Annotated in this window: 55 protein-coding genes and 1 tRNA gene (2 of these 56 cut by a window edge); 49 read left to right on the top strand and 7 right to left on the bottom strand. The window is 44.5% G+C overall.

The features are described 5' to 3' along the window. The 15 genes from rpsE to truA form a co-directional block, all read left to right on the top strand. A protein-coding gene (gene rpsE / locus AAV90_RS05290) for a 30S ribosomal protein S5 (protein ID WP_046494997.1) crosses the window boundary here: on the top strand, nt 1–218 show its 3' portion. It extends 286 nt beyond the left edge of the window; the window shows 218 of its 504 coding nt (coding positions 287–504); its start codon lies beyond the left edge, outside the window; it ends in the stop codon at nt 216–218. Between the two features lie 13 nt (nt 219–231). Continuing rightward, entirely contained in the window at nt 232–417 is a 186-nt protein-coding gene (rpmD, locus tag AAV90_RS05285; RefSeq protein WP_046494999.1) for a 50S ribosomal protein L30, read from the top strand. Nucleotides 418–436: 19 nt separating this feature from the next. Beyond that, nucleotides 437–877 carry a 50S ribosomal protein L15 gene (rplO, locus tag AAV90_RS05280; protein WP_046495001.1) on the top strand — a complete coding sequence of 147 codons (441 nt, stop codon included), beginning with the start codon at nt 437–439 and terminating at the stop codon, nt 875–877. Further along, nucleotides 877–2,142 carry a preprotein translocase subunit SecY gene (secY, locus tag AAV90_RS05275; protein ID WP_046495003.1) on the top strand — a complete coding sequence of 422 codons (1,266 nt, stop codon included), beginning with the start codon at nt 877–879 and terminating at the stop codon, nt 2,140–2,142. Before rplO ends, secY begins: the two co-directional genes overlap by 1 nt. A 14-nt stretch (nt 2,143–2,156) precedes the next feature. Continuing rightward, entirely contained in the window at nt 2,157–2,804 is a 648-nt protein-coding gene (locus AAV90_RS15115; protein ID WP_046495005.1) for an adenylate kinase, read from the top strand. After that, entirely contained in the window at nt 2,805–3,569 is a 765-nt protein-coding gene (gene map / locus AAV90_RS15110) for a type I methionyl aminopeptidase (protein WP_046495007.1), read from the top strand. 27 nt (nt 3,570–3,596) lie between these two features. Further along, on the top strand, nt 3,597–3,881 hold the full coding sequence (locus AAV90_RS05260; protein WP_046495009.1) for a KOW domain-containing RNA-binding protein: 285 nt from the start codon (nt 3,597–3,599) through the stop codon (nt 3,879–3,881). Then, nucleotides 3,882–4,100, top strand: coding sequence for a translation initiation factor IF-1 (gene infA, locus AAV90_RS05255; protein ID WP_046495011.1), 219 nt, complete (start codon nt 3,882–3,884; stop codon nt 4,098–4,100). It abuts the gene before it with no gap. Between the two features lie 34 nt (nt 4,101–4,134). Then, on the top strand, nt 4,135–4,248 hold the full coding sequence (rpmJ, locus tag AAV90_RS05250) for a 50S ribosomal protein L36 (protein ID WP_046495013.1): 114 nt from the start codon (nt 4,135–4,137) through the stop codon (nt 4,246–4,248). 40 nt (nt 4,249–4,288) lie between these two features. Then, on the top strand, nt 4,289–4,657 hold the full coding sequence (gene rpsM / locus AAV90_RS05245) for a 30S ribosomal protein S13 (RefSeq protein WP_046495014.1): 369 nt from the start codon (nt 4,289–4,291) through the stop codon (nt 4,655–4,657). Nucleotides 4,658–4,679: 22 nt separating this feature from the next. Continuing rightward, complete coding sequence (gene rpsK, locus AAV90_RS05240) at nt 4,680–5,072, top strand: 30S ribosomal protein S11 (RefSeq protein ID WP_046495016.1); 393 nt, start codon at nt 4,680–4,682, stop codon at nt 5,070–5,072. Between the two features lie 16 nt (nt 5,073–5,088). Next, complete coding sequence (rpsD, locus tag AAV90_RS05235; protein ID WP_046495018.1) at nt 5,089–5,718, top strand: 30S ribosomal protein S4; 630 nt, start codon at nt 5,089–5,091, stop codon at nt 5,716–5,718. A gap of 93 nt (nt 5,719–5,811) precedes the next feature. Continuing rightward, entirely contained in the window at nt 5,812–6,762 is a 951-nt protein-coding gene (locus AAV90_RS05230; protein WP_046495020.1) for a DNA-directed RNA polymerase subunit alpha, read from the top strand. A 15-nt stretch (nt 6,763–6,777) separates the two neighbouring features. Then, complete coding sequence (rplQ, locus tag AAV90_RS05225; RefSeq protein WP_046495022.1) at nt 6,778–7,119, top strand: 50S ribosomal protein L17; 342 nt, start codon at nt 6,778–6,780, stop codon at nt 7,117–7,119. A gap of 210 nt (nt 7,120–7,329) precedes the next feature. Continuing rightward, the gene (gene truA, locus AAV90_RS05220) at nt 7,330–8,073 is read left to right on the top strand and encodes a tRNA pseudouridine(38-40) synthase TruA (protein WP_046495024.1); all 744 of its coding nucleotides are present in this window, start codon (nt 7,330–7,332) and stop codon (nt 8,071–8,073) included. 74 nt (nt 8,074–8,147) lie between these two features. Here the strand turns inward: truA and AAV90_RS05215 are convergent, their stop codons facing one another. Both AAV90_RS05215 and AAV90_RS14040 read right to left on the bottom strand, forming a co-directional pair. Then, entirely contained in the window at nt 8,148–9,563 is a 1,416-nt protein-coding gene (locus tag AAV90_RS05215) for a radical SAM/SPASM domain-containing protein (RefSeq protein WP_076982587.1), read from the bottom strand. A 436-nt stretch (nt 9,564–9,999) separates the two neighbouring features. After that, the gene (locus tag AAV90_RS14040; protein WP_052729524.1) at nt 10,000–10,800 is read right to left on the bottom strand and encodes a MerR family transcriptional regulator; all 801 of its coding nucleotides are present in this window, start codon (nt 10,798–10,800) and stop codon (nt 10,000–10,002) included. A 568-nt stretch (nt 10,801–11,368) separates the two neighbouring features. Between AAV90_RS14040 and AAV90_RS05205 the strand changes: the two genes are divergently transcribed. From AAV90_RS05205 to recQ, 20 genes are all read left to right on the top strand, one after another. After that, the gene (locus tag AAV90_RS05205) at nt 11,369–11,713 is read left to right on the top strand and encodes a phasin family protein (RefSeq protein WP_046495026.1); all 345 of its coding nucleotides are present in this window, start codon (nt 11,369–11,371) and stop codon (nt 11,711–11,713) included. Nucleotides 11,714–11,784: 71 nt separating this feature from the next. Beyond that, nucleotides 11,785–12,396 carry a hypothetical protein gene (locus AAV90_RS05200; protein WP_046495028.1) on the top strand — a complete coding sequence of 204 codons (612 nt, stop codon included), beginning with the start codon at nt 11,785–11,787 and terminating at the stop codon, nt 12,394–12,396. Nucleotides 12,397–12,439: 43 nt separating this feature from the next. Next, entirely contained in the window at nt 12,440–12,880 is a 441-nt protein-coding gene (locus tag AAV90_RS05195; RefSeq protein ID WP_052729525.1) for a MaoC family dehydratase, read from the top strand. Nucleotides 12,881–12,903: 23 nt separating this feature from the next. Beyond that, on the top strand, nt 12,904–13,995 hold the full coding sequence (locus AAV90_RS05190) for an alpha/beta fold hydrolase (protein WP_052729526.1): 1,092 nt from the start codon (nt 12,904–12,906) through the stop codon (nt 13,993–13,995). 31 nt (nt 13,996–14,026) lie between these two features. Next, on the top strand, nt 14,027–15,799 hold the full coding sequence (locus AAV90_RS05185; RefSeq protein ID WP_157609457.1) for an AMP-binding protein: 1,773 nt from the start codon (nt 14,027–14,029) through the stop codon (nt 15,797–15,799). Between the two features lie 47 nt (nt 15,800–15,846). After that, nucleotides 15,847–16,971 carry an alpha/beta fold hydrolase gene (locus AAV90_RS05180; protein ID WP_052729527.1) on the top strand — a complete coding sequence of 375 codons (1,125 nt, stop codon included), beginning with the start codon at nt 15,847–15,849 and terminating at the stop codon, nt 16,969–16,971. Nucleotides 16,972–17,416: 445 nt separating this feature from the next. Then, the gene (gene rplM, locus AAV90_RS05175; RefSeq protein ID WP_046496440.1) at nt 17,417–17,839 is read left to right on the top strand and encodes a 50S ribosomal protein L13; all 423 of its coding nucleotides are present in this window, start codon (nt 17,417–17,419) and stop codon (nt 17,837–17,839) included. Between the two features lie 10 nt (nt 17,840–17,849). After that, complete coding sequence (gene rpsI / locus AAV90_RS05170) at nt 17,850–18,242, top strand: 30S ribosomal protein S9 (RefSeq protein WP_046495035.1); 393 nt, start codon at nt 17,850–17,852, stop codon at nt 18,240–18,242. A 135-nt stretch (nt 18,243–18,377) separates the two neighbouring features. After that, nucleotides 18,378–19,169 (top strand): N-acetylmuramoyl-L-alanine amidase, encoded by a 792-nt coding sequence (locus AAV90_RS05165; RefSeq protein WP_076982588.1) that lies wholly within the window; start codon nt 18,378–18,380, stop codon nt 19,167–19,169. Nucleotides 19,170–19,473: 304 nt separating this feature from the next. Continuing rightward, entirely contained in the window at nt 19,474–20,868 is a 1,395-nt protein-coding gene (gene amrA / locus AAV90_RS05160; RefSeq protein ID WP_052729528.1) for an AmmeMemoRadiSam system protein A, read from the top strand. Nucleotides 20,869–20,969: 101 nt separating this feature from the next. Next, nucleotides 20,970–21,848, top strand: coding sequence for an AmmeMemoRadiSam system radical SAM enzyme (gene amrS / locus AAV90_RS05155; protein ID WP_046495037.1), 879 nt, complete (start codon nt 20,970–20,972; stop codon nt 21,846–21,848). A 348-nt stretch (nt 21,849–22,196) separates the two neighbouring features. Next, nucleotides 22,197–23,234, top strand: a complete 1,038-nt coding sequence (argC, locus tag AAV90_RS05150; protein WP_046495039.1) for an N-acetyl-gamma-glutamyl-phosphate reductase — start codon at nt 22,197–22,199, stop codon at nt 23,232–23,234. A gap of 101 nt (nt 23,235–23,335) precedes the next feature. Next, nucleotides 23,336–24,541, top strand: coding sequence for a bifunctional glutamate N-acetyltransferase/amino-acid acetyltransferase ArgJ (gene argJ, locus AAV90_RS05145; RefSeq protein WP_046495041.1), 1,206 nt, complete (start codon nt 23,336–23,338; stop codon nt 24,539–24,541). Nucleotides 24,542–25,471: 930 nt separating this feature from the next. Next, complete coding sequence (gene argB, locus AAV90_RS05140) at nt 25,472–26,320, top strand: acetylglutamate kinase (protein ID WP_242847456.1); 849 nt, start codon at nt 25,472–25,474, stop codon at nt 26,318–26,320. A 165-nt stretch (nt 26,321–26,485) separates the two neighbouring features. After that, nucleotides 26,486–27,667, top strand: coding sequence for an aspartate aminotransferase family protein (locus AAV90_RS05135; protein WP_046495043.1), 1,182 nt, complete (start codon nt 26,486–26,488; stop codon nt 27,665–27,667). A 57-nt stretch (nt 27,668–27,724) separates the two neighbouring features. Beyond that, nucleotides 27,725–28,666, top strand: coding sequence for an ornithine carbamoyltransferase (argF, locus tag AAV90_RS05130; protein WP_046495046.1), 942 nt, complete (start codon nt 27,725–27,727; stop codon nt 28,664–28,666). Nucleotides 28,667–28,713: 47 nt separating this feature from the next. After that, on the top strand, nt 28,714–29,922 hold the full coding sequence (locus AAV90_RS05125; RefSeq protein WP_046495048.1) for an argininosuccinate synthase: 1,209 nt from the start codon (nt 28,714–28,716) through the stop codon (nt 29,920–29,922). Between the two features lie 302 nt (nt 29,923–30,224). Beyond that, nucleotides 30,225–32,348, top strand: coding sequence for a ribonucleoside triphosphate reductase (locus AAV90_RS05120; protein ID WP_046495050.1), 2,124 nt, complete (start codon nt 30,225–30,227; stop codon nt 32,346–32,348). Between the two features lies 1 nt (nt 32,349). Further along, complete coding sequence (locus tag AAV90_RS05115; RefSeq protein WP_046495052.1) at nt 32,350–33,066, top strand: anaerobic ribonucleoside-triphosphate reductase activating protein; 717 nt, start codon at nt 32,350–32,352, stop codon at nt 33,064–33,066. A 102-nt stretch (nt 33,067–33,168) separates the two neighbouring features. Beyond that, complete coding sequence (gene recQ, locus AAV90_RS05110) at nt 33,169–34,938, top strand: DNA helicase RecQ (RefSeq protein WP_046495054.1); 1,770 nt, start codon at nt 33,169–33,171, stop codon at nt 34,936–34,938. A gap of 379 nt (nt 34,939–35,317) precedes the next feature. Here the strand turns inward: recQ and AAV90_RS05105 are convergent, their stop codons facing one another. Genes AAV90_RS05105 through AAV90_RS05095 form a run of 3 tightly spaced genes read right to left on the bottom strand, consistent with a single transcriptional unit; the run spans nt 35,318 to nt 38,622 of the window. Beyond that, complete coding sequence (locus AAV90_RS05105; protein ID WP_046495056.1) at nt 35,318–37,366, bottom strand: DUF6449 domain-containing protein; 2,049 nt, start codon at nt 37,364–37,366, stop codon at nt 35,318–35,320. Next, nucleotides 37,341–38,240, bottom strand: a complete 900-nt coding sequence (locus AAV90_RS05100) for an ABC transporter ATP-binding protein (RefSeq protein ID WP_046495058.1) — start codon at nt 38,238–38,240, stop codon at nt 37,341–37,343. The genes AAV90_RS05105 and AAV90_RS05100 overlap by 26 nt, the downstream gene beginning before the upstream one ends. Beyond that, entirely contained in the window at nt 38,233–38,622 is a 390-nt protein-coding gene (locus tag AAV90_RS05095; protein WP_046495060.1) for a GntR family transcriptional regulator, read from the bottom strand. The genes AAV90_RS05100 and AAV90_RS05095 overlap by 8 nt, the downstream gene beginning before the upstream one ends. 219 nt (nt 38,623–38,841) lie before the next feature. Between AAV90_RS05095 and argH the strand changes: the two genes are divergently transcribed. The 4 genes from argH (at nt 38,842) to AAV90_RS14650 (ending at nt 41,600) form a co-directional block, all read left to right on the top strand. Further along, nucleotides 38,842–40,233 (top strand): argininosuccinate lyase, encoded by a 1,392-nt coding sequence (gene argH / locus AAV90_RS05090; protein ID WP_046495062.1) that lies wholly within the window; start codon nt 38,842–38,844, stop codon nt 40,231–40,233. Next, nucleotides 40,220–40,501 (top strand): hypothetical protein, encoded by a 282-nt coding sequence (locus tag AAV90_RS05085; RefSeq protein ID WP_046495063.1) that lies wholly within the window; start codon nt 40,220–40,222, stop codon nt 40,499–40,501. The genes argH and AAV90_RS05085 overlap by 14 nt, the downstream gene beginning before the upstream one ends. A 562-nt stretch (nt 40,502–41,063) precedes the next feature. After that, a tRNA-Thr gene (locus AAV90_RS05075) sits at nt 41,064–41,138 on the top strand. Nucleotides 41,139–41,318: 180 nt separating this feature from the next. Beyond that, nucleotides 41,319–41,600 carry a helix-turn-helix domain-containing protein gene (locus AAV90_RS14650; RefSeq protein WP_242847461.1) on the top strand — a complete coding sequence of 94 codons (282 nt, stop codon included), beginning with the start codon at nt 41,319–41,321 and terminating at the stop codon, nt 41,598–41,600. A gap of 189 nt (nt 41,601–41,789) precedes the next feature. Here AAV90_RS14650 and AAV90_RS05065 read toward each other — a convergent pair whose 3' ends face one another. Both AAV90_RS05065 and AAV90_RS05060 read right to left on the bottom strand, forming a co-directional pair. Then, nucleotides 41,790–42,353 carry a hypothetical protein gene (locus AAV90_RS05065; protein ID WP_052729530.1) on the bottom strand — a complete coding sequence of 188 codons (564 nt, stop codon included), beginning with the start codon at nt 42,351–42,353 and terminating at the stop codon, nt 41,790–41,792. A gap of 1 nt (nt 42,354) precedes the next feature. After that, nucleotides 42,355–43,350, bottom strand: a complete 996-nt coding sequence (locus AAV90_RS05060; RefSeq protein ID WP_052729531.1) for an HD domain-containing protein — start codon at nt 43,348–43,350, stop codon at nt 42,355–42,357. Between AAV90_RS05060 and AAV90_RS15255 the strand changes: the two genes are divergently transcribed. The 10 genes from AAV90_RS15255 to AAV90_RS05020 form a co-directional block, all read left to right on the top strand. Beyond that, nucleotides 43,344–43,499 carry a hypothetical protein gene (locus AAV90_RS15255; protein WP_207642026.1) on the top strand — a complete coding sequence of 52 codons (156 nt, stop codon included), beginning with the start codon at nt 43,344–43,346 and terminating at the stop codon, nt 43,497–43,499. The two genes, AAV90_RS05060 and AAV90_RS15255, sit on opposite strands and share 7 nt — an antisense overlap. A gap of 811 nt (nt 43,500–44,310) precedes the next feature. Next, the gene (gene brxF, locus AAV90_RS05055; protein WP_046495067.1) at nt 44,311–44,766 is read left to right on the top strand and encodes a BREX-3 system P-loop-containing protein BrxF; all 456 of its coding nucleotides are present in this window, start codon (nt 44,311–44,313) and stop codon (nt 44,764–44,766) included. A 29-nt stretch (nt 44,767–44,795) separates the two neighbouring features. Continuing rightward, nucleotides 44,796–48,407 carry a DUF6079 family protein gene (locus AAV90_RS05050; RefSeq protein ID WP_046495069.1) on the top strand — a complete coding sequence of 1,204 codons (3,612 nt, stop codon included), beginning with the start codon at nt 44,796–44,798 and terminating at the stop codon, nt 48,405–48,407. A 3-nt stretch (nt 48,408–48,410) separates the two neighbouring features. Continuing rightward, nucleotides 48,411–50,945, top strand: coding sequence for a DNA methyltransferase (locus AAV90_RS05045; RefSeq protein ID WP_052729532.1), 2,535 nt, complete (start codon nt 48,411–48,413; stop codon nt 50,943–50,945). Continuing rightward, nucleotides 50,946–52,742: a DEAD/DEAH box helicase gene (locus tag AAV90_RS05040; RefSeq protein ID WP_046495071.1), complete on the top strand. Its 1,797-nt coding sequence runs from the start codon at nt 50,946–50,948 to the stop codon at nt 52,740–52,742. Next, nucleotides 52,739–54,301: a PglZ domain-containing protein gene (locus AAV90_RS05035; protein ID WP_084691428.1), complete on the top strand. Its 1,563-nt coding sequence runs from the start codon at nt 52,739–52,741 to the stop codon at nt 54,299–54,301. Before AAV90_RS05040 ends, AAV90_RS05035 begins: the two co-directional genes overlap by 4 nt. After that, nucleotides 54,298–55,005 carry a hypothetical protein gene (locus tag AAV90_RS05030; RefSeq protein WP_046495075.1) on the top strand — a complete coding sequence of 236 codons (708 nt, stop codon included), beginning with the start codon at nt 54,298–54,300 and terminating at the stop codon, nt 55,003–55,005. Before AAV90_RS05035 ends, AAV90_RS05030 begins: the two co-directional genes overlap by 4 nt. Before the next feature lie 191 nt (nt 55,006–55,196). Next, nucleotides 55,197–56,162, top strand: a complete 966-nt coding sequence (locus AAV90_RS15385) for a DEAD/DEAH box helicase (RefSeq protein WP_242847458.1) — start codon at nt 55,197–55,199, stop codon at nt 56,160–56,162. A gap of 5 nt (nt 56,163–56,167) precedes the next feature. Next, nucleotides 56,168–57,352, top strand: a complete 1,185-nt coding sequence (locus AAV90_RS15380) for a DEAD/DEAH box helicase (protein WP_242847462.1) — start codon at nt 56,168–56,170, stop codon at nt 57,350–57,352. Continuing rightward, nucleotides 57,352–57,671: the 5' portion of a DUF2290 domain-containing protein gene (locus AAV90_RS05020; RefSeq protein WP_046495076.1), read on the top strand. It continues 361 nt past the right edge of the window; the window shows 320 of its 681 coding nt (coding positions 1–320); it begins with the start codon at nt 57,352–57,354; its stop codon lies off the right edge, out of view. Before AAV90_RS15380 ends, AAV90_RS05020 begins: the two co-directional genes overlap by 1 nt.

Here is a 57,671-nt window from a genome sequence, read left to right as displayed (position 1 = left end):
TGTTAAAACCAGCTGCGGAAGGAACGGGCGTTATCGCCGGCGGGCCAGTCAGAGCAGTATTGGAAGCAGCCGGACTAAAAGACATCCTTACCAAATCTCTGGGGTCAGCCAACGCCAACAATATGGTGCACGCCACCATGGAGGGCTTAAAAAACCTGAAACGGGTTGAAGACGTAGCCCGCCAGAGGGGCAAAACCATCGATGAGATTTTGAACTAGGGAGGGAAAAACCTTGGCCAAGCAGTTGAAAATTACCTGGAAAAAAAGCTTTATTGGTTACCCTCAAACCCAGAGACTGACCATTAAAAGCCTGGGATTTAGCAAGCTAAATCAGGTATTGATAAAAGAAGATTCCCCGCAACTCCGCGGACAGCTTAACAAGGTAGGACATCTGGTAAGTGTGGAAGAGTTAGATTAAAAACAGGGAGGTTTTAAGAGTGAAGCTAGAGGAAATAAAATCTCCGCCCGGGGCCACTAAAAGTGCTAAAAGAGTTGGCAGAGGGATTGGCTCAGGACATGGCAAGACATCTTGTCGTGGACATAAAGGGCAGAAATCCCGTTCCGGTGGAGGCGTCCGGCCCGGTTTTGAAGGCGGACAAATGCCCCTGCAAAGGCGTTTACCTAAAAGAGGTTTTACGAATATTTTTAAAACTGAATGGTCAATCGTCAATGTGAGAGACCTGAACGTTTTTGAAGAGGGTACAGTAGTAACCATACCCATGTTGAAGGAAGCAGGCCTAATCAGGAAAGCGCCTCTGCCAGTTAAGCTACTGGGTGATGGCGAAATTGAAAAAAAACTGACCATACAGGTAAATAAAGCCAGCCAGCAGGCCGAGGAGAAAATCGCAGCCAGAGGTGGCAAGGTTGAGGTGATCTAATGCTTAATTCATTTCAACAGGCTGTAAAAATCGGCGATCTGCGCAAGAAACTACTCTTTACCCTGTTTATGCTACTCGTATTCAGGGTGGGAGCACATATACCTGTACCCGGGATCAACCCGGAAGCTATGGCGGAATTGTTGAAAGGCCAGTTGTTCGGCTTTTTTGATATAATATCCGGGGGCGCATTTAAACGCTTTAGTATTTTTGCCATGAGTATAACGCCCTATATTAACGCCTCTATTATCATGCAGCTCCTCACCGTAATTGTACCGAAACTGGAGGAGCTTAACAAAGAAGGCGAAGAAGGCAGAAAGAAAATAGCTCAGTACACCCGGTATTTTACCATAGTACTAGCATTTATCCAGGCTCTCGGCATGTCCGCAGCTCTTACCAAAACAGGAGCAGTTATCAATAGCGGTTTTACTTCTTATATGGTAATTGCCATATCACTCACAGCCGGGACGGCCATGCTAATGTGGATCGGCGAGATGATCACCGAAAAAGGTATCGGCAACGGAATATCCCTGATTATCTTCTGCGGGATCGTAGCCCGCATACCCCAGCAGATTGTTGGAGTAGGTCAAGAAATATCAGGCGGTATTATCGGTTTCTTTAACGTTATATTGCTGATTATTGTTATGCTGGCGGTTATAGTTGCAGTAGTCGCAATGAATGAAGGGCAAAGAAGGCTGCCAATCCAATACGCCAAGCGGATGGTGGGCAGAAGAATGTATGGCGGGCAAACCACTTTCCTGCCGTTAAAAGTAAACTCCGCCGGGGTTATACCTATAATATTTGCCATGTCACTTTGTATGTTTCCGGCGACTATAGGCTCCTTTATGTCACAGACATCTGGATATAATCAGTTTATCGACAGTTATTTTAATTTTGGGAGTGTATTATATAATGTTGTCTATGCCTTACTGATTGTGTTCTTTACGTATTTCTATGTATCGATAATATTCAATCCCCTGGATGTGGCTGATAACATTAAGAAAAACGGAGGGTTCGTACCAGGCATCAGACCAGGCAGACCCACCGCTGAGTATATAGACAAAATACTGTCCCGGCTAACCTTAGCGGGCGGTGTATTCTTGGCTTTGATAGCAATATTGCCTAATTTCGTAATTGCCATAACCGGAGTGACCAGCCTCTGGTTTGGCGGCACCGCATTGTTGATCGTAGTTGGTGTAGCGCTAGATACAATGAAACAGATAGAATCACATTTATTGCTTAGAAGTTATGAAGGTTTTGTAAAATAGGAGATGATTAACTAATGAACATTATCATTATGGGCCCTCCCGGTGCTGGTAAAGGAACTCAGGCAGATTTAATCAAGGCAAGATTTCCGATTTTGCATATCTCTACTGGAGATATGTTCCGGGAAGCAGTAAGCAAACAAACGGCTATGGGGTTAGAAGCCAAGAAGTACATGGATGCCGGCCAACTGGTGCCTGACGAAGTTACTATTGGTGTAGTTGAAGAGAGACTGGCACAGCCGGATTGTGCCGATGGATTTCTGCTGGATGGATTTCCGCGCACGATACCGCAGGCCGAAGCTCTGGATAAGGTTTTAGCCAAGCTGGGTAAAAAAGTAGAAGCTGCCCTTGATATCAGTGTTCCTGACCAGGTTCTGCTGGAACGCATGACCGGCCGCGTAAGCTGCCCGCAATGTAAAACCGTATATAATACCAGATTTAATCCTCCGACAACCGTTGGTATCTGCGATAAATGCGGTACTGGGCTGATGCAGCGTGATGACGACAAAGAAGCAACCGTAAAAAATCGTCTCAAGATCTATATGGAACAGACCCAGCCGCTTTTAAACTATTATGAAAAGCAGGGCACCTTAAGAACGATTGATGGCAACCGTGATCCTAAAGACGTGTTTGCAGATGTAGTATTAGTGCTGGAGAAGCTCTAGATGATAATAATTAAGACCAAGGATGAAATCGAGAAAATGAGACGCTCCGGGCAGGTCGTAGCGGAAGTGCTTAAGCTGCTGGAAGCCACCGCGCGACCGGGTATAACAACTGCCGCTCTAAATGCCACTGCTGTGGAAGAGTGTAAGAAAAGAAATGCGATCCCGCTATTTCTAAATCAACCTCATCCCCGTGGCGGCAAACCGTTTCAGGGTGCCATCTGTGCATCAGTAAATGAAGAAGTGGTACATGGTATACCGGGCAACCGTGTTTTGCACGAAGGGGACATCATTAGTATTGATTTTGGGGTGATGCTGGATGGCTATGCGGGAGATGCCGCCATAACTGTAGCCATAGGTGAAATCGATCCTAAGCTTAAAAAACTGATTCAGATAACTGAAGAGGCATTGCTTAAAGGGATTGAACAGGCAAAGGCAGGTAACCGGCTAGGATATGTGTCCAACGCAATCCAAACTCATGCTGAAAACCATGGATTTTCGGTAGTTAGGGACTTTGTCGGGCACGGTATTGGCAAATCCATGTGGGAGGATCCACCGGTACCTAATTATGGCAGGAAGAATAACGGCCCGATCCTAAAAGAAGGGATGACCTTGGCGATTGAGCCCATGCTTAACCAGGGGACTCACCAGGTTTCCACTCTTGAGGATGAATGGACTGTAGTTACCAAAGACGGTTTACCATCAGCCCACTTTGAACACAGTATTGTTATCCTGGATAAGGGGCCGGAAATCCTTACCTTAAGGTAATGGAGGTGACCAATCATTTCCGAGACCATGTTGGGCAGAGTTGTTTTCTCCAAGACAGGCCGAGATGGCGGCAAGCCGTTTGTAATCGTCCAGGTGGTTAATGAGCGCTATGTTATTATTTGTGATGGAGATACGCGCAAAATTGAAAATCCTAAGATGAAGAACATTAAACACTTGCAATTTACTAAAATGACGTCTTTCGAGGTCATTGACTATTTAAATAAAGGTGAAATACCTGATAACCATATAATCAAAAAAAGTCTTAAGCGAATACTTGAAAGAGGAGAATCAGATGGGAAGGAGGTCTGGTAAATGGCTAAAGATGACGTTATCGAGGTAGAGGGGAAAGTTCTTGAACCGTTACCCAATGCTATGTTTACGGTGGAACTGGAAAATGGCCATAAGGTCCTCGCCCACATATCAGGAAAAATGCGGATGAATTTTATCAGAATATTACCTGGTGACCGTGTAATGGTAGAGTTATCGCCTTACGATTTAAATCGTGGCAGAATAACATATCGTTTCAAGTAGGAAGCTTTTCTACCGTTTAAAGGAGGTTAATTAAGTGAAAGTTCAACCCTCAGTCAAACCCATGTGCGAAAAATGCAAAGTAATAAAACGCCATGGCAAGGTTATGGTAATATGCGAAAATCCCAAGCATAAACAGAAACAGGGCTAAGCGTGACGGCGCCTATATTATCTGAAGGAAGTGAATAGAATTGGCGAGAATAGCAGGTGTTGATTTACCCCGCGACAAAAGAGTGGAAATTTCCCTTACCTACATTTATGGTATCGGGAAATCCTCAGCTCAGAAAATATTGGCGGAAGCAGGTATAAACCCTGATACCAGGGTGAAAGATCTAACCGAAGAAGAAGAAGCTAAATTAAGAACAATTATTGATAAAAACTACACCGTTGAAGGCGATCTTCGGCGCGATGTCAGCATGAATGTCAAAAGACTTATGGACTTAGGCTGCTACCGGGGACTTCGCCATCGGCGCGGATTACCGGTGCGCGGTCAGAAGACCAAGACAAATGCACGTACCCGCAAGGGTCCCAAACGTACAGCCGCCGGCAAGAAGAAATAGCCATTAGAAGGGGGATAAATGAGTGGCACGAAGAACAACCACGCGGGTTAAACGGCGTGAAAAAAAGAATATTGCAGAAGGTATTGCGCACATTAAGTCAACCTTTAACAATACAATTATTTCGATTACCGACAAACATGGTAATGCAATATCCTGGGCCAGCGCAGGAACGGTTGGCTTCAAGGGATCGCGCAAAAGCACCCCGTTTGCGGCTCAGCAGGCAGCAGAGAATGCGGCCCGGGCAGCGATGGAACACGGCCTTAAAGAAGTCGAGTGTTATGTAAAGGGGCCGGGAGCCGGGCGTGAAGCCGCCATTCGTTCACTGCAGGCAGCGGGGCTGGAAGTAAGCGTTATTAAGGACGTTACCCCCATTCCGCATAACGGGTGCAGGCCGCCTAAAAGAAGAAGGGTTTAAGGAGGTAGTAATTTAAGTGGGAAGATATACTGATTCAGTTTGCCGCCAATGCCGCCGCGAGGGGGAAAAGCTTTTTCTAAAAGGAGATCGCTGTTATTCCGTCAAGTGTGCGGTAGAAAAAAGACCCTTCGTACCTGGCCAGCATGGTCAAAAACGCAGACAGAAAACTAGTGAATACGGGCTGCAGTTAAGAGAAAAGCAGAAGACGAAACGCATCTATGGCGTTAGCGAGAAACAGTTCCGCAACACGTTTGAAAAAGCAGATCGTCAGCAGGGAGTTACCGGTGATAACTTGCTGGCATTACTGGAGAGACGCCTGGACAATGTAGTTTTTAGAATGGGCATGGCCAGTTCGCGCAAAGAAGCCCGTCAACTGGTAAACCATGACCACTTTACCATTAATGGCAAAAAAGCTAATATCCCGTCCATGTTGGTTAAGGCTGGCGATGTTATTCAAGTAAAGGAAGCTAGTGCCGAATCGCCAAAATTTGAGGAACTCAAAGCCGCTGCTGCCTATAAGACTGCCCCCGAATGGCTGGAAGTAAATGCTGACAGCTTGACTGGCAGGGTATTGTCATTACCGACCAGGGATCAGATAGATACAGCTGTTAGTGAACATCTAATCGTAGAACTATACTCCAGATAGACACCAGGGGAAACCTTTTGCCGGTGTCAAACTAACTATACTCTAGATTATCTATCTAAAAGCAACCTCTATTAGAGAAGGAGGGGATAATTAGTGCTAGAGATGGAAAAACCGCGGATAGAGCGAGTCGAACAGGATCTTACGTCAAATTACGGAAAATTTGTTATCGAACCGTTGGAGCGAGGCTATGGTACTACTTTGGGCAACGCTCTACGCAGGGTGCTCTTGTCTTCATTGCCAGGGGCAGCTGTTACATCTATTAAAATTGACGGGGTTCTGCACGAATTTTCCACTATTCCAGGCGTTCTGGAAGACACTACAGAAATGATCTTGAATATTAAACAGATGGTCTTGCGCTATGAAGGCAACGAACGCAAAATCATCCGCTTGGAGAAAAAAGGTAAACAGGATGTATGTGCGGGAGATATCGAGCCCGATGCCGAGGTCGAGATTTTAAATCCAGATCTTCATATTGCCAGTTTAGATGAAGATGGCAAGCTGGAGATAGAAATGACCGTTGAAAGAGGCCGGGGTTATGTCAGTGCAGACCAGCAACCTAATAAAAGCGAAGAAGTAGTAGGGCTGCTGCCGATTGACTCCATATATACCCCGGTCACCAAAGTTAACTATATGGTGGATAACGCCAGGGTTGGCAAGAGAACCGACTTTGACAAGCTGGTTCTGGAGGTATGGACCAATGGCAGCATAAAACCGGAAGAAGCCATTAGTCTCTCAGCCCAGATCCTAATTCAGTACCTCAATCTCTTTACGGAAATAGATGATACCTATGCCGAAGTAGAGATTTTGGTAGAGAAGGAAGAAGAAAAGAAAGACAAGGTTTTAGAGATGTCTATCGAGGAACTGGAGCTATCGGTGCGCGCCTCCAATGGATTAAAAAGGGCCAATATCAACACCGTGGGCGATTTAATTGAAAAAACCCGTGAAGAGATGAGCAAGGTCAGAAACCTGGGGCAGAAGTCCCTGGAGGAAATTGAGCGTAAGCTGACAGAACTGGATCTGACCTTTAAGAAAACAGAGGAATAGGAAGGAGGATTCCCATTGAGTTATCGCAAATTCGGACTCTTGGCTGATCATCGCAGATCCATGCTCAGGAACTCAGTGACCTCTTTGTTGGAAAACGGCAAAATCACAACTACGGAAACGAGAGCCAAAGATATCAAAGTAGTAGCCGACAAAATGATCACCCTGGGAAAACGTGGGGATCTACATGCCAGACGGCAGGCTGATTCTTACTTAATGAAAGAAGAAGTCGTGGCCAAATTGTTCAATACCGTTGCGCCTCGGTATAAAGACCGCTCCGGCGGTTATACCCGCATAATCAAAGCCGGATATCGCAAGGGTGACGGTGCCCCTATGGTTATTCTGGAGCTGGTAGACTAAGCTAAATATCGTTTTCCGGTCATAAAAGGACTCTTTAGTGCCGGGCAAGGGTCATAAAATAACAATAGTGAGTTGATACTGCTCTATAAAAGTATTAAGGGAGGATTGTATATATCCTCCTGATCTTTTATAGGGTTTATTTGAGCTAAAAACCGGCTGGATAAAAGGCAGGGTCGGCAGCCAAATTATCTTTTGGGGAGAATTAAGCAGATGAAGCGAATAAAGATGGTGCTGGAATATGATGGCAGCAATTACCATGGCTTTCAAAGACAAATAAATGCCCACACGATTCAAGCTCAGTTGGAAAGTTCAATCAATCATCTGACCGGAGAAACGGTTACGGTAAACGCCGCAGGGCGTACCGATGCCGGCGTACATGCCTTGGGTCAAGTCATAGCTTTTAATACGTCAGCCCGGATACCTGCCGATAAATGGACCCCGGCACTAAACAGCAAGTTGCCGGACGACATTCGTATTCTAAATAGCTTGGAGGCTGCCCCGGATTTTCATCCCCAGTTTGATGCCCTAAAGAAAAGCTATGTGTATTTAATATATCGGCAAAAGTCCGGGGCCAGTTTTTACCGGAAACATGCCTTGCTAAACAGTGAAAATCTGGATGTCGCAGGAATGCAAAGGGCGGCCCGACTGCTGGAGGGTAACCATAATTTTAAAGCCTTCTGTGCCAGTGGGTCTTCCGTAAAAAGCTTTAAGCGCAATGTCAGCCTCTGTCGGATAATTAACCAGGAAGCTTGGCTGAAGTTGGAAATAGAAGCCAATGGTTTCTTGTATAATATGATCCGCATTATTATGGGAACCCTCCTGGAAGTAGGTCGCCAGCGCCTTACACCTGAGCATATTTTAGAAATATTGGACTCCCAAGATCGAAATCTGGCTGGCTCTACCGTATCTCCCCATGGACTTTACTTAAAAGCAGTAGAGTACCCCGAAGGATGATTATTGGCGAAATCTGATTTTTTATGCTTAACCTTGTGTTTTTAAAAAATATAATTAAATCCGGTTACATTACTTCAATGATCGCGTGAGCCCAATCTAATTAAACCGCGCTGCCGGGGCTGCTCTTGTGCAGGCTGCGGTAAATCAGCGGCACAATGGTTCTGCTCCCAGAGTTGGTCAGCTACTTTACCCCATTCCAGGGCTACCTGCATAGTTCGTTCCGTAAGTTCATCCACATCCTCCAGGTCGATGGGCTGGGTTGACTGGGCGCCGGATAAATGCACCATTTCCCTTAGCTTATGGGGATTATCTAGCAACGGACAGGGCCGCAGGAGATTGTCATTAAAAGGCTGGCCAAGCCGGTACTGCATGAAAAGCGGAGATTGTAAGGCGTCTAGCAAACTAACATCCTTTATATTAACATTGGAATAATGAATAAAGGCACAAGGTTCTACGTCACCGTTGGCATTTATATGTAAGTACCTACGCCCACCGGCAATACATCCCCCGGCAAAGTCGCCGTCATTCCAAAAATCCATAAGAAAGATTGGTTTGGTATTACGAAATTCTCTTACGCGATGATACATATAGGCACGCTGCTCAGGGGTGGCGATTAAATCCAACTGGGCACCTTTTCCCAGGGGCATATAAGTAAAGTACCAGCCAAATATGCAGCCTTTCTCAATCATGTAATCGACATATTGGTCAGAACCGACACTATTCACATTTCCACTATGATAGCAGGTGGAAAATCCAAAAGGAACCCCATGTTTGCGCAATATGTCCATAGCCTCAATAACCCTTTGATAAGTACCGTCACCGCGGCGCATATCTGTTTCACTTTCAAAACCCTCCACACTCAAAGCCAGCGCAAAATTCCCAGCCGCGGCCATTTGAGCTGCTAAATCATCATTTACCAGGGTGCCGTTTGAAAAAGCCAGAAACATACAGTCATTATGTTTATGAGCCAGTTTCATGAGGTCATCCTTACAGATCAAGGGTTCTCCTCCGGAGTATATGTACATATATATCCCCAGTTCTTTGCCTTCCCGGATAATACGGTCAAGGGTTTTTATGTCCATTGAAGCTGTTTTTTTATATTCCGCCGCCCAACAGCCGGTGCACTTCAGGTTGCAGGCAGCAGTAGGATCCATCAAGATGGCCCAGGGAATATTGCAGCCATATTTCTCGGACATTTTCTCGTTGGTGGGAATTCCTAAGATAGAAGCGTTAACCAAGAAATTAACCAGGACTTTTTTTCTGACGTTAGGGCCAAACTCGGTAAACAGGCGGCATATATATTCATTCCAGTTATTGCTGGGGTCATCCAATATGTCACGTATTGAACGAGCATAACTTTTATGATTGTCCGTAATCAGTATTTTTTCGCCCCAATTTAATAATTTTTCCATGTTCTCCAGCGGATTTTTCTCCACGTACCTGATTCCTTCGTTGATTACGGCAGTACTGATCATCTGTTTTACCTTCATACTGTTTCCCTCCTTGGCGTTATAATAGCTATAAAGGAGCTAAAAGCAAGAGAACAGATGGTTCTTGACTCTGCATATTTCCAAAGTTGACTAAAAGCCTACCTGCCACCTCCTTTTGCAAGAAAGCTAACCAAAAGCAATCAGCGCTGACTTATGAATCTTGAACTCCATTTCTCTGCTTTTATAGACGTGTTACCGACCATTTTATCGCTATTATTACTTCCACCTTAAGATATCCCATAATGGGAGAGTCAATAGAATGATAAAATTTTCACTTCTGCCCGCGCCAAATAAAATCCACTCTGTATAAAAGTGATACAGAGCGGATTGTAAAGCGTGAGATAAAAAGGTTTATTCAGTCTCAAAAGTACCGAGTAAATCCGCGTTTATTATTAAGGTCCCCAGTGATCTGCGTCTATTATCTAATTTAAACGCTTTAAAATAAATCTGGCACAGAACAGCGTAGTTCATAAAGAGGTCGTTCTGCGTTGTATAATCCGGTGACGAGTTCTGTTTCCACGACTATTACATCTTGTCCGGTTTTAAATATTTCTGCAAACAATTCCTTAGCTTTTTCAATTCTACTTTCCTGAATATGCCTAACAATATATGGCCCAGCGGGGATTTTTATTATATCTTTAGCTCCGTTTTTTGTCGTTGGCAGGATATCAATGAATTGGTAACGTTCTACTGCGTTGGTACGAAACCGGTAAAGGAGACCAAACTTATATCCTGACTTATACCCTTGCTTGGCTACTGCCGCATATAATCCTCTCAGTTTCAAATAAAATTCTTTTTCGTCTGTGGATTCTGTAATAGGTTCTAACATATAGTAGATATCCGGAAAATCGATCCGGTTAGGCGGGTCATAGGGAGAGATTTGATCGTTTTGTTGGATTTCCAACTGCAAATCATCGATAAAATTCAAACCATCCTGGATTGTGCGGATTTTCGTTTCGGCCATCTCTTTGCTAACCTCCAGCAGCTGCGTTAAGTGAATCAGTCCGTCTTTTTCCATAAGCTCGTTAAGCTTTCTTAAAGGTATGCCCAACTCCACACAAAATTGAATGATATCAACCAGTTTGAGCTGTGAAAAATCGTAATAGCGATATCTCGTATCCGGGTCAATATAGGCTGGCTTTAATACGCCAATTTTATCGTAATAACGCAGAGATTTAATATGTGTCCCGGTCAGTTTTGATACTTCTCCAATAGATAAATAAATCCCTTTCCTCATAAATTAATTTCCCCCTTGACTCTCCTATTATAGGACAGTATATATTTTAGCCTATAGAGTGAAACAGTACTTGTCAAGGATTACAGTGTCTCAATCCGTCGTTGTCCCGTAAAACAGCTGCTACTCTCATAAGTGGCTGCCCCTTTGCATACAATTGAGGTTATAGGCTGCGAACCGGGGCGGTTGTTGGGAAAATGATTTTTAAATAGTAAATTTAGGTATATACATTTCCATTTTTAATGTTATACTGTATTAAAAATGAATGGCACAATAATGTATTAGCTATCGACCTGCCAGTTATTTTTTCTTTAACCTTTCTATTTTTACGCAGCAAATAAATCCGCCGCCGTATTGGGTTATTCATTGGTGTTGTTCAGGCTAATTACCTGGTATCATTTCGAGTTTCAGCCAAAACGTAAGGTTCCTTGTAAAACTAAATAAGGTTATTGTGGGCTCCTCTGCTGGAAAAAGGCCAGCCTTGGTTTTATCGTTGCCCCTATTTTTGGCTTCGTGCATACCTATGCACGATACTGGTTAAAAAAGACAAACTGAAAAGGAGTGGATATTGATGAAAACACAGGAGACTGTAACAAAAACTTTTGCTACTATGGAGACTCTAATGGAAAAGTTCTGGGATATGTGGCTGGTAGGTATGGGCAGCATTTCTTGGACGCAGGAGCAATTTGACAACATGCTCAAAAAATATTTGGAGCAAAGCCAGGTTACCAGAGAAGAGAGCAGTAAAATTATTGATGAACTCATGAAACAGGTCAAAAACAACCAGGCGCAAATGCAAAAGATGATTCAGGAAGCTGTAAATACAGCTTTGGAAAATGCAGAACCGGCCTATAACTACTTTGAAGAAATCAACAAAAAAGTTGAAGAACTAAGCAAAAAGGTCAGCAGTATGTAATATTTCCAGATAAACAAACGATTAAAGCATGTCCTGAAGTATCAGGAACCTTATAGAAAGGAGCCGGATGCATGTCTGAGGACGAAAGAAGCAGCAGCCAGGCTGATGGCCATAAGATTATATTTCCTGATTTAGCCGAACTATGGAAGGAAATGTACTTTAAAACTGAAGGTGCCTGGGCCGAGGCTTTAAAAGATTTTGTCAGCACCGAAACCTTTATAAAGATGCTGGATCAGACGTTGAACCAGCATCTTTCCATAGAAAAGATCACCCGTCAGAATATGGACAGGATGTTTGAGTACAGTGCCACCCCGTCCAAAAAAGATCTGGCCAGGATTGCCGAACTGGTCATATCGGTAGAGGACAAGGTAGATAATCTGGATTTCCAGCTGGTCGAAAATATCAACAAGACTACGGACACTCTGCTTAAGATGTTAAGTCTTATGGAAAAAGGTCAGCAGGAGATAAATGCGATAAAAGCACAAAATGAAGAATTAGACCAGCAAATTAAAGCCTTATCAAAACAAAACCTGGAGCTTAAAAAAAGAATGGCCGCCTTAAAATTACCCGCATCATCCCAGTCAGAACCTGCGCCTGTTGAGATCAGCCCTGAAGAAACCACCAACAAGGCTCAAAACACCCGTAAAAGAACTAAGGTTAAAAAAACCGCTGATGAACCTTGATCATATCTCTTATAAACAGGACGTAAAAGGAGGCAGGTCTGTTTTGATAGAAAACATTTACAGTGAACTTAAGATAGGCGATGTGGGCTATGTAGAAAAAACTATTACCGAATCAGACGTATATATGTACGCAGGAATTACCGGGGATTTTAGCTGGCTGCATGTCAACCAGAAAAGAGCCGAACAAGGACATTTTAAAACCCGAATTGTCCATGGAATGCTGCTGGTGGGGCTTATTTCCACGGTTGTGGGCAATGAGATGCCTGGTGCCGGAACCATATATGAGCAGCAGGATATTCAGTTTTTAAAACCTTGCTTCATAAATGACACGGTCAGGGCCCAAACCGAAGTGCTTGCTCTGCTCCCGGCCGGTCGAGTCAAATTAAGAACCTCCTGCTACAACCAACATAATGAACTTATCGTTGACGGTACAGCGATAGTTATTCCGCCTAGACAACATGTGATTACCGAAAAGATATCCTGATTTAGCTTGGGGAGGATTATACCGTGAAAAATATCATTCTAAGCGGCTCCGCCGAAGAAATTGGCAAACAGCTGCAGGAAAGCTATGACCGGATGTGTAGCAGCACCCAGAAATGGATGGAGATGCTCCAGTATGATCCATATCCTCAGACAGGCTTAAGCCCTAAAGAAGTCGTCTGGAGAAAGAACAAGGCCAGGCTATACCGGTACGTGTCACCGTCAGGGCACCAGCACAAAGTGCCCATACTTATTATATATGCCCTTATAAATAAGCCTTATATATTGGATTTGACCCCCGGTATGAGCTTGATTGAACACCTATTGGAATGTGGATTTGACATATTCCTGCTGGATTGGGGCGATTTTGATTGGGAGGATCGTGAACTTAGCTACGGTAATCTGGTCAACGACTATATTGCCCGGGCGGTGCAAAAAACCCTTTTGACATCCGGCAGTGATGAGCTGACCATGCTGGGCTACTGCATGGGAGGAACGATGACCAGTATGTATGCCGGGCTTTACCCGCAAGAAAGGATAAAAAATATCGTACTTTTATCTGCCCCGATTGATTTTTCTGACGCGGGTACTTCATCCCTATGGCTCAATTCACCTGATTATGATGCCGACAGAATCGTGGATACTTTCCAGTTGGTACCGAAAGATTTTATCGATATCGGGGTTAAGATGCTGCGTCCGGTTAATAATTATATAGGCACATATACCCGCCTGTGGCGCTCGATAGACGAGGATAATCCGGTAATCGCCTGGAAGGCACTTAACAAATGGGTAAATGACAACATCAATTTCCCCGGCGAGGCATATCGTCAGTGGATCAAGGATTTATACCAGGAAAACAAACTGGTGAAAAAGCAATTTTCTCTCCAGGGGCAAACGGTCGATCTGGCCAGAATAACATCCAATCTGCTGGTCATGGCCGGTGAAAACGACCATCTGGTGATGACTGCCCAGGCCCAAGCGGCCCTTGACTATATGTCATCTTCGGATAAATCCTATTACGAATTTCCGGTAGGGCACGGAGGTCTGGTATTCGGTAATTATGCCAAAAAAAATGTCTATCCGGTCATGTCCGAATGGCTAAAACAACGTTCTAATTAACCAGAAAAAAAGGAGAATTACAAATGGGGATGTGAAAAAGAACATGACTCAGGATTATTGGGAGATTATTAAACGTTTACAAGAACCGCAGAACCTGTCCCTGGGTTGGGAATTGGAGAGGCGGGTTGCCGAGAATAAGGATAAAACCGCCCTCGTTTATCAGGATGAGATAATTAGCTATCAACAGTTAAATGCCGGGGCTAACCGCTATGCTGATTGCTTTAGTCGGCTGGGCTTTAAAAAAGGTGATGTGGTAGTATTGTTTATGAAAAACCGGCCTGAATTCCTTATGGCTGCGACCGGTTTAAGCAAATTAGGGGTGATCGTATCCTTGGTGCATATAGGTATCCGTAAAGACGTTCTGGCTCATGATATAAATATTTGTGAACCCCGCGCGGTAATCGTGGGGTATGAGCTAATAGACGTATTTAATGAGGTTCTACCCCTTCTTAAATTGAGGGCCCCAGCCCTTATTCTGATAGACTCCCCGAGCGACCATGAATTGCCCGCCTCCAGAATGCAAGCCCTGGGTCCTTTACTGCAATCCTCCAGCGAGGAAAACCCGTCCGCTACTGTAACTATAAACAGTGATGATCCCTTGGTTTACCTTTATACCCCCGGACAGAGCGGATTACGAAAAGCAGTGGCTATAAGCCAGCAGAGTTGTCTGATAAAATCCTATCTTTACAGTATGTTGGGATATATGCAGGAAAAAACCGTTCAATATATGTGTTTGCCCCTACATAATAATGGAGGGTTTGTAGGAGCATATTCCGCTATGATAACCTCGGGTAGTACCATGGTTCTAAAACAAAAATTCTCTGTTCATAATTTTTTTGATGATCTGCGTTTCTATGGGGCTGATTATGTGATCGCGGTGGGGGAAATGGCCCGCTACCTATATAACCAGCCGCCCCGGGAAAATGACCGCGATAATCCTCTGCAGGTCATGGTCTGCAATGGCATGTGGGGTTCACTGGTAGAAGCTTTCCGGGAACGTTTTGACGTCCAGCATATAATTGAGGTTTATACTAAAACCGAAGGTGTAGGTATCTTTGTAAACTTTGAAGAGGTACCCGGGATGTGCGGCAATTTGAGTCTGCGCGATATGCGCCAGGGCGAAGTTGTGCAATATGATTACAGCAACAAACAGATCAAACGAAATTCTGCCGGCCGGGCCATAAAATGTGTTCCGGGGGAATCAGGGTTGCTGGTCTGCGAGATTAATCAGCTTAATCGCTTTGCCGGGTATATAAATGATCCATCGTCTACCGAAGAAGTCCTGCTCTCCAATGTATTTGCCGAGGGAGATCGTTACTTTAACAGCGGTGATCTGGTACAATTGCATGAAAAAGATTATATATCCTATGTGGATCGTCTGGGTGACACCTACCGCTGGAAGGGACGTACTGTTTCTGCCAACCAGGTGGCCGATGTTCTGCAGCGTTTTTATGGGGGTATAGAAGATGTCATCGTATACGCGGTAAAAGTACCGGATGTGGAAGGACGCTGCGGTATGGCGAGCTTAAAGCTTATAGAGGGGGAACAACTGAATTGGGCGGAATTTATAAAACACATTAACCGCCGCATGCCCGAACACGCCCGCCCGGTTTTCATTCGCATTGCCGATCAACTGGCGGGTGGTCAGGATTCGGAAGAATATAAAGAAATACTGCGGTATGAAGGATTTAATCCCGGTCGGGTAAAGGATCCTCTGTATTTTCTGCATCCCGAACTCGAGCAGTATCTGCCTTTGGATATGGAAACCTACAAACAGATTCTGGCCCAGGAAATAAAGCTTTAAAACGAGTCTAATTTGGAAAAGAAGTCGGCACTGAAGGGAGGCTTTTTATGCTGTCCATATACCAGGAAATAATGAACAGCTTTTGGGGAATAGCCGAGCAAAACCTGGATTTTTGCTGCTCGTTATTTCCTGACGCGGATAAGGTAAATCAGTATATGTGTGTACTCGCTAAACTCGAAAACCCAGAGGCTCACTGGGCCACCCCCAACAATATAATCTATGAACATCAGACCTTGCGGTTGCGACATTTTCCCAATCCCAAAAGTTCCAGTGCCCGCAGACCGGTGCTCATTTTGCCCCCCCAAGCCGGGCATCATTCCAATCTGGCCGATTATTCCCCGGCCCAGAGTCTGGTTAGGGTTTTTCATAGTTATGGTTATGATGTGTATGTAACCGAATGGCTGTCAGCCGTTTTCGAGCAGCGTAATCTGGGAATGAATGATTACATACGGTTAACCGATGAAGCAGTTGATGAGATCCGCCGCCGCACAGGTGTGTATAAAATTCATCTCATCGGGCAATGTCAGGGAGGCTGGCAGGCCGCCATATATACCTCTTTGCATCAGGACAAAATCGCCACCCTGGTTTCAGCCGCGGCGCCTATTGACGTTGAGGCAGCACCTTCTATGATTATCGATGATGCTCAACTGCCTATGTCATTTTTCGAATATCTGGTGGCTACCGGCAATGGTTTAATGCAGGGAAAATACATCCTGTGGGGTTTTAAGAATATGCAGGCCGACGAGCATTATATGCGCAAATATAAGCGGTTATGGAAAATGATTGCTGTCAACGATCAAGAAGGACTCAAGCGTTTCCAACGCTTTGAAAACTGGTATGAATACACCCAGCAGTTGCCCGGCCGGTTCTATCTGGAAATAATTAAGAACATATTCAAGCAAAATAATCTGACCAAACCAGACACCATAAAGCTGGATGGACGAGCGGTGGATCTAAGAAATATCAATTGCCCGGTAATAATTATGGCCGGCCAAAAAGATCATATTACACCTCCCCCTCAGGCCTTTGCCCTAAAGAACTACATCAGCACCCCCCGGGAGGATGTAGTGGAAATCCTGACCGATGGCGGGCATATCGGCACCCTGATGGGTACCGAATCATTAAGGGAGGATTGGACAGCCGTAACCGAAGTACTAAATCTGGCTACCTGATAATCGGAAAAAGAAGTTAAATGGACACATATAACCCAGGTTTTTTCGGAATTACCCAGATCATCCCTTTTAAGGTGTCGGCAAGATTGTTTGCCAATAGCACCCTACTGCGAATAAGAGGATGGGATTCAGGCTGCAGCAGGTTACACCGCTTAGTGGCAATAATCTAAATCTAACTAATGGCTTATAATTTAATACAATTTCTTACTTAAACGGCATAAATAAATAACCTGCGTAAATCCCTTAAACCTGTGTAATCTGTGCCCATTAATCTAGGCGATATTTGCGGGGGGTTTCTTGACAAACCGTATTAAATTTGGATAATATTAAAAGGTAGTCTCTTCACTCCTGTTTGGCTCCAGCCCCGTTGACAAGCAGAGAGGCAGAGTCTTAAAGATATGCTCACTATCCGAGAGCTACAGGAGGGAAATTCGTGAAAACATATATGGCGAAACCTGCGGAAGTTGACCGCAAATGGTACGTGATAGATGCAGAAGGCCAGACACTCGGAAGATTAGCTTCAGAAGTTGCCTCCATCCTGAGAGGAAAACATAAGGCCACTTACACTCCTCATATAGATACCGGTGATCATGTTATCGTCATAAACGCTGAGAAGATAAGGCTGACCGGCAACAAACTTAATGATAAGATGTATCGCCGTTATTCCGGTTATCCGGGAGGATTAAAGGAAGTAAATTATGCTACTTTATTAGCCCGCAAGCCGGAGAAAGCTATCGAGCAGGCAGTAAAGGGAATGCTTCCCCACAATCGTCTGGGTCGGGCCATGTTTAAAAAACTTAAAGTATACAGAGGCGGGCAGCACCCCCATCAAGCCCAAAAACCAGAACTTCGTGAGTTGAGAGGTTAGGAGGATCGATATGGCTAGCGTACAATATTGGGGAACCGGAAGAAGAAAAACAGCTGTAGCCAGGGTTAGATTAGTTCCTGGAACAGGTAATATAACCATTAATAACAGATCATTTGAGGATTTCTTTCCAAATAAGACCAGCCGTTTGATTGTTCTGCAACCCATGGAGTTAACTGAAACAACCGGTAGATTTGATGTGCTCTGCCGGGTCAACGGCGGCGGTGTTACCGGACAGGCCGGAGCAATCAGATTAGGTATTGCCCGCGCGCTAATTAAGGCAAATCCGGAGTTAAGGCCGGTTTTGAAAAGAGGCGGTTTTCTTACCCGCGATCCACGTATGGTGGAAAGAAAGAAATACGGTCTGCACAAAGCCAGAAAAGCACCCCAGTACTCAAAACGTTAAGAAACTTTTTAAAACCCCCCGGATACAATTATTCGGGGGGTTTTCCTATCCAGCGGCAACTTTTTATTCTCCATAAATATATTCTTTTTCCCCCGCATATATAATAAATAGCAATTTTTGTGTGGGGGTTAAAGAATGATAAAATGCCCAACGGTATATATTAAAAAGAAACCAGCTGCCGTAATAACGGCTTGGGTTTTTTTTGTACTGCTGTCCTTACTGGCCATAAAGAGCGAGAATCGACCAGAGCAGCCGGTTGTGTCTTACCCAGTCGCCAATAAAATCATTGTGATAGATGCCGGCCATGGCGGCATGGATCCTGGCGCCATATCGGCAAGTAAACATGAGGAAAAAGATATTACCCTGGCGATCAGCAAAAAATTGGTGCAGCATTTGAGTCAGGGCGGGGCAACGGTTATTAACCTGCGTAACAGTGATGCGGATTTATGCAGTCCGGACTTCAAAGGGACAATAAGGGAGAGAAAAAGAAAGGATCTACAACTGCGGGTGGAGAAGGCCCAAGTTTCCCAGGCTGATTTATACGTCAGCATCCATACGAATGCAGATCTAAGTCCCCAATGGTCAGGAGCGCAGACCTTTTACAAAGCCGGCAATGAAAAGAGCCAAATAGTGGCCGAAAGTATCCAGGAGGAATTTAAAAGGTTACTAGGAAATACGAAACGCGAAGCCAAAACAGGCAGCTATTTCATCTTGGACAAAGCTACCATGCCCGCTGTAATATTGGAGGTAGGTTTTCTGTCAAATCCTCGGGAGGCCGCCTTACTGATTACTGATGAATATCAGGAAAAGGTAGCCTACGCTATCTTCTGTGGGATCGTTAAATCCCAGCTGGCCCAGGAACCTAAAAAAGACGACCGGACGACCGGCTCCCCTCAATCCGGGCCGCGCGTAAATAAAACCAGATAACGCAGATTTTATGGATTCACACAGATTTTTCCTTGAGGATATCAGCTGTTCCGATATGATATAAAGTAGGATGTCTCATCATCTAACCAAAATTGGGGGTAAATAATTTTGTTTTATAACTGGGAAGTCTCCCGGTCATACAACAAAATCCATTTCCTTTAATCGGCAGAATAGTTCTATAGGGCATTTTATTAGCAATTATGCAATTACTATAAAAAAGATAATCTACTATAAATCAAATCAGTGAATTCCGGGTTATCTGAGTCCATGAAATTTCCGGGGTATTATATTTGGAGGTGGAAATATGATCTGTTATGGAGCCTTGATGCCGCATGCTCCGGTTTTAATCAGTGAGATTGGAGGCCAGCGGGTTAATGATGTGCAGGCAACCGTCAAGGCGATGCAGGAGGTGGCCGCCCGGTTGGTAGCCAGCCAACCGGATTGCGTGTTGTTTCTGACACCGCATGGAAATGTTTTTTCCGATTGTATTACGTATTTGGTAGAAGATAATTTAGAAGGGGATTTAGGTGATTTTGGCCAGCCCCAGATTAGGACAAGCCGTGTCAATAATCCCGCCCTGCTGGATGCTATCGCCGAACTGGCCTTGGACAGTAATGTGGAGTTTGTAGCTATAAATGAAAATCTAGCCGAACGATTTAAGCTTATGACGAGTCTCGATCACGGTATAATGGTTCCGCTGTATTTTTTAGAACAAGCCGGTATAGGAGATGTGCCGATAGCGGCGATTAGTATTGGCTTGCTGAACAACCAGTCCTTATACGTTTTTGGCCAGATGATTCAGGAAGCCAGCAACCTGCTTAATCAGAAGGTAGCGATTGTAGCGTCGGGTGATATGTCGCACCGTTTGAAAGAGGATGGGCCCTATGGCTTTCATCCGGACGGAAGCCGTTTTGATCTGGCTATCAAAGAGGCACTGGGCAGCGGGGACGTATTATCCATCCTGGAAATACCGCCTGTCTTAAGGGAGAACGCGGGAGAGTGCGGATATCCTTCCCTGCTGATCCTCCTGGGGGCTATGGATAGATTTAAGATAGTAAGTGATTTAATAAGCTACGAAGGGCCGTTTGGGGTAGGATATATGACAGCCGGTATCGAACCTGGGGAGATAAAAGCCAGTATGCTGGGAATAATGAGGATTATTCAGAACGAAAAGATGAATGCTCGCCGTGCTGAAGAGTCACCTCTGGTAAGATGGGCCCGTTTGAATCTGGAAAGTGAGGTTACCCGTAACCCGCCTCCGCAGTTGGAGGAAGATATGCAGGGTCTGTTGGAGGAGCGGGCGGCAGTTTTCGTATCCCTGAAAAAACAGGGCCAGTTGCGCGGGTGTATCGGAACGTTTCTGCCCAGCTATGAAAATCTAGCAGAGGAAATAGCCCAAAATGCTCGAGCGGCCGGTTTGGAGGATCCCCGTTTTAATCCGGTGCAAGTACAGGAGTTAAAAGATATAGAATACTCGGTCGATGTATTAAGCCGACCCGAACCTTGCAGTGCGGCAGAACTTGATCCCCGAAAATACGGGGTAATAGTAACGAAAGGCTCCCGCCGGGGCCTGCTTCTGCCCGATCTGGAGGGGGTGGACACCGTAGAACAGCAGCTTCGGATCGCTTGCCAGAAGGCAGATATTTCATATCAGGAAGATTTTAAGATAGAGCGTTTTGAGGTTAAAAGATATACTTAGAAGAAAATAGACGCCAACAAAACAAAGCTTTTTCATCGTCTGTAATTCTTTTTCAGAAATTAAGACCGCTGATTTTTATAGTTTAGTTGGGGGTGCTGATTATGACAAGGCAGGTCGATTATTTTACTCCAGGGGATAAGGGTATCATGGTCTGTCGGGTTTGCCCTCATAACTGTCAATTAAAGACCGGTCAAACCGGGATTTGCCGGGTTAGGGCTAATCAGGAGGATAAACTGACAGCACTAAATTATGGACAGGTTTCATCGCTGGCCTTGGATCCAATTGAAAAGAAGCCGTTATATCATTTTTACCCGGGTACCATGATTTTATCGGTAGGCAGTTTCGGCTGTAATCTGGCCTGTTCTTTTTGCCAGAACTACAGTATTGCCCAACAGTCTCCGCCTACCCGTTATATATCTCCGGCTGAGCTGGCCGCACTGACTGCTAAATACTCTGACTATGGCTCGATAGGGCTGGCTTTTACTTATAATGAACCGCTTATGTGGCTGGAATATATTATGGATGTAGCTCCCCGGCTAAAGGAGCAGGGTTTTAAGGTGGTGCTGGTCAGCAATGGATTTATTGAGAAAAAACCGCTTAGGGATCTGCTGCCTTTTGTGGATGCGTGGAATGTCGATGTTAAAGCCTTTAATGAAAATTTCTATCGGCGTTTGTGCAAAGGACGGCTGGATTGTGTAAAACACACAGTGGAAGAAATTGTCGGTAAGGCACATCTGGAGATAACCACTCTGCTGATCCCGGAAGAAAACGAGACGGAAGAAGAAATTCGGGATTTAGCCCGCTGGTTGGCCAGCCTGGATCCCGATCTGGTACTGCATTTATCCCGCTACTACCCTGCTTATCGCATGACCTCTCCCCCCACTGGGCTTAAGACCTTAAGAAATGCCCGCCAGATTGCCCGCGAGTACTTGAATTATGTTTATCTGGGCAACGTAGCCCCGGAAGAAAATGAAATGTAAGGGCGGAGAAGAAAAATATCCTTCTCCGCCTTTATATGAAAGCCCCGGGATAAATCCCATAAGGCTGTTCAAGCATTTTAAGTTTGCAATTTATGATATGCCCAAAGCAACCGCAGGGTGACATATAAATTAATGCTGATAATGCTTAGCCTTATTTGCTTACCACCGGGATACGGTCGCTTCATACTGAAAAAAAGAGTAAGGAAATTGGATTATGCAAAACCCTCATTTAAGAGTATTGCATAATTTTTTAATTCTTAAACACATTATTGATTAAAAATAAAAACTTATTGCAAAATTATACACCTGTGTGTATAATTATAAAATCACTCCAAGGAGGAATTGCCTATGTATAAAATTGGAATAATCGGAGACGGATATACCGCCGCCGAATTGCTTAGGCTTCTGGCCGGTCATGATGAACTGCAAGCGGTCATGATTTCCTCAACCGAAAATATTGGTAAGAATATTGGAGATGTCTATCCACATTTAAGAGCATATTATAATCTGGTCTGCCAACCTACTGATTTGGAACAGATCAAGAAAAGTTGTGAAGCCGTATTCCTGGCTTTGCCGCATGGCTTATCCGTCCCCATGGTCAAAGATCTATTTGGGGCCGGTATAAAATGTGTAGATCTGGGAGCCGACTTTCGCTTGCAGGATGTAAACACCTATCAGAAGTATTATGAAACTCGCCACGAAGCCCCTGAAATGCTCGCGCAAGCCGTATATGGCCTGCCGGAATTAAACCGGGAAGCGATAAAAACTAGTCAGATTGTGGCTAATCCAGGCTGTTTTCCAACTTCGGCCATACTGCCGATAGCTCCGTTGCTTGAGGCCGGACTAATTGAGCACCAAGGGATTATAATCGATTCCAAAAGTGGAGTATCCGGGGCTGGCAAAGCCCTTAAGGCCAGCAGCCATTTTTGTGAAGTGAACGAAGGCTTCAAGGCTTATGGTCTGGGCACACATCGTCACGGGCCGGAGATTGCCCAGGAGCTGAGCCGGGCGGCTGGTGAGAAGGTGGAAATGATCTTTACCCCACATTTGGTTCCGATGAATCGAGGCATATTGACTACCTGTTACCTGCGCTTGAGGCCGGGCCAAAAGGCGGCTCAGGTTAGGGAGGTTCTCCTGGAAAAGTATCAAGCCGAATTATTTGTACAGGTACTGGAAGAAGGGGTAACTCCAAACACCAAGTGGGTGTATGGAACTAATTTTTTATATATCGGAATTTATGCCGATGATGATACCGGCAATGTAATTTTAGTATCGGCTTTGGATAATTTATGTAAAGGGGCTTCCGGGCAGGCCATTCAAAATATGAATCTTATGCTGGGTCTGGAAGAGTCTCAAGGACTGCGGGGATTAGGAATATACCCATAAGTTATTGGAAAATATTAACAATTGCTTAGATTCTAAACAATTGTTTGACAACTATTACAAACCTGCTATAAGGCGATTAGATGAGGAGGTTTATATAAATTATGATTGTATTGGAAGGTTCAGTCACTTCACCGCAAGGTTTTTTAGCCCAGGGAGTGGCTGCTGAAATAAAAAAAAACGATAAGAAAGATCTGGCCATTATATATTCTACGACTCCCTGCACGGCTGCCGGGGTATTTACCACTAATATAGTACGGGCCGCCTGCGTTGATCTAAATCGGAATTATCTGAAGGATGGCAAAGCCCAGGCGATTGTAGTAAACAGCGGCAATGCCAATGCCTGCACAGGTGAACAGGGTTGGGAAGATACGGTGGCTATGGCCGCAACCGCAGCAGACTGTTTAGAACTCCACCCCCATGATACGCTGGTGGCTTCTACCGGGGTGATAGGGGTTTATTTGCCGATGGAGCAAGTCAAGCAAGGCATCGTGGCCGCCGCCGGTACCCTTTCTGAACAAGGAGGCGCAAATGCCGCTGCAGCCATCCTGACGACCGATCTGATACCTAAGGAGGTCGCCGTTGAGGTTGATATTGCCGGATATCCGGTGCGGATTGGTGCTATCGCCAAGGGATCTGGCATGATTCATCCCAATATGGCTACTATGCTTTGCTTTATCACAACAGATGTTGGGATAACCAACAAATGTTTAGATCATATGCTTAGATCATCGGTGGGGCGGTCTTTTAATATGATCAGTGTGGATGGTGATACATCTACTAATGATATGGCCTTGATACTGGCTAACGGGCAGGCCGGCAACCCCCTCCTGGATGATCCGGACAGCGAAGCCGGGCAGGCTTTTCAAAAAGCCCTGGATTATGTAACTATTACTTTGGCAAAAATGATCGCCCGTGATGGCGAAGGTGCCAATCACCTGATTGAAGTACAGGTGGAAAAAGCTCCGGATGAGATTACAGCTCAAACCATAGCCAGAGCGATTACGGCCTCCAACCTCATTAAAGCAGCTGTTTTCGGCGAGGATGCCAATTGGGGAAGAATTTTGGCTGCGGCGGGATATTGCGGAGCTCAATTTGATCCTGGGCGGGTGGATATATACCTGGGTGAAGAAATGGTGGCCCAGGACGGAATGGGATTGGTGTTTGACGAGGATCTGGCCCGGCAGGAACTGCAAAAAGATACTGTAATTATCAGATTAGATCTCAAGTCCGGATCGTATTCGGCTACCGCCTGGGGATGCGATCTATCCTATGAATACGTCCGCATCAATGCCGCTTACCGGACTTGATTGGGGTAATAGACGAGGATTGCGCGGATTGAAGCGGTTTAAACGGACACAAATAACCCGAATTATAGATATACCCAGATATTATTAACCCCCTCGTAGCGGAGGCTTAGCCCCTGATATTAATAAACCACCTCGTAGCGGAGGCTTTAGCCTCCGCAGGAATATGGAGCTTTAGACCCAGATATTAATAAACTCCCACGTAGCGGAGGCTTTAGCCTCCGCAGGAATATGGAGGCTTAGCCCCTGATATTATTAAACCACCTCGTAGCGGAGGCTTTAGCCTCCGCAGGGAATATGGAGGCTTAGCCCCTGATATTAATAAACCACCTCGTAGCGGAGGCTTTAGCCTCCGCAGGGAATATGGAGGCTTAGCCCCTGATATTAATAAACCACCTCGTAGCGGAGGCTTTAGCCTCCGCAGGAATATGGAGGCTTAGCCCCAGATATTATTAAACTCCCTCGTAGCGGAGGCTTTAGCCTCCGCAGGAATATGGAGCTTTAGACCCAGATATTAATAAACCACCTCGTAGCGGAGGCTTTAGCCTCCGCAGGAATATGGAGGCTTAGCCCCAGATATTAATAAACTCCCACGTAGCGGAGGCTTTAGCCTCCGCAGGAATATGAAGGCTTAGCCCCAGATATTATTAAACTCCCTCGTAGCGGAGGCTTTAGCCTCCGCAGAAATAAGGGACGCGGTTTAAATAGGCACAGATAACACTGATAAACAGATTTACCCAGAACATTTTCATTAAAGTATTGGCCGGATTGGAAGTTTTTCTTTTATATAGACAGATTCCGCAGAATTAAAAGGATGCGGATAACGTGGATGACGCCGCAACCCAGGGCAGCTATTTTCAAAGGTGGTTGTGGTTTGAAAACAATTACATAGAATATTAGGCAACTGGGGGGATTAACTTGATTTGTTCAGCCATGGAAAAGGCGGAAGTATTGGTTGAGGCTCTGCCTTATATCAAGGATTTTTACGGCAAGCGGGTAGTAGTCAAATACGGCGGAGCAGCTATGAAAGACTGTGATCTTAAGCAGAAGGTCATGCAAGACATCGTCCTGATGAAGTATGTAGGTATGCATCCAATCGTGGTTCATGGGGGCGGGCCGGAGATAACCGGCATGTTGGGGCGCCTTAATATAAAGACCGAGTTTGTGGACGGCTTAAGGGTTACCGATCAGGCTACCATGGAAGTAGTGGAAATGGTTTTAGGGGGCAAAGTAAACAAGGAAATAGTCTCCGGCCTAAACGCATCCGGCGGGAAAGCCATTGGTATTTCCGGTAAGGATGGTGAATTAATTAAGGCCCGTCCGGTCGATCCTTCTGGACGGCTGGGGTTTGTCGGTGAAGTAGAGGCGATCAATCCGCAAATCATTGAAACTCTGATTGACAACGGCTACATACCGGTTATAGCCCCTATTGGGATAGACCCTGAACAAAATAGCTATAATATAAATGCCGATATGGTAGCAGCCGCTATTGCGGTGGCCATGAGGGCAGATAAGTTAGTCCTTTTAACCGATGTTCCGGGATTATTGGCGGATACAAATGACGCAGACTCGCTGATATCCGTTTTAAAGGTGAGTCAGGTACCATCCTATACCCAGGCAGGCATAATTGCCGGGGGTATGATCCCAAAGGTAAAATGCTGCGCAGAAGCGGTTACCGGCGGAGTCAGCCGTACCCATATAGTTGATGGCCGGGTCGCCCACTCCATATTGTTGGAGATCTTTACCGATGAAGGTATCGGCACCATGGTTGTTAACGAGTAACGATTTTAACAAACGGATGAGGTTACTTCGTCTCCCCGCGCCAGCAGGGTTTTGAGCATACAGTTTAGATAACGTATTGATTTATATTTATTAACCATAAATGGATTATTGTGTAGCTGTACTTAATTAGTGGCAGGATAGACCGAAAGGAAGATGAGTTTTAAAATGACGAATCAAGAAATTGTCAGCCGTGGGCAGGAAGTGGTCATGAATACGTATGGGCGTTTTCCGATTGCCTTGGTAAAAGGGAAGGGCTCTTATGTATGGGATGCAGACGGTAAGGAGTATCTGGATTTCGTTGGGGGGATTGCGGTATGCGCTCTGGGGCACAGCCCGGCTGAACTGCAAAAGATAATCAAGGAACAGGCCGACAATCTCTGGCACGTTTCCAACCTATACTGGATTGAACCCCAGGTTAAGCTGGCCGAAAAGCTGACCGGTCTTTCCGGACTCAGTCAAGCCTTTTTTTGCAACAGCGGGGCGGAAGCAAACGAAGCCGCAATAAAATTGGTGCGCAAATACTACTACCGCCAAAAAGAAAACCGCTCCAAGATTATTGTATTTAACAACTCTTTTCATGGGCGTACCCTGGCAACTCTCACGGCTACCGGGCAGAGCAAATATCAGGAAGGTTTTGCACCCCTGCCGGAAGGCTTTGTATATGCTGATTTTAATGACCTTATGTCAGTGGAGAAACTAATCGATGAAGATACTGCCGCCATTATGATAGAACCGATACAGGGTGAAGGCGGAGTCCTGCCAGCTGATCCCGCCTTTCTTGCGGGATTGCGGCATATATGCAACCGGGAAGGGATATTTCTGGTATTCGATGAAGTACAATGCGGGGTGGGCAGAACCGGTAACTTTATGGCCTTCCAGACTTATGGAATAAGTCCGGATATCGTTACCATGGCCAAAGGTCTGGGGGGGGGATTTCCCATCGGAGCAATGCTGGTCAATGACAAAGCAGCCAGCGGCTTTGCGCCGGGTGATCATGCTTCCACCTTTGGAGGCAACCCCCTGGCGACGGCGGTAGCCAGTCAGCTGGTGGACATAGTATCCGCGCCCGGTTTCCTGGAAAATGTCAATCAAATGGGAGGATATCTAAAACAATCCCTCGAACAAATCAAAGATGAAAGAATAGTTGCGGTCAGGAGCAAAGGCTTAATGGCAGGCCTGGAGTTTCATAAACCTGTAAACGATCTGGTACGGATTTGTATGCAAAACGGGCTGCTGCTAGTAGGGGCCGGGCCACAGGTATTAAGATTCGTACCGGCGTTAAACGTTAACGAGACAGAAATTAATCAGATGGTGGGCTTATTAAAAAAATCGTTAAAAGAGTGGTAAATCCCCCTTGCTCAATAGAACCGGGTGGTCATAAAAATTTAATAAAAGAGGAGTGTTATGGTGGAGGTTAATCAATCATTAAAGGGACGGGATTTTATAAGCATACATGATTTTACGGCAGCCGAAATTGATCTGATGCTTAAAACGGGTTTGCAGTTAAAAAAAGCCCAGCAGCAAGGAATTCCTCATCCAATTCTCAAGGGCAAGACATTGGGAATGATCTTTCAAAAAAGCTCCACCCGAACCAGGGTAGCTTTTGAGGTGGGAATGTACCAATTAGGCGGGCACGCACTTTTCTTAAGTCCGCGGGATATTCAGTTAGGGCGAGGCGAGACTATCCAAGATACCGCCCTGGTATTGGAACGGATGCTGGATGGAATCATGATTCGCACCTTTTCCCACGATGAGGTGCTAGAACTGGCTCATTTTGCATCTATTCCCATTATCAATGGATTGACCGATTTACTGCATCCCACCCAGGTTATCGGTGATATGATGACTATCATCGAGCACAAGGGCAGCCTTAAGGGGATTAAACTTGCCTATGTAGGAGATGGGAACAATGTCGCCCACAGTCTGCTTTTTGGTGGTGCCAAAACCGGTATGGATGTGGTTGTTGCGAGTCCTTTAGGCTATGAACCGGATGCTAACATATTGCGTAAAGCCCAGGCGGATGCCCAGGCAACCGGGGCCAAGCTGCGGGTTGTGGAAGATCCGGTAGAAGCGGTCAGCCAGGCCGATGTAGTATACACTGATGTCTGGGCCAGTATGGGGCAGGAAAATGAGGCAGATCAAAAGGAGCAAAACTTTCTAAAATACCAGGTTAATCAAGAACTCATGAGCCATGCACATAAAGAGGCCATTGTAATGCACTGCCTGCCGGCTAAGCGCGGCAAGGAAATAAGTGATGCAGTAATGGATGGACCGCAGTCGGTCGTATTTGATGAAGCCGAAAACCGGCTGCATGCCCACAAAGCTATCATGGCATTGGTGATGTAGTAGATTAAAAAGCGCCTGTGGGGGCTAATTAAGGAGAAAATTAGCAAATGGATAAAGTAATACTTGCGTATTCAGGGGGACTTGATACTTCGATCATTATCCCTTGGCTGAAAGAGAACTATGATTATGAAGTGATTGCCTTTTGCGCTGATGTGGGGCAGGGGGATGAACTGGAGCCGGTGCGGGAGAAAGCGCTAAAATCAGGAGCCTCCAAGATATATATCGAGGATTTGACCGAAGAATTTATTACCGATTATATATTTAAAGTATTAAAAGCCGGGGCCGTTTATGAGAAAAAATATCTCCTGGGTACTTCGTTTGCCCGTCCGCTCATGGCTAAAAAAATGGTCGAGATTGCTGAAAAAGAGGGAGCAGTGGCCATTTGCCACGGAGCTACCGGCAAAGGCAATGACCAGGTGCGCTTTGAGTTAGGGGTCAAAGCCTTTAATCCTTATTTAAAAATCATCGCCCCCTGGCGGGAATGGGATATCAAATCCCGGGAAGATGCCATTGATTATGCCCGTGCTCATGGTATTGAAGTGCCGGTCAGCAAAGAGAAGATCTACAGCCGGGATCGCAACATCTGGCACATATCCCATGAAGGCGGGGATTTGGAAGATCCGGCCCATGAGGCTCAAAACAATCTGTATGTCTTAACCGTTCCCCCGGAGGAAGCCCCGGATAAGCCCTGTTATGTAGAAATAGGCTTTGAGCAAGGGATTCCCGTGGCCATAAACAGCCAAAAAATGGGGCCTATACAGCTGCTTACCGAGCTTAACCGCTTGGGTGGAGCCAACGGGGTAGGGATCACTTCACTGGTGGAAAATCGCCTGGTGGGGATGAAATCCCGCGGTGTTTACGAAACACCTGGAGGCACTATCCTGTATGCTGCCCACGAAGAACTGGAACGTTTGACCTTGGATCGCCGAACCCTGCAGTTTAAAGAGCAAATGGCGCTCAAATATGCTGAGTTGGTTTATGATGGCAACTGGTTTACCAAGCTGCGCGAAGCTATGGATGCCTTTGTGGATGAGACCCAAAAAACCGTTACCGGCAAAGTGCGGGTAAAGCTGTATAAAGGCAGCTGCGAGGCCGTAGCTTCTGAATCACCTTATTCGTTATACCTGGAGGATCTGGCTACCTTTGGCGGAGATGATATTTACAGCCACAAAGATGCCGAAGGCTTTATCAACCTCTTTGGAATCCCCCTTAAGGTGCAGGCCATGTTAAACAGGAAAATAGGCGCAGACAAGTAGGCATTAGGTCATGTAGAAGCGTAATGCCGTAACAGGAGATAAGCAGCAAAATAAATGAGCAAAATAGAGCAGAGGGGATAACAATCCTTACTCTGCTCTACTTGTGTGCGATTTTAAACGAATACAAACGAATTTTAATAAAATATAAACAAAATTGCATATTATTGTACTTAATTTTCTGAAGGGGAATAAAATAGGTACTTGCGTCTGTCCCGCGCAAGGAGGATAATGAAAATACATCATATAGTGGTTCTAGTTTTTAGATGCCATATATGTTGTGGTATGAAGCTTTATTAAGGAGGATGCTTGTGGATATCAGCAGGATTAAAAAAAGGGATGGCCGGATCGTCGATTTTGAAAAAGAGAAGATTGCTCAGGCCATTTACAAGGCAGCCAAGGCGGTAGGCGGCAAGGATTATCAGACCGCCCAGGAATTAGCCGATAAAGTAGTTGAAATTGCCCAATATGTAGATGATGATGAGATAGCTACCGTGGAAAGCATACAGGATCTGGTCGAGAAGGTATTGGTTAAAAACGGCCACTATAAGACGGCCAAAGCCTATATACTCTACCGCAAGCAGCATGAGGATCTGCGCCAGGTCGATCAGCTTCTTTTTAACAACCAAATAATTACCAACTATCTGGAACGCAACGATTGGAGAATCAAAGAAAATTCAAATATGACCTACTCCTTGCAGGGGATGAATTTCCATTTATCATCCGTAATAGTATCCCAGTATTGGCTGGATCAGATTTATACCCCGCAAATGAAAGCCATGCAGAGCAGCGGAGATTTTCACATTCACGATCTGGGGATATTAGGTGTTTATTGTGTGGGCTGGGATATACGGGATCTTCTCTTAGAAGGTTTTAAAGGCGTGCGCGGCAAAGTCGCCAGCGGCCCGGCTAAACATTTTCGTTCTATCCTGGGACAGATCGTTAACTTTTTCTTCACCCTCCAGGGTGAAGCAGCCGGTGCGCAGGCATTTTCCAATTTTGATACCCTCCTGGCCCCCTTTATTCGTTATGATAATTTAGATTATAAACAGGTCAAACAGGGGCTGCAGGAATTCGTATTCAACATGAACGTCCCCACTAGGGTTGGGTTCCAAACACCTTTTACAAATGTAACTTTGGATCTTAAGGTACCGGAGTTTATGAAGGATGAGCCGGTAATAATCGGTGGTAAATATATGGATGCGACTTACGGGGAGTTTCAGGCGGAAATGGATATCTTCAATCAGGCCTTTGCTGAGGTCATGATGGAGGGGGACTGCGAGGAGCGGGTCTTTACCTTCCCGATCCCCACCTATAATATTACGAAAGATTTTGATTGGGACAATCCCAACTACGATAAAATTTGGGAAATAACCGCCAAATATGGCATCCCAAACTTCTCCAACTTTATCAATTCCGATATGAGTCCGGAAGATGCCCGCAGCATGTGTTGCCGGCTGCGCCTGGATAACCGGGAATTAAGAAAACGCGGCGGCGGCTTGTTTGGAGCCAATCCCCTGACCGGCTCTATCGGCGTAGTCACCATCAATATGAGCCGTCTGGGATATCTGTCCTCAAGCAAGCAAGAATATTTTGAGCGTTTGGCTGAAGTCATGGATGTAGCCCGCGATAGCCTGGAAATAAAACGCAAGGTATTGGAGAATCTAACGGAATCAGGGCTTTATCCCTACTCGCAATTCTATCTGCGCAATGTAAAAGCTGGATTTGGCCAGTATTGGAAGAATCATTTCTCCACCATCGGCATGGTAGGAATGAATGAGTCCTGCCTGAACTTTTTGGGACAGGATCTGGCCAGTCCTGCGGGGATAGCTTTCACCAAGGAAGTAATGGATTTTATGCGGGAGAGACTCAGTCAATACCAGGAGGAAAGCGGCAACATCTATAATCTGGAGGCCACTCCGGCTGAGGGCGTTTCTTATGGGATTGCCCGCAAGGACAAGGAGACCTATCCCCAGATCATCGTTGCCAATGAAGCTGATTATAAAAAAGGAGCCGAGCCTTATTACACGAATTCCACCCAGTTGCCGGTAAACTACACCGATGATCTTTTTGAGGCCTTGCTGATCCAGGATGAACTGCAGACCCGCTATACGGGAGGAACGACCTTCCATATATTCCTGGGTGAATCCATATCCTCTATAACATCCGTTAAAAAACTGGTGTTTAAGGTGTGTGAGCAGTTTAAACTACCGTATTTCACGGTTACTCCGACCTTTAGTATCTGTCCCAGCCATGGCTATATAAGCGGACAACATCATAGCTGTCCCATTTGTGAAGCCGAAGGCAAACAGACGGTCTGCGAAGTCTATTCACGGGTGGTAGGGTATCTTCGCCCCATTGACCAATGGAATGCCGGCAAACAGGAAGAGTTCAAAGAAAGAAGTGTATTTGACAAGGCGATAAATTAATATGAATTTTGGCGGAATAATAAAACAAAGTCTGGTTGATTACCCGGGTGAAATAGCGGCCGTTCTTTTCACCCGGGGCTGCAATATGCGCTGCCCTTTTTGTCATAATCCCCAACTGCTGATAAAAACCAAAAATGATGGTGCGGCTCTGACTGGATTAGAAGAAGTCCTGCGTTTTTTAAAGGAACGCCAGGGCTTTCTTGATGCTGTGGTTATCAGCGGAGGCGAGCCAACCCTTAATGAGGAACTGCCCGAGGCCATAAAAAGGATTAAATCCCTGGGTTATCTGGTCAAACTCGATACCAACGGCACCAATGCTGTAATGGTGGAAAGATTACTGCGGGAGGGTCTTTTGGATTATGTAGCCATGGATATCAAGGCTCCGGTGGAATTCAAGAGCTACCTTAGGGCCTGCGGACGTTTGTCCAGCCATGATTTTTTCCAAATCAGAAACTCCATCCATCTGCTTAATAATCTAAGCGATATTAAAGTGGAATTTCGTTCTACCTTAATACCGCTCCTGCATACACCCGGAGATGTTGAAGAAATGGCCCGCTATATCAAGGGTGCTGATAGATATACTCTGCAGCAGTTTAACCCTCGGGTAACCCTGGATCCCAGTTACGGAGAGATCGTACCTTTCAGCAAAGGGGAAATGGAGGATATGGCTGAATTATGTCGAGCCTATGTCCATGAAGTTCGGGTGGTAAATATTTAGCAAGAACCCGCCTTGTAAACGGTTGCCAAGGCTTAATATGGCTAAAATCCTAAGACACTGGCGGGCTGCGGGCCAGACGACCGTTTTTAAGGGAGAAGTACCATGAATTATGATATACAGTCAGCTTTAAAAAGATATTTTGGTTATAACAGCTTTAAAACCGGGCAGTCAGATATTATAGATAGCATTCTGGCCGGGCAGGACACCTTAGGCATCATGCCTACCGGGGGAGGCAAGTCAATCTGTTATCAGTTGCCAGCCTTACTGCAGCCGGGATTAAGCCTGGTTATTTCACCCCTGATCGCCTTAATGAAAGATCAAGTGGACGCCTTAAATGAGCTGGGCATTACTGCGGCCTGCCTCAACAGCAGTATGGAGGCCGGGGAAGTCCGGCGTTGTCTGGTTGAAGCCAGTCAGGGCCATTACAAGATTTTATATGTGGCTCCTGAACGGCTGGCCTCAGAGGTTTTTACCAATCTGCTTAGAAACCTGCCGGTTTCCTTGATAGCGATAGATGAAGCCCATTGCGTTTCCCAGTGGGGACATGATTTCCGTCCCTCCTATCTGCAAATTGCCCCCTGGATAGCGGATCTGCCATCACGTCCAACCGTGGCGGCATTTACAGCCACGGCTACCCAGCAGGTGCGGGACGATATCATCAAACTTCTTAAGCTGTCCAACCCGGATATCTACGTAACCGGTTTTAAAAGGGAAAACCTGCATCTGTCGGCGGCCAAAGGTGTCGACAAGACCAAATTCATCACCCGCTATATAGACACCCATCCCGAGCAGGCCGGTATTATTTATGCGGCAACCCGCAAAGAGGTGGATGCCCTGTATGAACACCTGCATTCCAAGGGCTACTCGGTGGGTCGATATCATGCCGGAATGAACCATGAAGAAAGACAGCAGAACCAGGAAGATTTCCTCTTTGATGAGACAAGGATTATTGTGGCTACCAATGCCTTTGGTCTGGGTATTGACAAATCCAACGTCCGTTATGTAATCCATCACAATATGCCCCGCCATCTGGAAGCCTATTACCAGGAAGCCGGACGGGCCGGGCGGGATGGCGAACAGGCAGATTGTATTCTTCTTTATGCGCCGGGGGATGTCCAGATCCAAAAGTACCTTATCGAGAACAGCGATTTAGACGAAGCCAGAAAAAGCGGAGAGTATAAAAAGCTGCAGAGTATGATCGATTACTGTCATAGCAGCCGCTGTCTGCAGCAGTATATCTTAAATTACTTTGGAGAAGAAGATGCGGCCAATCACTGCGGCAACTGTGCTAATTGCGGACAGGAATACGAGGTGCGCGATATTACGATCGAAGCTCAAAAGATCTTCTCCTGTATGCTGCGTATGCAGGAACAGTATGGGATGAATCTGGTTGCCGGTGTGCTGAAGGGTTCAAAAAACAAACGGATTTTAAATCTGGGCTTTGACCGGCTTTCTACCTATGGCATTATGAGCGAAATGAACATCCCGGCGATCGTTGATCTCATGCATCTGCTCGAAGCGGAGGAATACATATATAATACCGGCGGACAGTATCCGGTTATACGCTTGCTGCCTAAAGCTAACCCGGTGCTGCGCGGTAAGGAAAGGGTTCTGGTAAAGATGCCCCGGGTGCCCGAAACGGCTGCACCGCAGAGCGATTTATTTGACCTGCTCAGGATTCGCCGCAAAGAAATAGCTGGCCGGGAAGGGGTGCCTCCATATGTTATATTCCATGACAGTACCTTAAAGGAAATGAGCTGCCGGGTTCCCCGCGATCAGGAAGAGATGCTGGACATCCCTGGAGTGGGCGAAAACAAATTAAAAAAGTACGGCCAGCAGTTCCTGGAGGTTATTCAAGGCTATATCAAGTGAGTTTAATAGACGCGGATAACGCGGATTTCCGCGGATTCACGCGGTTCTAATAGACACAGATAGCACAGATCAGACAGATTTACACAGCAACCTTAATTATGAACGAAGTTCATATCAGTAGTCCCCGCAGGGGGCAGCCTTAATAGTGACCGTTAGGGAGCATCAGTAGTCCCCGCAGGGGGCAGCCTTAATAGTGACCGTTAGGGAGCATCAGTAGTCCCCGCAGGGGGATTATCTTTAATTAATTAAACGTTATCAGCAGCATAATCGAATGCTCGAAAGAATCGGCAATTTGTAGGTGCGACCTTTGGTCGCTCCGATGAAATCGCAACCCTAACAATGCCCGGCACTCAAGATCGAGTGCCGGGTTTTTTTAGATCTAAAAATGCTCTTTTATAAAATCAGGCACATCATTTTCGGAAAAACCACCGGATAAGGTTTGACCATTTTTAAGCAGAAAGCGGATGTTGTAAACCGGCCGGTAGACATTAATATAATTATTAAGACATATCTCCAGTTTATCCGTATCGGTTATCTTTAGAGTACCCGGTCTCTTTTCCATTTCTTGAATAGCCTGACGTTCATCCTTGCTCTCAAGCGTTCTCCAGGCTGCTTCATTATCAGCGGGTATTTTTTCAACTACTGCGTATTCTATATCCTGATTGGCAATGACTCGGGCCTGATCACGTTTATCTATTTCTATAAGCCATTGTTCAAATTCCAAAAAAGACTTCTGCCAGGCTACGTGAATGCGCTGTTGATCGTTTTTGAACAGGGCGATTTCGGCCCAGGGTACCTTGTTTGAGTTCATATCAGCATAGCTTTGCTTAAGGATTTCTTTCTTTAAGATTGCTACGGCTTGCTTTATTAATTGCGGATCTGATATAAAAACTTCTTTATCACTCACATCGTATCCATGAATAGCCAGTGTTTTAATCTGCTGTGTATCTATCCGGAAGATATCATTTTGCAGCAGCTTAGCTTCCGGGGATTCGTAAATAGGTTTCAGCAGATCCCGGTATTTATCCTTAGGCAGTACATATTGACGGTAGATGTGCTGCCCGTTTTTCATATTATAAACCAGACAAACTTCTTCATAATGTTGGTAGTGTCGGTAGGGGATATTGATAAGTTTTCTATCCCGGTCGCGGTTTTCGATTATTTTTTGGTGCAATGCGTAGATATTGGTCAGGTTAGTTTGATCTTTAAAATTACATGGAACCGGTTTCAGCCAATATGCATGTTCGGTTTCTTGCACAGATGCCCGGCGGTTCACGTCTGCTTCCCGCAAATTGTAAAAAGATCTGTCCAGGTATATACTCTCTACTTTAGCCAGATCAGGCTGCCTGCGCTCAAAACCGGTAAAGTCAAAATTTAGCCCGCCGATTACAATAAGCATCACCAATACGTAGATTCCATAGCCTTTTAAGGCTTGCTTGTGCCACACCCGGGTCGACTTGGTAAGCAGTATTTCAACCAGGAAATAAGCCAGCAGGGAACCTAGAAAATAGCCGAAATACATCCAGGTCAGACTGGCTTGCTGGGTATCATAGAAATATGCACCCAATAATAACATAAAACAAAACGTTACTCCGTATTTGAAAACCGGGCGCAACCAGTCAAAAGCGATAGCGCTGCCCGCCCTTTCCAGATGGCGCTGCTGGTAGAGATAGCTGCCTAATACAAATAAAATCAGTATAGTCAAAAGATAGGCGACTACTTCACCTGCCTGTAGAGGTACATAACTGAGGTCACCCATTCTTAATAAAGGAGAAAAAACGGTTTTGGCGGAGTAAAAGTCCCGGGTAAATCCATAGAAAAAAAATCGGGCGTTAACGACCAGCAGCTCAAAGAGTCCGGTTGGCAGCACCAGAAGAATGAGTGTTAATATACCTTGCAGGGTGGATATACCAGTGCAGATGCCGGTAATTACCGTGACCATGAAAAAAATCAGATTAAAAAGCAGGCTACTTCCGAACCACCTTAATATTTGCCAGCCGCTAATATATTCTATACCCATTCCCGCCACCAGGATCCAGGAGACCAAGGCAGTAATTAAAAGCGGCAGGGATAATAAAACAATACCGGAGAAAATATGGGTATTATAGAGCGTTACCCTTTTAACCGGCAGGGCGTGTATCATATCGTTGCGGTTGTTTTCTTGCAGGTATCGAAACAGCCACAGTCCGGTCATAATCGGTATAAGTATAAAAAGCATAATCTGGAATGCGGAATCAAATTTAAAAATACCTAAATATTGAGCGGAACCAATAATAATCTCCGGATTTTGGGCCTGGCTGTGCAGCATTATGATTTTTAAGGGTATAGCCAGAAGCAGTCCCAAGAGGTAGACAACAGCGATCCAACCGTAATTTTTAAAATCATTGTGCAGAATTCCGCTATTAATAAAGGATGTTTTTGATTTCATATCCGTTATCCCCCATTTCATAAATGAAAATCTCTTCCAGAGTAAGTGGCAGCACATCAATAATAGCGGGATTATGGGCCTTAATACGGCGAATAATTTCCTCGCGGGCACCCCGCACGATCAATGTGGTTACCCGCCCTCTTTTTTCCTGGTAGACGGCCTGAATATCATTATGCCAAGCAGCAGGCAAATCATCCTTAAATGCCACCTGGATTTTATGCAGATCCGACTTAAGATCGTCCAAATCCCTTTGCATCAGCATTTTGCCTTTATGCAATATACCGATACAATCGCAGATATCTTCCAGTTCGCGCAGGTTATGCGAGGAGATGATTACCGTCATATCCCGGTCAGCTACATCCTGAATAATAAGGTTTTTTACCTTTTGGCGCATGACCGGATCCAGCCCGTCTAGAGGCTCGTCCAGGATCAAATAATCAGGCATGGCCGACAGAGACAGCCAGAATGCTACCTGACGCTGCATACCTTTCGACAAGGTTTGGATACGGCGCTTATTATCGATATTAAAAACCGCCTGCAGTTTATCAAAGCGTTCCTGATTCCATTGCGGGTAAATTTTTGCATAAAAATCGGCCATATCCTGAATGGAAAAATTAAAAAAGAAGTATATATAATCAGGAATAAGCAAAAGCCGATTCTTAATTTCAATATTTTCGTACACCGGCTGAGAATCGATACAGATGTCCCCGGCATCCGGTCTTAAAATACCGGCCAGCAGTTTTAAAAGAGTAGTCTTGCCGGCCCCATTGGAACCCACCAGCCCGTAAATGGAACCTTTTTGAACCGATAGACTGACTTGGTTTAGAGCTTCCAGTTCCTCATAATGCTTAGTGATTCCGCTCAATTCAATCATGGCTGCTGCCTCCCTTGTTTGTAGATATTAGATGCTTAACCAGGTTTTCAATCTGATCAGCACTTAAACCCAGATACAACATCTGGGCAATGATTCGTTTGAGGTCATGCTCAAGACTTTGCAAACGCAGCGTATGGTCTTCGGGAATCGCAGGGCGCACAAAACTACCTTTGCCAGGCAGTGAATAAATGTAGCCGCGATGATCCAATTCTTTGTAGGCCTTCTGAATGGTATTGGGGTTAACCGTCAATTCCGCGGCTAAAACCCGAACAGCTGGCAACTGTTCATCTGGCTTTAATACACCGTTAACAATCAACTCGATGATCTTTTCTGTAAGCTGTTCATAGATCGGTGCCCGGCTACGTAGATCCAGGTCAAACATAAAATTCCCCCTTTCCGACTTATATGTATTATGACGAATAGTACAGTTGATACACCAATTGTAAATCAACTGAAAAATATTTGCAAAGAAAATTTATTTTAAAAATCAATTTTTCATATTTACATTTTAAAGATGCATTTCGTGAATTAAGATAATATAATAGATATTGCTAAACAATTTAGGACTTAGCAGGACGAAAACCCAGCTTGAGGTGTGAAAATGAAACTATGGAGCGGTAGGTTCACCAAGCAAACCGATAAGTTAACCGAGGACTTTAATGCTTCCATCGCTTTTGACAGCAGGATGTATGTCCAGGACATTCGAGGAAGTATGGCCCACGCTGCTATGCTGGCCAAACAGGGTATTATCAGCCGGGAGGAAGGCGAAAATATCATGGCGGCTCTCCAAGAGATCCAGTCGGAAATCGAAAACGGACAGTTGGAATTCACGGTGGAAGCCGAAGACATACATATGAATATCGAAACCTTCCTAACTGCCCGAATAGGCGATACCGGCAAAAAACTGCATACTGCCCGCAGCCGCAATGACCAAGTGGCTCTGGATATACGCCTGTACTTAAATGACGAAATAATAAAAATCAGGCAATTGCTGCTGGAATTAGAGGAGACCCTGCTTAAAATTGCCGGTGAGCATCTGCATACCGTCATGCCCGGTTATACCCATATGCAAAAAGCCCAGCCCATAACCCTGGCTCATCATCTGCTGGCCTATTTTGAAATGTTCAGGCGGGATGTGGAACGCTTGGATGATTGCCGCAAACGGGTGGCAGCTATGCCGCTTGGCTCAGGAGCCTTGGCGGCTACCGGGTTTAATCTGGATCGAGAATATGTGCGGGAGCAACTGGGATTTGATTATATTACCCGTAACAGTCTGGATGGAGTAAGTGACCGGGATTTTGCTATAGAGTTTTGCAGCTTTGCCAGTATATTAATGATGCATCTATCTCGTTTTTCTGAGGAGATTATACTTTGGGCAACCGATGAGTTTGCTTTTGTGCAGTTAGATGACGGATTTTCCACCGGCTCCAGCATCATGCCGCAGAAAAAAAACCCCGACATAGCCGAATTGGTCAGAGGCAAGACCGGTCGGGTGTACGGAGATCTGATCACCCTTTTAACCCTGATGAAAGCATTGCCCTTGGCCTACAACAAAGACATGCAGGAAGACAAGGAAGCCTTGTTTGACGCCCTTGATACCGTTAAAAAGTGTTTAATGGTGTTTACGCCGCTGTTACAAACCACCCGCTTCCAAAAAGAAAAAATGGCCCAGGAAGCCCGGGGAGGGTTTACCAATGCCACCGATCTGGCTGATTATCTGGTCGAAAAAGGCATGCCATTCCGCGATGCCCATGCCGTAGTCGGCCAAGCAGTACTGTACTGCCTAGAAAACCAGCAGGTTCTGGAAGAAATAGACCTGGAGACATTTAAGCAATTTTCCTCGAAAATAGATGCCGATGTATACCAAAACCTGGATATCGCCAACTGTGTAGCCAAACGCCAGATCCCCGGAGGACCGGCTCCGCAGACCGTAAGCAGGGCACTGGCAGAGGCTGCCGCATGGCTTAAGGAGATGCAAAATGCACATAAGTAAATTCGATTCCATTAACGGAGTACCCGATGAAACCCAGATAGAAGCCTGGGCCGAAGGATATTTTCATAATCTCTTAAATATGTTTAACGCCTTTTTTACCCAAGTCAGTGTAGCCGAAGCCGTTGAGAGGATGTCCAAGATACCCTTCGATCAACTGATCCGAGAGGCACTGGAAGGAGAAAACGAAGTCATTATTGAAAAGGCCGTAGCAGTTGTCAATGAAAAAGTCGAAATGGAACTGGAATTCATGCGGGCCTACCTGGATTAAACTACGGATACCAATATATACTGCCTCTTTAAAAACGTGCAGAAAAATCGTGATGTGACCCTTCGTGTTACTATCTAAGCCTTAAACTGAATTAGTAAAGGAGTCTTGAAAGTGCTAAAATGCCACTTTTGCAGCAAGATGTATCCAGAGGCCATTCTCAAGAATATGGTGCAGATCATTGACAACAAAGCCTATATCATTTGGATCTGCCCCGGATGCCTGCCCATTGTAAATAATAATCCTAATTACTATCAGGTATCCGAACCAAAAAGCAGCCCAAAAATCAATAATATTTAACAATCTCTATAGCAAATAAACCAAACAGTAATTAAAAACGTACCCACCTGCCTTAACGGGCAGTAATTTAAGGAAAACGAGAGGATAGTACCGTTCCTTTTTGCAATTTCCAAATTTAAGCTTGCCGGGAACCGACATTGATTACATTGTCTCTATAGAAGTTCCCCATAAGTTGAAAATCCCAGATAGACTACCGGGTACTCCTCTCTTGACGGCAATCAATAATATTGCTATCATGTAGCATGGTGTAAATCCCACCCCAAATGCCGATGTGGCTCAGTGGCAGAGCAGCTGATTCGTAATCAGCAGGCCGGCGGTTCGAATCCGCCCATCGGCTCCAGTAGAAAACAAGCAACCGCGCAGGTTTGCGCGGTTTTAGTTGTTTCTGGAGAAATTCACTTTTAGTTTAACGCCGCCAAATCGTCGCCATAATTTTAATGCCGTCGCCAACCTTTGTTTGCTTATCTGATTTCAGGGCAATGATTTAAGAAAAAGGACAGGAGATGATTGGGTGGAAGCGATGTCCCAGCAGGATATACAAAAGGTGATGGAGGGTTTGCGGGTTTTGGTGGAATGGCTGCAGAGGGGTAAGGAGACAAAATTACCGCAGAAAGTAGAGAGTACCTGGTCGAATATCCCTGAAGTTCTGCAGGTAAATGAACTTGCAGAGGTTCTGAATGTATCCAGATGGACTGCTTATGAGCTGTGCAGGCGTTCAGATTTCCCGGCCGTCAGAATCGGGCGAAGGATACTGGTACGCAAGGATCAGCTGCGCGCTTGGATGGATAAACAGATAAGTTGATGGTTTAATTATACTGTTAAGATTAACCCACTATCCCTATTCTAATAAAAGGCTAGTGGGTATTTTTGATCTTCACATTAAAAAAACTTCTTCAGATCTAGCTACTTAACTATATAATACACAGTCTATAGTGTTTAATTGCTGAGAGAAAACAAGGCTAGGCCGGGGTAAAAACATCTATAACAATAATTAGCTTATCCAAGCAAAAAGACCAGTTTCATGCAACGCATCAAATGCCCTGGAAACCAAATCCCTACTGAATTTTCCTCGTTTAACGGTCATGACTTTTTCAACGATTTCGTCTTTTGTTGGTGGGCTACCATAATACTTTGTTGATGTAGTTTGTAAATAATGAATTGTTGCTAAAAGCTCCATTTCGGTAGGGTGAAATTGATTGAACAAACCTATTATATCGTCGATATCATTTATATGATTTGAAATATCATGTTTACTTATGAGTTCCTCAATTTGATCACCAGGTGTATATTTTGATTTAGATTTTTGCTCAGATTCGTCAAAAACAATGCCGTCGGCAACCAATTCTTCCATTCTATAATATAGTTCTTGAGAATAGGGACCATAATGATATATATCAAATTTAAAATCTAGAGGAACTCCCTTGGCTTTAAGGAAATAACAGATCTTTTGAACCATTGTTCTACCCAATGCAATAGCGGTTTCCTCGTTATTCCATTTGTGTACAACATAAGCAATAATTGCATCATCGAATGAGTCACATAGTAAGATACTCAAACTACATCACTTCCCCTTCAATCTTTTTAGCTTTTATTCGCAAGTCATTAAGCTTAGCTTGATCTTTTTCATTAACGTAAATCCGTACCACATGGAATAATTTAGGTATCTTCTCAAGAATGCTTGATTCTTCGGTTATTAAGGTATGCCTTTGTTTATGTACTACCTGTAGTTCAATACCTTCGTCGTGTTCGCCTGGTACAAAAAATTTATGAATACTGCCTTTAGCTTTTTCGTCCAAAATAAAATTATAATTACTGCTGTTATTCTCCAAATTTTGGAAAATACCTTTAGCCTTTCTTAACGTTCTTGCGTCGGCAAATTCTGAGGTTTCATATATAACAGAATGGTGTTGCCTACAGCAAATTCTGGTAGCCACAACGTGACTTGGATGATTTTTATCCCTAGATGCATTTTTCATCATAGTAATCAAATCAATATCATCATAATCCAAAACCGCTGTAAGCGGGTTCAGATCGGGTTTCCAGTTCTCCATAAAATCCTTCAAATAAATATCATAAATTCGCCTAGTACGATGCATGTATACCTGAGTAAACATATAGTATCTGGCTAAAATAAGCGCTTCAATACTATGTATTCCACCGTGATCCACTGCTAAACTTAAACTACCAGTTCCATCTGAAAAAACAGTTAAGGTATCAATCAACCGATCATGATCAAAGCTACCGTAGCTAACTCCACAATGAAGCGAATCACGTAATAAATAATCCATCCGATCAGCATCAATTGAACCGGATAGTATATCCTTTAAAAAATTTAATTGAGGGATTACCTGACCTTCTAGGATTTGAGCAACAATGTCGGTTATACCTTCAAAATACATAGTATCAAGGATTGATTTAAGGGATTTTATTATAGCAACACTAACGACTTCATGTAGTGGCTTATAGAATCTTTCCTGACGTACAATGTATTGGGGTTTGCCCATACCAGTGATGGAATTAGATAAATTGAGCCTATCCCATGCGTATGTCATCAAAATTCCTCTTTACTGCCCCAAAAAATCATTCAGCCGATCCACCGCATCCCGCTGCATGCTTGGCAGAACACTTTGCTGCTCTTTATGCGGTTAATACGGTTGACGGCTTGGCGGAGGTGGAGCTGGCCGCAAGGTTTGAACTTTAAACCATAATCAAGCCCCATTGCGGGGCTTTTTTTAAATGGATTAACCAGTGGGAATTGCGCAGATAATTAGTTGTAAACGATTCATTTTCCTTCCAATTGCAGGAATTTTGTTTTCAAGTTAGAATTTTGTCAAAAAGATAGAAATGAATGACCGAACGGGAATGGTTATTCAGGGAAGGGCGGGGGCAGCTAGCTTGCTCCGGCGGTTATAAACGGTCAAGGTCGGGCAGCGCCCGCCAACAGGAAACCTTGAGCGCTTACAAATGAGCCGGTATCATCAGTAGATGCCTGCCATTCCTGATTGCTTAATAATCCGGCAGGACTATAATGCCAGTCCGGCGAGGACTGTTATCGCTCCGCTAGATAAAATATAAGATGAATTTTGGGTGACTTTGATTGATTGTGACATAATTTTGTCACACGAAATATGTAATCTAAAAGATATCAGCGAGGACACGCTGCCCGAACGGCCTTGTCTGCGCAGCAGCCAGGCCGGTATAATTCCGGTGGGTAGGGTGTCCCGTCCGCGAACGGAAGGCGCAGGGCGGAGGGCCACTCACATCCGCGCATATGATCGCGCAGCGCGCGCGGGTGAGTGCCGATCGGGCAGTCTGGAGCCCTGGCCTGTAGCGGGATAGCCACCTTTCGATAATGGAGATTATGTAGGCGTAGCGCACCCGAAGGGCTTCATAATCCGCTATTACCGGAAGTTGGCGGTCAGAACTATGATTGGATAGCATAATTAGGCTGAGTATTATTTAATCAATGATTATAATTGCAGTATAAATTATATAGATCAGGAGGTTTTACAATGAAACTGGAAATATTATTGGAACAGAATCGCAGTAATTACTATAAGATGCTGGTCATTATTGATAACGCCAGGCAGTATGAGAAAATTACTGGGGCTTTGGCACCACAGGGCTGGCAAGCCTTTAATGTGACTGATCATATTTTGGAATTGGTCGAGCGTATCCCTGAGAATGAACGAAAATTGCGGATTGGCAGGATTATAAAGGAATGGTTTAAGGAGCTGCCGGATCAGGTCATACTCTATGATACCAGCATACTCTTTTCTCCTGAGTTAGGTAGATTAAATCCGGTAGGGGCTTTCAAATACAAATCCCGGGAGAAAGAAATAATTGTTATTATGAACGGCCAGGTTTATGGGGAACGGGTGCGCTATTCAGAGCCGGGACGGGAGGATTATTCAGAGATAGATCTCAGTGAGCTTATTCATAGTAAAATAGAAGATGTTGAGTTTTAGCCTTGCAGTATGGAATGAGGAGGAAGACCATGATAAAAGTTCGTGAGCTATTGAACTTTGAGAAAATAAAAGAAGTAATTGATATTGATGCCATTGACGACAAGCAGGCGATGGTTGAAAAGTACGTCATATCCAAGGATATGCAGGAATACCTGGTTCATCTCCTTGAAGACATAAATGCACCGCAGCATAAGGCTGCCCAGATTGTGGGCGGTTACGGTTCTGGTAAATCACATTTGCTGGCTTTTTTGATTTCAATTTTAACTGAGCCAAAATTACGTCAATACATCCAGGATAAAGAGCTAAAAAAACTTGCGCAGCAAATCAAACGGGATTTTGTCATCATTCACTGGGAACTGCAGCCCAATGACGTGGATCTGTCTCAATACTTCTATTTTGAAGTAGCCTCTCAATTGGCTGCTAAATATGCCATTGATATTGAATTCAAAACAGAAGGAGTAGTGGATCACAAGAAAAATATTCTGGATCTGCTCGATAAAATCAAAGCGGATGACCCCAGTCGGGGATTAATCGTTATAATGGACGAAATATCCGATTTTCTCAAGCAGAAGGACAAAGAGAAAATTACCCGTGATATGCAGTTCATGCGGGTACTTGGTCAGGTGGCGCAGAGCAGCGACTTTACCTTTATTGGTGCCATGCAGGAACATATTTTTTCGAACCCCAAATATGTAGATGAAGCCGAAAGTTTTGGCAGGGTATCAGAGCGGTTCCAGGTTATTACCATTAAACGTGAAGATATCAAGCGGGTTATTGCTCGCCGGGTTCTGAATAAAACGCCCGAACAGAGAATGGAACTGGGAAAACTTTTTGATGAGTATAAAAAGTATTATCCCAATATTCAGGCCAACCTGGATGAATATATAGATCTGTTTCCCTTACATCCTTATGTGATTCAGATTTTTAGTGAACTCCCGTATTTTGAAAAACGCGGAGTTATTCAATTTACCGTGCAGGAAGTGGAAAAAGTCCTGGATGAATCCTTCCCTTGCTTGATTACCTATGACCGCATTTTTGATGAAATGAATTCCAAGCACACGGTTAAGAACTTGGAAACAGTATCACCGGTTATCAATGCAGTACAGACTTTGGACAGCAAAATTGATTTGCTGGATACCCGTAATCAGTCAGAAGCACGGCAAATTGTCAAAGCTCTGGCGGTGCTCCATCTTTTCAGCAAGACCAATAACAATGGAGCTACCCTGGAAGAATTAGCCAATACGCTCCTGGTACTGCCCGGCAATAAAATGATGGAAGCCAGTGATGAAATCGGTCTGGTTCTGAACCGTTTGCGTAAAGTAACCGATGGGCAGTTCATCAGTGTAACCAAAGACGGTTATTATTATCTGGATCTTACGGTTCAGATTGATTACGATCAGGTCATTGAAAGAAGAAGCGATAATCTGCCGGATGCTATTCAAGATGAGAGAATTATCTCTATTCTAAGAGACCAGCTCATGCTGGGAGTGGAATTACCTGCGGGAGGATACCTGGATACCTGTACCTGGACCACCCGGCGGTCATTTCGCAACGGTTTGTTTATCTATGAAACCGGCAGGGGTGAAATCGTTGCCGAGAACGGAGATTATCAACTGGTTTTTGTCTCCCCGTTCTGTTCCAAGAATCGATACAAAGCTGCTCCTAACCGCATCGTCTGCAGCGGTTCCTTGAGTGAAGAAGCGCAGGCATTGCTGAAAAAACTGGCTGCGGTATACCTCCTCATTGCGGAGAAATATCAGGTCAGTATTATGGAAAAAAGATTGGTTGGTATTCGCAAAGAATTTATTGCTGCTTTAGTCAGTTCCTATTTGGAGTCTGGTATGATTGAAATCGGCAAGGAGAAAAAATCCATTAAAAGCCTGATATCCAGAGAGTTTAGGAATTTTGATGAGTTATTTTCTGAATTGAAACCAACTTTGCTGCAGCCATACTTTGAGGCTACTTACCCCAAACATCCTCGTTTCCCGCAGTTGATCAGCCGGGATAATATAGAGGGGGAATTTTCCGGAGCGATCAGGGATCTTATCAATCGTAACGGTGTTCAATCCCTCTTTGGAGGCAGTAAGGCAATTTTAAGCGCGCTTGATCTGGTGGATCAAAGCGGGCAGTTAAATACCGCACAATCAGAAATCGTTCAAAATATTCTGCAGGATGCGAGGGAACAAAACGGCAAGAATCTAGACGTAGAAAAGCTTATCAGCAAATTGGAACAAGCTCCTTATGGCTATCATCCCTTAATGACTAGCTTTGTTCTGGTGGTGCTTACCTACAATGGGGAGATTGCTTTAAAAGCTGCCGGAGGGAAGACGATCAGTTCTTCGGAAGTATCCGAGGTGTTTGCCAGCGGTTTGGATGCCTTTGGCAATATAAAATACCTGTTCATTGAAAGTGAAATTAATCCGCAGCCGCTGATTGAACTTTTCATAGCCATCGGCATAGCGCCTGACCAGGCAGCCAAATTGAGAAAAACCAATAAACGCGGTGAAGCAGTCCAGGATTTTCGTACCCGTTATCTGGAGATAAAGGAACAATGCGAACAGGTGCAGGTCCGACTGGCGAACATTTCACTGCAGCACCGGGATGTAGTGGATGTCAATGGGTTGAAAGCCAGGCACGTTAATTTAAGCAACTTGCCATTAAACGACTTTGATGGAGTCAAAACCCCGGCTGACCTAAAAAAGATCGTCTATCCCAAGGAGCAAATTCAGACCATTGCCGAAGCTGCACAGGTGCTTCAGCAATTGGTAACCCTGTATGAGATGTATTCCAACCAAATCAAAACTGAATTGGAGTATGGTTTAAAAGTGAAGCAGGTTATCCGCGATTTTCCTGGATTCATTCAGGTGGACGGTCTGGAGGAAATGCTTACGGATGCTCTGGCGATCTTGGCTGATGCCGAAAAGCTGATTGATCCAGCCGGACGTCAGCCTCTCTTGGGGAAACTCCAGCAGGTGCGTAAAAAATATCAGGCAGCTTATTATAAAGAACACGAACGCTGTGTTGGTTCCAAGGTTGATTGGAGTCGCCTGCAAACGATTACCGCTGATCAAAAATATAAAAACCTTTTGCTGTTAAAAAACGTCAGGATTCTAGACAAGCGTTTGTTTGCCAATGTGGAAAACGGGATTATAAATGCCGGCAACCTGCGCTGCGATGATTTTAAACTGGAGCTTCTTGAGAATGAAGCCATGTGCCTCCGTTGTCATTTTCCCAGCAGTTATAGGGTTGATTTAAAACAAAGATTGGATGTTATTGAAGAACGTATTGAGGCATCTTGGAAAGATTGGGAGAGTAACATCCTTACCGAGGTGAACAATTACAAGGATAATATTCAGTATCTCCAGGCGGATGAAAAACAGGAGATCAGCTATATATTGAAAAACGGAACCCTGCCCGAGGTGATTACGACTACCCTGGTGAAAGCACTGAATCATCTCTTTGATGAACTGGAGATTATTGAATTAAACCCGAAAAAACTTATGGAGCACCTGTTCAAGGAATCACAGGTCCTGGATTACTACAGCCTGGAGCGGAATTTAAATGAATTCAAGCAAATGCTGGTAGCAGGCAAGGATTTGGAAAAGATTAGAATTAAGCAAGCAGAAAAGGATGGCGAATAAATCATGGCCAAACAGTCAGAACTGGCATTTGAAAAAGAAGCTAAAAAGCCTAAAGCAAAGGATGAGTTTGCTGAGTCCTGCCGTCCCCTGGCGGAACTGCTGGATTCAGTGCGAAATATTGATGGGTTCCCTATAGGTAAGGATGAGGATATCCTGGCCCTATCGGACCCGCCTTATTATACGGCTTGTCCGAATCCATATATTAATGATTATATTGCTCGTTATGGCAAGCCCTATGATGCAAAAAAGGATAAATACAAGCGGGCACCTTTTGTGGCGGATGTAAGTGAAGGCAAAAATGATCCAATATATAATGCACATTCATATCATACCAAGGTACCTCACAAGGCGATTATGCCTTTTATTGAACATTATACAGAGCCAGGGGATATAGTCTTTGATGGCTTCTGTGGAACTGGCATGACCGGGGTTGCCGCCCAGATGGTGGGGAGAAGAGCGATTTTGTCAGATCTTTCACCGGCTGCTTCATTAGTTGCCTATAATTATAATACTCCTGTTGATATAGGAGAATTCAATTCAGAGTCAGCAAGAATCGTTGAACAGGTTGAGGAAGAATGTGGGTGGATGTATGAAACCAGGCATACTGATGGTAAAAAAGGTCGTGTAAACTTTGTCCTCTGGTCAGATGTATTTATATGTCCATATTGTAAAAATGAGTATGTTTTTTCTAATGTAGCGTGGGATAAAGACAGGCGTAAAATACTTGATACATATAAGTGTACACATTGCCAAGCAGAAATAACAAAAAGAGAAAGTCAATCATCGATGGTAAAACACTTTGATCCTATTATTGGCCAAGATGTAATCCAGGCAAAACAAGTGCCGGTGCTCATTAATTGCAAGGTAGGAAAAAAGCGAGTTGATAACCCGCCGGGTGAGTTTGATAAGGAGATGCTAAAAAAGATTGATTCAATGGCAATTCCCTATTGGTTTCCTACAGATCGTATGCCAGAAGGTGATGAATCTAGGAGAAATGATAGATTAGGAATTACTCATGTCCATCATTTTTATTCTAAAGCTAATCTTTGGACCATGGCAGCTTTTTGGCATTGGTTTCAGAACTCAAGTAAGAATATAAGAAACCGGATTATTTTAGCTCATTCAGCATCTAATTTCTATCTATCAAGAATGCGGAGATTTAGACCTGATAAAAAAGGAGGGGGACCTTTAGCTGGGACACTATATGTATCTTCGTTGACTACCCCACCTAATGTTATTCTTACTGTTGAGCGAAATTTAAAATATTTATCGGATGGTTTGCGAGAAATAAGTAAAGTACCAAATAGAGCGGTAATTTCTACACAGAGTGCTACTGATCTACCGATTTCCGATAATAGTATTGATTATATTTTTACTGATCCACCTTTTGGTGATAACATAATGTACTCAGAGCTTAATTTTCTCTGGGAAGCATGGCTAAAAGTATTTACCAATAATAAACCTGAAGCTATTATGAATGATGTTCAGCTCAAAGGGCTAGATGAATATAAGGAACTAATGACATCTTGTTTTAAAGAAATGTATCGTATTCTGAAACCAAATCGATGGATCACAGTTGTTTTCCATAATTCTAAGGCTTCAGTGTGGAATGCTATTCGGGACGCCATGACCAAAGCAGGTTTTATAGTGGCACAGGTTACAGTTCTTGATAAAAAACAAGGTAGCTTTAAACAAGTAACATCAGCCGGGGCGGTTAAAAATGACCTGGTTATTAATGCTTATAAGCCTAAAAAAGAATTTGAAGAACATTTCCTGCGATTGGCAGGAGAAGGATTAGAAATAGAATTTGTAAAGGAGCATCTTGATCACCTACCGGTAGAAATAAATATCGAACGTACCGATCAAATGCTCTACTCAAAGATGCTGGCACATTATTTTCATCGCGGATATGATTTTCGTATGAATGCTCGTGAGTTTTATGGCATGCTCAGAGACCACTTCAAGTTAATCGATGGTTTCTGGTTTAATGATGACCAGGTCTTGGACTATGAAGAGTGGAAGAAGGCGCAGGGACTGGACAAGATTCGAGAGATAAAGAGCGGAGAACAGTTGCTTTTTGTTACAGATGAAAAGTCGCTTATTGTATGGCTTTATCAATTTCTAGAAACTCCCCAGACCTACAGTGATATATATACTGCCTCCCGCAAGATGATAAGCGGAGTAGAGGATGAGATTCCAGAACTTCGTGAACTACTGGATCAAAACTTTATAATGGAAAATGGCAGCTACCGCCGGCCCCGGACCCGGGAAGAGGAAGAGAAGATCGAAGCGCAGCGGCAGCGTGATCTCCTGCGCAGCTTTGATCAAGTAATTAATGCTGCCCGGACCAGCACCAAGAAGATAAAAGGAGTCCGTAAAGAGGCCATTGTCCTCGGTTTTACCCAGGCATACCAGGAAAAACGCTATCAAGATATAATCGATGTGGCTAAACGCCTCGATCCCAAGATTATCGAAAATGATTCCCAGATCAACGATTTTGTAGAGTTTGCCCGTTTTAAAACCGGTGAGGACCTATAGATGAAGATCGGCGACCAGGTTCGCTGCCAGGCAGCGGCTGAAAAAGGCCTCGGGGTAATTGTCGGACAGCAGAAGCTGTTTCAACATAATTATGTGGAGGTCTTTTTTGCCGGTAGGGGGGAGACTATTAGCTTTCCCGCAAATGAATTGCTGACGGTTCAATCTCCTGAGGAGATGGTCCGGCAACAGCAATTTTCACCAGCCCGCCGCTTTCTACTGCGTCTTTTTAACCAGCAGCTGCAGGCATCCTATACCAGCGATGGTCTGCAGACAGCTGCCAATTTTAAGATTCTTCCCTTGCCGCATCAGCTTTTGGCGGTTAAATATGTATTGAACCAGCCCTCGCCCCGGGTCCTGATTGCCGATGAGGTGGGACTGGGCAAAACCATCGAAGCCGCCCTGATTTATGAAGAATTAAAGGCTCGGGGGATGGTCGAGCGGGTTCTCATCGTGGCTCCTTCAGGTCTTTGTTTGCAGTGGCAGGAAGAGCTGCGGCAGAAGTTCGACGAAGATTTTGCGATATACGACCGGGAAACGGTGCAGACATTAAAGCAACTGCATGGGCAGAGTACCAACATATGGAGATTAAAGGATCGCATCATTACCTCACTTGATTTTATCAAACCCAAGAAGATGAATGAGGAGATCCAGGAAACAGCCTTGCGCAGACGCGGCTGGCATAATGAACATGTCAGCGAAGCAGCGGCGCAGGCAGGTTTTGATCTGGTGATTTTTGATGAAGCCCATAAACTAACCAAAGACATGAGCGGTGAGGAAACCGCTCGTTTTAAAGCAGGGAAGGTCCTGGCCGAAACGGCTCCCTGCTTTCTGCTGCTTTCGGCTACACCTCATCAGGGTGATTCAGTTCGCTTTCGGTATTTGTTAAGCCTGATTGATCCCCATCGCTTCTACCGCGGCTGTGATCTTAATCCTGAAAACGTGAAAGCCATAACCGTTCGCAACAATAAACGGGCGGTGGTGGACTTTCAAGGTCAGCGGCTATTTAAACAGCGCATAACCTCCCTGTGCAAAATTAGCCGTGATAAAGCCGAGGATGCGATTGAGCTGCAGCTTTACGCGGCGGTCAGTGAATATGTAAGCAAGTTTTACAACCTGGCCCGGCAAGAACAGAATCAGACCATGGTCAGCGGCAAGCACTGGAAAAACGTGATATTCCACCAAAGTCAGGCACTGGAGAAGGAAGAATGTGATCTACTGGGGCCAGGCCATCCCTATATGATGACTGTATCTGCCAAAGCAGCCCAGGAATTGACCATGGACATAAGCGCCCGGATGCAGGTGGAAGAAGGTAAATTTGCCGGGGAGACGGGCGTCCTTTTTATATATAAGCTAAAGTTGAACAACTATGTAGATCGGGAGAGGCTGTTCATCATTCCCTGTTTTATTAGCGCAGCCGGGCAGTATCATTCCCGGATCTCAAAATATTTTCAGGAAATGCCGGAGCGGGTACGGGATCTAATTAAAATTGAACCTGGGCTGGATTGGGACCTGTTGATGGAGAAAGGGCAGAACAATGCCGAACGGCTGGCCGAATCGATTTACTATGAAGAAACCTTAAATCTGGAGGATAAGATTCGTAAGCAGGAAGAAAGCCGACAGGCCTATTTCCAGGCCCGCGAACAAGCATTGCTGCGCATTGCAGTTGACAACATTCGTAACGCCAGGCTAAATGAATTACAGGAAGAGATGAGGAGGTTTCAATTGCAGTCCCGCAGGAGAAGACAATTGATCCCGTCACTGAATTGCGAACAAATTGCCTATGTGGAGTTTGTATGATGAAAAAGTGGTTTGATATTTTACTTGATAAGGCCAAACGGTCCTACAGTCAATTGATGGTTGTCAATGACCCGGATCAGTTGGGGAGCGATCCCTTGTTGCTTGACCTGCTGAAACAGGATTTTGCAGTGGTCAGTTTTCAGGGGGAATTATCGTTACGCCAATTCATACGCCAGCACCAGAACCGGCAAATATTGATTTTGCTGCAAAAGGAGGCTGCTTGTCTGCCCTTTGATGTCGAGCAAAATGCGGATTTAATCAGCTGGACCCTGACGGATATCTTTCCCCGGCTTGACAGTAAAGCACTGAGAATGTTTGAGATGGACGGCTATCAGTCTATATATGAGGCTTATCAAGAGTCAGCCGATACCTTGGGTATTCAGGATGAACAGCAAACCTTGTTTCTGATCAGGGAATGGATTGCCATGGGCAAGGTACTGGTTCGTGAAAAAGATTATGCTGGTATTGCCAATGTAAAGACGCCAAAAAAGACTGAGGAAGTGCTTGATAAAGACAGCTCAACATACAACTATGCCCGGTTGGTAAAGGACATCAGGAAGCTTTTGGAGCAGGACAAGAAAGATTGGCAGCTTATCGCGCGGAGCTGGGGAGATTTGGAATCCCTCCACCCGGCTGAAATGCTGGAAGCCGATAGCTATTTTGCTTTGGATCATGAAATCAGCCAGCTCTTTCATGAATATATAATTCAGGAATATGATCAGTTATTTTTTGCCAGTTATATAAACGGCCCGGTTACCATTAACCAAACCATGCGTTATCTCAGCACCTTGGAAAATGAACGGATTGCCTTGTTGTGTTTCGATGGTATGGGTTTTCCCGAATGGGTTGGGCTGAAATCATATATGCGGGCTAATCAATGCGGGGATTTTCGTGAGAATGCCACCTTCGCCATTATCCCCACGTTGACATCCTCGTCGCGTAATTCGTTATTCAGCGGGGAGGTATTTCTGGACAACATGGGCTCGGAATCATCAGGGTTCAATAAGGCGGTTGATAATTTCTTTCTCCATGGAAAGAGTAAAACCAAGCGGTTATTTGTTAATACCGATGGGAAATGGGATCGTGATTATCTAAATTATGATGTGTTGGGGATTGTTTTTGATATTATTGATAACGTTGGACACAAGAGCATTTTATTCTCCCGGAGCAAAAAAAATATGCATCACCAGCTGCAGGAGCTCTATGGACAAACCCAGATTGCATTAACCATTTCAACTTTGTTAAAGGAAGGATATCGGGTGTTTCTTACTGCTGATCATGGCTCCATCTGGTGCTCCGGCAATGGGGTAAAAGCAGATAAGTATCTGGTTGAGGAGCGAGCGCTGCGGGCCTTGATTTATCCTAATTTGAAGCTGGCGGAAGAATTTGCTCGTAAGCATGATCTTGTGATAATGCAAAACCAACGTATTTTGGGAGAGAAAGTTCTGATCCTGCCGCCGGGAAGGGAAATGTTCAACCCGGCAGATAAGCTGGGGATCAGTCATGGTGCAATACATATTGAAGAAGTCGTAATACCATTTGTGGAGGTACTCTCATGATCGGATTTGACCGCCCGATAAGGCCGCGCTGGATCTATGACAGTTTGCTGCTGGCTGAACCGGGACAGAAACTAACTGAATTAAATCTTCCCTTTGAGGAAATAGCCCGTGAACTGACCGGTAAAGAGGGCAAAAGAAAAGTACGGACCGTTTTATTCCGCTGCTTCCTGCGCGATCCTGCCAATCAGATACGGGTGAGGGAAAAGCTGTGGTTGAAAGAACTTAGCGAGCAATATGATCTGGCGTTTATGACGCCGATCTATCTCTTTTATCTTATCGGCAGTACCGAAACCCTGATTACGATAGCCGAGCATATTTTCCGACTGTATGAATGGGGCAGTGAAATAAACCTCACCTTTCTGAAACTTAAAATGGTCGAAGGAGCCGGAGATCGGGATGTGGTAGCTCGTTCGGCAGGCTCATTTATAAATACATTGCATTTTTTTGAAGTGATTACAGAGTCAAATAAAAAGCTGATGCTTAACAAGCCACTGACAATTAACGAGGAGCAAGCGGCCATCATGCTGCAATTGTGGGCCAGAGAATTACGCCATACGCCTCAGATCGATTTAAACCAGCTGCCCTCAGCCATTTTTGGCTGGTTCAGCTGGCCAGATTTAAGGGCAGTAGCTCGTAAGTATAATGGGGAACTATGGGATTACCAGCACCGGATGGGTGGGGAGTATTTGGTGGTGTATAGCTAGGAAGAATAGCTGCACTTGAATTTCAATAATATGGCACCAGATTTATTGCTGTGATAATATGATATCCATATACTTAGAGATCAAACGATCTAATGATTGCTACACAATAAAAATGCTTTTTTGTGATATTTTTTATTATCGACTTTTCAACCTAATAAAAAAACGTTAATGTGGTGTTTGGAGGGTTTGGTATGATCAACATAATTCAGGGTACAAATAAGAAACCCATAGCTAGTCAACGACTTGCAGATTTTTTTGCTAATCGTTCTGATTATGAAGGATATCTATATATTGGTTATCCAATCATAGGTACGGCAGAAGGGCCTTTCCCGATAGATGCTCTATGGGTATCCAGGGAAAAAGGGCTGGTCATCTTCAATATAGTTGAAGGTCGAGATATATTGGAAGTCCGTGAAACTCAGGATGATAGCGTTAATAAATTAGAAGCCAAACTGCGGAGCTACAAAATCCTCATGAACGGAAGGAAACTGATACCATTAGTAAATGTTGTGACATTTGCACCGGCTAGAGATGATGCTACAAATTTTTCTCAAGAATGGTATCAGGTATGCAATGAAGCCAATTTAGAACAATGGTTGGAAACTATAAAATGGGATGACTCTGCTGTGTATCAGCAATTATTGGCTGTAATTCAGGCGATTTCTACAATTAGAAAGAATCGCAGGAAAAGAGATATAAAACAGGAAAATTCGAGAGGTGCTAAGCTTAAACAATTAGAAGATTCCATCGCCAATCTTGATAACTTACAGGGACGTGCTGTAATCGAGACAGTGGAAGGGGTACAACGTATCCGTGGTCTGGCCGGTTCAGGAAAGACAATAGTATTAGCCCTTAAAGCCGCATATCTACATGCCCAACATCCTGATTGGAAGATCGCCATTACTTTCAATACTCGTTCACTTAAAGGTCAGTTCAAGCAATTAATAAACACCTTTACGATTGAACAAACCAACGAAGAGCCTGATTGGGATAATTTACATATAATTCATGCTTGGGGAGCTCCAGGAGGGGGCCAACGCAACGGTGTTTATTATTCATTTGCCAAATTCACGGACTGGAGTACTATGATTATGGTTCTGCCAAAAATCAATTTGGACAGGGCAAGGAATTCGAAGGAGCATGCCAGCAAGCCGTGAGTGAAATGAAAACTCCTATTCCAATTTATGACGCAATACTTGTGGATGAAGCGCAAGATTTTCCGCCGGCTTTTTTACGGTTATGTTATGAACTCTTAAATGATGAGAAAAGGCTAGTGTATGCATATGATGAACTACAGGTCTTAAATTCACAGTCGATGCCATCGCCAGAGGAGTTGTTCGGTAAAAAGCCAGATGGTACACCACGCGTACGGTTCTCAACTCCGCAAATAGGGAAACCAAAACAAGATATAATACTGGAGAAATGCTATCGAAATTCGCGACCTGTACTAGCAACTGCGCATGCATTAGGATTCGGCATATACCGGAAATCTGATCCTGAAATTGGAACAGGATTAGTACAGATATTTGATCAAAAGTCACTCTGGTTGGATGTAGGGTATGTGGCAATTGATGGGGACTTGGATGATGGGTGTGAAGTTACATTAGCACGAACGGAAGAGAGCAGCCCCAATTTTCTGGAAGCCCACTCTTCGATTGATGATTTAATTCAGTTTCATTGCTTTGGCTCACAACAAGAACAGGATGAATGGGTAGCAAATGCAATTGCTGATAATCTGGAAAAAGAAGAGTTTCTTCCGGATGATATTATAGTAATAAATCCAGACCCATTGTCTACTCGAAAAGTTGTGGGGCCGATTCGGGCTAGTCTCTTCGAGAGAAACATAAACACTCATCTAGCTGGAGTCGATACCTCACCCGATGTGTTTTCCAATGCTGAAATGGATTCAGTGACTTTTACAGGTATTTATCGTGCCAAGGGTAATGAGGCAGGAATGGTTTATATTATTAACGCCCAGGATTGTTATTCCTCCTTCGGTAATTTAGCTACCGTGAGGAATCAGCTTTTTACGGCAATTACTCGAAGTAAAGCATGGGTCCGTGTTTTAGGTTTTGGTAATGAAATGGAAAAGTTAGTGGAAGAGTTCAATCAGGTTAGAGAAAATAATTTCCAATTAAAATTTACTTATCCTACAAGTGAGCAAAGGAAAAATATGAATATCATCAATCGGGATATGACCGACGAAGAGAAACGTAGAATAAAGAGGGGGAAACATGAGCTTATAGGGCTTATTGAGGATCTTGAGTCTGGTAAAATTTTCGTTGAGGACCTGGGTCGGGATCAAGTGAAAAGGCTTCGCGAATATCTCAATAAGGAGGGCGAATAATGCCTACACCTGAGAGTATTCGTAACCAAGTGCAACAGCTTACTGAAGATTTAATTAGTTTAAGTCTTTGTAACCACCAAAACTTCCCTTCAATAAGGGATACGGCTGGTCATACTAAGGAAATTGGTTTCAGTCATGATAATGACTTAAGCATTGTGTTGAAAAACTTGCCTTATAAAGAAATATATGATGAATTGGAACGTGTTGAAGCTTATAATCTGAAAATGATTGATGGGGCATTGATACAAATGTCGTACCGCTTTATAAATGGTGATTTAAGTAGCCACCGACTAGCATTTTATCCATCGCCCAATTTGGA

Source organism: Syntrophomonas zehnderi OL-4 (genome assembly GCF_000983115.1).
Classification (GTDB): Bacteria; Bacillota; Syntrophomonadia; order Syntrophomonadales; family Syntrophomonadaceae; genus Syntrophomonas_B; species Syntrophomonas_B zehnderi.
The sequence above is the reverse complement of the archived record's forward strand: the minus strand, read 5'-3'. Positions and strand labels throughout refer to the sequence as shown.

Bases quoted from the DNA above. Each gene is read 5' to 3' on its own strand.
- recQ (WP_046495054.1), top strand. From the start codon at position 33,169: ATGAATTATGATATACAGTCAGCTTTAAAAAGATATTTTGGTTATAAC.
- argJ (WP_046495041.1), top strand. From the start codon at position 23,336: ATGATTGTATTGGAAGGTTCAGTCACTTCACCGCAAGGTTTTTTAGCC.
- AAV90_RS15115 (WP_046495005.1), top strand. From the start codon at position 2,157: ATGAACATTATCATTATGGGCCCTCCCGGTGCTGGTAAAGGAACTCAG.
- AAV90_RS05135 (WP_046495043.1), top strand. From the start codon at position 26,486: ATGACGAATCAAGAAATTGTCAGCCGTGGGCAGGAAGTGGTCATGAAT.
- AAV90_RS05060 (WP_052729531.1), bottom strand. From the start codon at position 43,350: ATGACATACGCATGGGATAGGCTCAATTTATCTAATTCCATCACTGGT.
- secY (WP_046495003.1), top strand. From the start codon at position 877: ATGCTTAATTCATTTCAACAGGCTGTAAAAATCGGCGATCTGCGCAAG.
- AAV90_RS05035 (WP_084691428.1), top strand. From the start codon at position 52,739: ATGATGAAAAAGTGGTTTGATATTTTACTTGATAAGGCCAAACGGTCC.
- AAV90_RS05120 (WP_046495050.1), top strand. From the start codon at position 30,225: ATGCTTGTGGATATCAGCAGGATTAAAAAAAGGGATGGCCGGATCGTC.
- AAV90_RS05215 (WP_076982587.1), bottom strand. From the start codon at position 9,563: ATGAAGGTAAAACAGATGATCAGTACTGCCGTAATCAACGAAGGAATC.
- amrA (WP_052729528.1), top strand. From the start codon at position 19,474: ATGATCTGTTATGGAGCCTTGATGCCGCATGCTCCGGTTTTAATCAGT.
- argC (WP_046495039.1), top strand. From the start codon at position 22,197: ATGTATAAAATTGGAATAATCGGAGACGGATATACCGCCGCCGAATTG.
- argB (WP_242847456.1), top strand. From the start codon at position 25,472: ATGGAAAAGGCGGAAGTATTGGTTGAGGCTCTGCCTTATATCAAGGAT.
- AAV90_RS05165 (WP_076982588.1), top strand. From the start codon at position 18,378: ATGATAAAATGCCCAACGGTATATATTAAAAAGAAACCAGCTGCCGTA.
- AAV90_RS05200 (WP_046495028.1), top strand. From the start codon at position 11,785: ATGTCTGAGGACGAAAGAAGCAGCAGCCAGGCTGATGGCCATAAGATT.
- AAV90_RS15380 (WP_242847462.1), top strand. From the start codon at position 56,168: ATGAAAACTCCTATTCCAATTTATGACGCAATACTTGTGGATGAAGCG.
- AAV90_RS05085 (WP_046495063.1), top strand. From the start codon at position 40,220: ATGCACATAAGTAAATTCGATTCCATTAACGGAGTACCCGATGAAACC.
- truA (WP_046495024.1), top strand. From the start codon at position 7,330: ATGAAGCGAATAAAGATGGTGCTGGAATATGATGGCAGCAATTACCAT.
- map (WP_046495007.1), top strand. From the start codon at position 2,805: ATGATAATAATTAAGACCAAGGATGAAATCGAGAAAATGAGACGCTCC.
- AAV90_RS05260 (WP_046495009.1), top strand. From the start codon at position 3,597: ATGTTGGGCAGAGTTGTTTTCTCCAAGACAGGCCGAGATGGCGGCAAG.
- AAV90_RS05100 (WP_046495058.1), bottom strand. From the start codon at position 38,240: ATGATTGAATTGAGCGGAATCACTAAGCATTATGAGGAACTGGAAGCT.
- amrS (WP_046495037.1), top strand. From the start codon at position 20,970: ATGACAAGGCAGGTCGATTATTTTACTCCAGGGGATAAGGGTATCATG.
- AAV90_RS05205 (WP_046495026.1), top strand. From the start codon at position 11,369: ATGAAAACACAGGAGACTGTAACAAAAACTTTTGCTACTATGGAGACT.
- AAV90_RS05180 (WP_052729527.1), top strand. From the start codon at position 15,847: ATGCTGTCCATATACCAGGAAATAATGAACAGCTTTTGGGGAATAGCC.
- rplM (WP_046496440.1), top strand. From the start codon at position 17,417: ATGGCGAAACCTGCGGAAGTTGACCGCAAATGGTACGTGATAGATGCA.
- AAV90_RS05030 (WP_046495075.1), top strand. From the start codon at position 54,298: ATGATCGGATTTGACCGCCCGATAAGGCCGCGCTGGATCTATGACAGT.
- AAV90_RS05105 (WP_046495056.1), bottom strand. From the start codon at position 37,366: ATGAAATCAAAAACATCCTTTATTAATAGCGGAATTCTGCACAATGAT.
- AAV90_RS05095 (WP_046495060.1), bottom strand. From the start codon at position 38,622: ATGTTTGACCTGGATCTACGTAGCCGGGCACCGATCTATGAACAGCTT.
- AAV90_RS15255 (WP_207642026.1), top strand. From the start codon at position 43,344: ATGTCATCAAAATTCCTCTTTACTGCCCCAAAAAATCATTCAGCCGAT.
- AAV90_RS05040 (WP_046495071.1), top strand. From the start codon at position 50,946: ATGAAGATCGGCGACCAGGTTCGCTGCCAGGCAGCGGCTGAAAAAGGC.
- AAV90_RS14040 (WP_052729524.1), bottom strand. From the start codon at position 10,800: ATGAGGAAAGGGATTTATTTATCTATTGGAGAAGTATCAAAACTGACC.
- AAV90_RS15385 (WP_242847458.1), top strand. From the start codon at position 55,197: ATGATCAACATAATTCAGGGTACAAATAAGAAACCCATAGCTAGTCAA.
- argF (WP_046495046.1), top strand. From the start codon at position 27,725: ATGGTGGAGGTTAATCAATCATTAAAGGGACGGGATTTTATAAGCATA.
- AAV90_RS05125 (WP_046495048.1), top strand. From the start codon at position 28,714: ATGGATAAAGTAATACTTGCGTATTCAGGGGGACTTGATACTTCGATC.
- AAV90_RS05115 (WP_046495052.1), top strand. From the start codon at position 32,350: ATGAATTTTGGCGGAATAATAAAACAAAGTCTGGTTGATTACCCGGGT.
- rpsI (WP_046495035.1), top strand. From the start codon at position 17,850: ATGGCTAGCGTACAATATTGGGGAACCGGAAGAAGAAAAACAGCTGTA.
- argH (WP_046495062.1), top strand. From the start codon at position 38,842: ATGAAACTATGGAGCGGTAGGTTCACCAAGCAAACCGATAAGTTAACC.
- AAV90_RS05045 (WP_052729532.1), top strand. From the start codon at position 48,411: ATGGCCAAACAGTCAGAACTGGCATTTGAAAAAGAAGCTAAAAAGCCT.
- infA (WP_046495011.1), top strand. From the start codon at position 3,882: ATGGCTAAAGATGACGTTATCGAGGTAGAGGGGAAAGTTCTTGAACCG.
- AAV90_RS14650 (WP_242847461.1), top strand. From the start codon at position 41,319: ATGTCCCAGCAGGATATACAAAAGGTGATGGAGGGTTTGCGGGTTTTG.
- brxF (WP_046495067.1), top strand. From the start codon at position 44,311: ATGAAACTGGAAATATTATTGGAACAGAATCGCAGTAATTACTATAAG.
- AAV90_RS05050 (WP_046495069.1), top strand. From the start codon at position 44,796: ATGATAAAAGTTCGTGAGCTATTGAACTTTGAGAAAATAAAAGAAGTA.